The following is a 56773-nucleotide window of genomic DNA, read 5'->3' as shown; positions in this document are numbered from 1 at the left end:
CGCCCACGACCGGCCGCAGCGCGGCGTGCTTGATGCCGCCGCCGTCGCCCATGTAGACGACCTCGGGGGCGAGCACGTCGAGGAGGCCCTGCAGGTCCCCGGTCTCGAAGGCCCGCTGGAACAGTTCCACGGCCACCCGCGCTTCGCTCGCGGAGACGGCCTGGCGGGGGCGGCGCGCGTCGACGTGCTTGCGGGACCGGTGGGCGATCTGCCGGACGGCCGCGGGTGTCTTGTCGACGGCTGCCGCGATCTCCTCGTAGTCGAGGCCGAACACCTCTCGGAGCACGAACACGGCCCGCTCGGTCGGCCCGAGCGTCTCCAGGACCAGCATCATCGCCATCGACATGCTCTCGGCCAGTTCCACGTCCTCGGCCACGTCCGGGGTGGTGAGCAGCGGTTCGGGCAGCCACTGGCCGACGTAGGCCTCCTTGCGGCGGCTCATGGTGCGCAGCCGGTTCAGCGCCTGGCGGGTGGTGATCCGCACCAGGTAGGCGCGCCGGTCACTCACCGTGTCGAGGTCGACTCCCGCCCAGCGCAGCCAGGTCTCCTGCAGCACGTCCTCGGCGTCGGCCGCCGAGCCGAGCATCTCGTAGGCGACCGTGAAGAGCAGGTTGCGGTGGGCGACGAAGGTCTCGGTCGCCGTATCGGGGGCCCGCGGGGGTATGTCCACAGCTGATTCTCCTCCGTCGGATTCCGTGGCAACTGATCTTGTCAGGCGTTCTGTTCGGCGGCGACGGCGACCCACAGCGCGGTGTCGTCGCGGCGGGCGAACCGGAAGGTGCGGCGCCGCGGCCCAGGCTGACGCACTGGCCGGGGGACATCTGGTTCAGGTGGTCGGGCCGCTCGTCCGCGGCGGTCAGCCGGCCTTCCCGGGAGCGGCGGCCGTGGCCCGCAGCAGGTCCCTCAGGAGGACGAAGTCGATCTTCTCCGACGTACGGAAGCGCAGGCAGACCTTGCCCATGTCGTGGTCCGCCAGCCGCTCCTCGAAGGCCTCGCGGACCTCCTCGCGCATCAGGTAGAAGGAGACGTACTGCTTCTGGCTCGCGAAGGCGATCCCCCCGACGCCGTCCCGCTCGTACACGGGCATCCCGTACGCCATCGCTTCGGTGAATCCGCGAAGCTCCGTACGGCACAGCTCGCGCAGGCGCACCAGTGCCTCCCTGCGCCCCTCGGGAACCTCCGCGAGGTACGCGTCCACGTCTTCCGCCCGGCTCTGCACCATGGGTCCGAGCGTAGGCGAACCCGTACGAACCATCCTCGTGCAACCTCACGGTTGCGGGTCGGCGAGGGACGTGCAACTCTGGAGTTGCACCGAATCACCCGATGGCTTGCGACGAAGGAGTCCCTGATGAACGCGGACCGGATCGAACGCGACACCCTGATCGAAGCATCCCTGGAACGGGTCTGGTCCCTGGTGGCCGAGCCGGGCTTCTGGGTGGCGGACGAGGGGAGCCTGGCCGGCACGGTGGCCCGGGAGGGCGAGTCGGTCGTGGCGCGGAACAGCGAGTACGGCGAGTTCCCGGTACGGGTGGAGAAGGTGGACCCGCCGACCTATCTGGCGTACCGGTGGGCCAGCGCCTTCCCCGGACAGGAGCTGAGCGCGGACAACAGCACCCTGGTGGAGTTCACCCTGAGCCGCGAGGGCGACAAGACGCGGCTGCGCGTCGTGGAGAGCGGATTCGCGGCCCTGGCCGGGTCCGAGGAACTGCGCGCCAAGGCGCTCAAGGACAACACCGGCGGCTGGCCGCAGGTGCTCGACGCCTTCAAGAAGCGCGTCGAACAACCCGCCGCGTGAGCGAGGCCCCGGCGGCCGAGGAGGCGGTCGACCAGGTCCTCGTGGCACTGGCCGACCCGACCCGCCGCCGGCTGCTCGGCCTGCTCGCCGCTCACGGCGAGGTCACCGCGACCACCCTCGCCGAGGGGCTGCCCGTCTCCCGGCAGGCGGTGGTCAAGCACCTCGCCGTCCTGGACGCGGCCGGGCTGGTCTCCGGCAGCCGGGTCGGACGCGAGGTCCGGTACACCGTGCGGCCCGCGGCCCTGGACTCGACGGCCCGGTGGATGGCCACCCTCGCGGCCGACTGGGACCGCCGGCTGGCCGCCGTCAAACGGATCGCCGAGGCGGCGGAACGGGATGCGGGCCGGGGCGCCACGGACCGATAGTGGGAACTGTGGGAACCGTGAGCGGCAGGCCAGAGGAAACCGGACGAGCCGGGCGAGCCGAACGAGCCGGGCGAGCCGGAACGGGCGGCGCGGACCACGGCGGCGGGCGGGAGCCCGTCGCCTGGTCCGGGCCGGAGGGCGCGCGGGCCTTCGCCTCCGTGGAGGCGGCCACCGACTGGCTGCTCGGGTATCCCTTCGTCTTCCGGGCCCTGGCCCGGTGGGTCGGCAGCGGATCCGTCCTGGTGGACTACGGATGCGGGCCCGGCAAGGTCGCCGACCACGCGGCCCGGCTGCTCGGAGCGAAGGTGCTGGGCGTGGACACCTCCCCCGAGATGCTCGCGCTGGCCCGCGCCTCGGGGACGGCGGTCGCCGAATACCACCTGGTCACGGACGGACGTGCGGCCTGCCTGGCGGACGGCGGCGCCGACGCCGTCATGTGCAACCACGTCCTGGCGTCGCTGCCCACCGAGGAAGCGGTGCTCTCGGTGTTCCGGGAGATCCGCCGGATCCTGCGGCCCGGCGGCCCGTTCGTGCTGCTGGCCACCGATCCCGCGTGCGGCGGGACGGAGTACGCCTCGCTGAGCATCGGCGAGCCGGGTGCCGCGTACGGCCCGGGCGACGAGCTGCCCGTACGGCTCCGGCGTACGGACGGCAGCTGGCAGGTGATGCCCAACCACGCCTGGCCCGTGGACTTCTATCCGGCCCTGCTGGAGCGGGCCGGATTCACCCTCCTCGTCCAGCACCGCCCGACGGTCGAGGAGGCCCTCGGCATCCCCGGCCTCGTCGACCAGGACCTCGCCGCCGGCCGCGGCTGGGAGGCGGAACGGGCCGGGCCCCCACTGGTGATCACCACGGCGGTGGCGGTCTGAGGGTTCGGGTCCCGCCGGGACCACCGGACCGCACCGCGGTCAGCAGGCGCAGGAGATGCCCGAGCGCGGGGCGGTCAGATCGTCGATCGCGCGCTGGTCGGTGCCCCGAGCCGTCTCGAAGGCGAAGCCCTCGCGGACCCAGTACTCGAATCCGCCGAGCATCTCCTTGACCTGGTAGCCCAGGCGGGCGAAGGCCAGCGCCGCCCGCGTGGCGCCGTTGCAGCCGGGGCCCCAGCAGTACGTGACCACCGTCAGCGCCGGGTCGATCAGCGAAGGCGCCAGCTCCGCGATCCGTGCCGTCGGAAGGTGCAGCGCCCCCGGGATGTGGCCCTGGTCCCAGGCGGCCTCGCTGCGGGAGTCGACCACCACCAGACCGGGGACGCCGGAGAGCAGGTCGGCCCGTACGTCCGAGACGTCCGCCTCGAAGGCGAGCCGGGCCGCGTAGTGGGCGGCCGCGAGACCCGGAGCGGCGGCCGGGACGGAGAGGACGGCGCTGGTGATCGCGGTGCCGGTGATCGCGGTGCCGGTGGTCCCGGACGGGGCGATCTCGGCGGAGCCGGCGATCTCGGCGGAGACGGTGGACGTGGCGGAGACGGTGGACGTGGCGGTCGCGGACATCGGGGAACTCCTCGTACGGGGTGGAGGGCGGGGCTCGCCGGCCGGGTGGACTCCCTTGCGGCGATGACTCCATCCTCTGCCCCCGTCACTCCCGCGACGAGTGGCGTAAACGCCTTCACTCGTCAAGATCCCGCCAGGGGTGCGGCGACCCGGACGAACGCCTTCCGGTAGGCCGTCGGCGTCGTCCTCATCTGCCGGGTGAAGTGGTGGCGGTACGTCGCGGTGGCATCGAAGCCGACCGCCGCGGCCACCTCGTCCACCGTCCCCTCGCCCGACTCCAGCAGCGGCAGGCTCGCCGAGATCCGCTGGGAGACCACCCAGCGGATCGGGCTCACCCCGTTGCGACGGGTGAAGTGGCGGAGGAAGGAGCGCTCCGACATGTTCGCCGCACGGGCCAGGGCCGGGACGGAGAGCGGACCGTACAGCCGCTGAAGGGCCCAGGACATGCTCCGGGAGATCCCGTCGTCGGCGCCGTCGGGTCCCAACTCCCCGACCGCCGCCTCGATGAACTGGGCCTGCCCGCCCTCGCGATGGGGCGGCACGACGAACCGGCGGGCCACGGTGTTGGCGACGGCGGCGCCGTGGTCGGCGCGGACCAGGTAGAGGCAGAGGTCGATGCCGGCGGCGCTGCCCGCGCTGGTCAGTACGTCGCCGTTGTCGACGTAGAGGACGTCCGCGTCGACCTCGACCGCGGGATGCCGCTCGGCGAGGGTGCGGGCGTAGCGCCAGTGCGTGGTGGCCCGGCGGCCGTCGAGGAGACCGGTGGCGGCGAGCGCGAAGGCGCCCGAGCAGATGGAAACCAGGCGCGCACCCCGGGCGTGGGCCTCGAGGAGGGCGTCGACCAGCGCGGGCGCGATGGCGCCGCCCGCCGGGGAGACTCCGGGGATGATCACGGTGTCCGCGGCGGAGAGGGCGTCGAGCCCGTGCTCGGCGCGGAGCGTGAACCCGCCCACGACGCGCAGGTCCCGCCCGGGTTCCGCCGAGCAGACCCGCAGCTCGTACCAGGGCAGGTCCCCCAGCTCGGGGCGGGCGAGGCCGAACACCTCGACCACCACGCCCAGTTCGAAGGGGGCCATGCCGTCGAAGGCGAGTACGGCCACCACATGGGCCGGAGCGGGCTTCGTGAGGTGAAGGGGTACGGCCTGGGACGTCATGGCCGTACTGTAGCCAGCCGTCTTCGCCGGGCCATCGCGCACTGCCTGGAGCAGACGATCGCCGAACTGTCCGACCGCCTGGAGGTCACGCGCAAGACGCCCGGCGGCATCGGCCGGGAGGCGATGGACCGCGATGCGGAGATCCACCGCCTGACCAGCCGGCTGCGCACCCTGCGCCGCTTCGGGCTGGACCTGTGCCTGGGCCACATCGTCCCCGCCGACGGCTCCGCGCCCGTGTACATCGGACGCCTCGGCCTCACCGACAGTGCGGGCGACCGGCTGCTGCTGGACTGGCGCTCCCCCGCCGCCGAACCCTTCTTCGCGGCGACGCACGCCGTCCCGATGGGTCTGGCGAGCCGCCGCAGGTACCGCTGGACCCGCGGGCGGATCAGCGACTACTGGGACGAGGTGTTCTGCGCGGACGGGCTCGAAGGGCGCGCCGCACTCGACGACCAGTCCGCGTTCATCGCCGGCCTGGGCGGCAACCGGTCCGACCGCATGCGCGACGTGCTCGCCACCATCCAGGCCGATCAGGACGCCATCATCCGGGCCGGATCCCGCGGCGCCCTCGTCGTCGACGGCGGCCCGGGTACGGGCAAGACCGTCGTCGCCCTGCACCGCACGGCCCACCTGCTCTACTCCGACCCGCGGCTCGGCCACCGCCGCGGCGGCGTCCTCTTCGTCGGCCCGAGCCGGCCCTACCTCGCCTACGTCTCGGACGTGCTGCCCAGCCTCGGCGAGGAGGGCGTACAGACCTGCACCCTGCGCGACCTCGTCCCCGAGGGAGCCGCCGCGACGGTCGAGGCCGACCCGCGCGCGGCCCTCCTCAAATCGTCCGCCGACCTGGTGAGGGCGATCGAGGCGGCGGTGCGCATCTACGAGGAGCCCCCCACGGAGGGGATCACCGTCTCCAGCCACTGGTCCGACCTCTGGCTGAGCGCCGACGACTGGGCGGCCGCGTTCGGGGCGGTGGAGCCGGGCACCCCGCACAACGAGGCGCGCGACCAGATCCTGGAGGAGCTGCTCACGATCCTGATGGACCAGGACGACAGCGACGTCTCGCCCCAGCTGCTGCGCCGTTCGCTGCTCCAGGACCGGGACCTGATCACCACCCTCCACCGGGCGTGGCCGATGCTCGACCCGGGCGAGCTCCTCGCAGACCTCTGGTCGGTGCCCGCCTACCTGCGCAAGTGCGCTCCGTGGCTCGGGCCCGACGACGTGTCCCTCCTCCAGCGCGCCGACGCACAGGCCTGGACGGTGTCGGACCTGCCGCTCCTGGACGCGGCCCGGCAGCGGCTCGGCGACGCCGAAGCCTCCGTACGCGAGCGCCGCCGCGGAGCCGCCGTCGCCGCCGAGCGGGCGCGGCGGTCCGAGGTCATCGACCGGCTGCTCCAGGACTCCGAGATCGACGAGAGCCAGGGCGCGGTGGGGATGCTGCGGGGACGGGATCTGCAGGACGCCCTGATCGACGGGGACGCGCTGCCCGGCACCGAACCCGACCTGCTCGCGGGCCCGTTCGCGCACATCGTGGACGAGGCGCAGGAACTGACCGACGCCGAATGGCAGATGCTGCTGACCCGCTGCCCGTCACGGAGCTTCACGATCGTCGGGGACCGCGCGCAGGCCCGGCACGGGTTCACCGAGTCCTGGCGGGAGCGGCTCGAACGCGCCGGGCTCGACCGGATCACCATGGCCTCCCTCAGCGTCAACTACCGCACGCCGGAAGAGGTCATGGCCGTGGCCGAGCCGGCCATCCGCGCCGCGCTCCCCGACGCGAACGTGCCCACCTCCGTCCGCGGCAGCGGCATCCCGGTCACGCACGGCCGTCTCGCGGAACTGTCCGCGGTCCTCGACGACTGGCTCGGCGCCCAGTCCGACGGGGTCGCCTGCGTCATCGCCACCGGCGACGTCGACACCCTCCCGGCGCCGGCGTCGGCGGACGACCGGGTCCGCGTGCTGACGCCGGCGCTGTCGAAGGGACTCGAATTCGACCTGGTCGTCCTCATCGACCCGGACACCTTCGGCGAGGGCATCGAAGGCGCCGTCGACCGCTACGTCGCGATGACCCGGGCGACCCAGCGCCTGGTCATCCTCACGAGCTGCTGACGAGCCCCCGAGCGAGCCCCCGCCCGGCCCGCCGTTCTAGCGGAGGGCTGCGAAGGCCTTCGTGAAGGCGAGCGGCTGCTGGAGGATCGAACTGCACGTCGCGTCCGCGTAGTTCACGACCCCGGCCGGGCACTGCCGGTCGCGGGTCGCGGACCACATCCCGAGCCTGCCGATCCCCTTCTCGCTCGCGAAGTCCACGAGCTGGGCGGCGTCGGCGACGGTGAAGATCTCCGTCGTGACGTCGTTGACGCCGATCATCGGGGTGACGGCGACGGTCTTCCAGGCCGCCGCGTCGGTGAGGCCCAGTACGCCCTTGATCTGGGCCTGCGTGGCCGTGGCGGCCTGGATCGCGTACCGGCCCATGTCGCCGCTGTAGGCGGGGCCGTAGTCCATGGCCATGATGTTGACGCCGTGGATCCGTACGCCCGCCTTCTTCGCGTCCGCCAACAGGGCCACGCCGGGCTGGGTGAGACCCTCGGGCATCACAGGCAGGGTGAAGGCCACGTCGAGTCCCGGGTGGGAGCTCTGGAGCAGGGCGATGGCCTGTGCGCGGCGGGTGTTGGCCGCGGTGTCGGGCAGGGCCGCGCCCTCGATGTCGAAGTCGACCTTGGTCAGCCGGTACTGGTCGACGACCTTGCCGTAGGCGGCCGCCAGGTCCTGTGCGGAGCGGCAGTTCAGGGCCAGCTCGTGCCCGGCGGCGCCGCCGAAGGAGACGCGTACGTCCCCGCCCTTGGCCCGCAGGGCCCCGATCTGCGCGGCGACCTTGTCGTCTCCGAGCCCGGTGACCCCGCCCCACAGCGGGGCGCAGCCGCCGCCGGAGGTGATGAAGGCGAGGTGGAACTCCTTGACGCCGGTCCTGGCCGCCGTGTCGAGCAGGTCGTAGGCCGGGTACAGGGAGGTGTCCACGTACGGCGCGAAGCGCGCGCCTCCGGCCGGGCTCCCGGTCGGGGGCGGGGTCGTGGCGGTGGCCGTCGCGGTGGGCGGGGCGGGCTTGGTCGGCCGTCCGGAGGGCGCCGCGGGCGTGGGGCTCGCGGGAGCGCCCGTGCCGTCGGTCGGCGCCGGTGTCGGCGCGGTGGTGGGGGCACCCGTGGGGGCGGTGGTGGGGCGGCCGCCCGGCGGGGGTGTCTGGCCCTGGTCCGCCGAGCACTTCGCTCCGTTGATCCGGCAGGACTTCGGGTTGCCCGGGGTTCCGCTCGCGCTCGTGACGAAGCCGATCGTGACGGAGGATCCCGCGGCCAGCTCCTTGTTCCACGCCGCCGGCTTCACGGTGACGTGGCGGCCGCTGACCGTGTGCGAGGCGTTCCACAGGGAGTCGATCGTCGTGCCGGTGGGCAGGTCGAACTCCAGGGTCCAACCGGTCTGCGCCCGGCTCTTGTTGTTGGTGATCACGTACGTGCCGGTGTAACCGCCGTTCCAGGAGCTCGACTTGGTGTACACCGCGCCGACCGAGGAGGCCTGGGCCGTTCCGGTGAAGGCGAAGGCGGCGGCCGCGATCAGCACGGCCACCGCGGTCCCGCCCGCGGCCTTGGCCTTCTTGCTCGTCATGCGCCGGTGACCGGTCGTGCTGCCCATGGCGTGCCTGCCTCTGCGTTGCTGGGGAGTTCTGCGTTGCTGGGGATTTCTGAACTGCTGGGTACTTCTGAACTGCTGGGGAGTTCGGGGTGCGGCAGCACGCTAGCCGCCCCGAAACGGACATTTGATCGATTCGGAGTGGCGACGACGAACCTTAGGTTCCACTTAAGGAAGCGATCGGGCGACCTTAAGACGGCGGCCTCGGGACCGCGGGCGCCGATTCGGCCGAAGCTCCGTCAAGTCCACTCCGTGAACAGTCGGTTGATCTTCAGGGCGCGCGCGGCCGCTGCCGCATATGCTCCCTCCGTACCTCAATGCGACGTACATCCGTCCGACCCGCATCCGAACGTCTCGCGAGCCGTAAGGGGACCGCCCCGTGAGTGTCCGAATTCAACCCTCCTCCCAGGTCGACGAGACGGCCGAGCTCGGGGAGGGGACCACCATCTGGGATCTGGCACAGGTGCGGGAGGACGCCACGCTCGGGCGCGACTGCACCGTGGGACGCGGGGCGTACGTCGGTCCCGGCGTGCGGATCGGGGACAACGTCAAACTGCAGAACTACGCGCTGGTCTACGAGCCCGCCGAACTCGGCGACGGGGTGTTCATCGGCCCCGCAGCGGTGCTCACCAACGACTTCTACCCGCGGGCCGTCGACCCCGACGGCCGGCAGAAGCGCGGCGGCGACTGGGAGGCGGCCGGGGTCATCGTGGCCGAGGGGGCCTCCCTGGGGGCCCGGTCGGTGTGCGTCGCGGGGGTCCGGATCGGGCGGTGGGCGCTGGTCGCGGCCGGCGCCGTCGTATCCCGGGACGTACCGGACTTCGCGCTCGTGGCCGGAGTGCCGGCCCGGCGCATCGGCTGGGTGGGCCGGGCCGGGGTCCGCCTCGCGGAACGGAACGGCGAGCCGGGGGTCTGGGAGTGCCCGCGCACCGGCGCCCTACACGACGAGACCGACGGAACCCTGGCCGAGCGCAGTTGACGCAACGTCGGCAATTTGGGTCAACGGCATTTCCTCAAAACCACAATCAATGAACATCCTTGGGCATACCTTGTCCCTGTACACGGGATCTGAGCAGGCAACAGGCTGTGTTCAGTGGGGGGTTGTACACGACGAGGGCAACCACGGACGAGGTGACGACCGGCGCGGGACCATGCGCCCGTCCGCCGCCGCCGTCCGCGCGCGCCCCGATCCGGAATATCGCTGGAGGGGGATCCAGCGGGCCCGGACCGCTCGTGCCATCGGGGGGATCACACCGTAGGCACGCGCAGCGTCATGCGCAGTCCCCTCCGCCGGACGACGACCGCCGGGTCTGTCCTAGGAACGATTTTCAGAGGGGGTAGGTGTGTTGGAGCAGTACGGCTACAGCTCGGACATACAGGGCGAGCAGGACGCACGCGGAACCGGGGTGGGACCCCGGTGACCGCCAGACGATTAGCAGCACTGGCCCACGAGGACCCGTCGCTGCACGCCCTTGCCGAGCGGCTGCTCGCACTGGCCGAGGCGGGGCTGCCCGAGATGTACCTGCCGGGCGCGGAGACCTTCGTCTTCACCCGGGTGGGGACCGTCTCCCCCGACGGCGCGAGGCGCGTGGAGCGGCGCGGGACCAGCACGCGGTACGCGGCCATCACCGCGCTGGGCGCGCGGTTCCTCCCCGAGGAACGGCAGCGCGCCCTCTTCGGCGGCCACAGCGCCGGGGAGTTCACGGCGCTCCTGGTGGAGCGGCTGCCCGCGGTGACGAACCTCGGCGACGCCGCGCTCATCGCCTGGGCCGCGGCCGAGACCGGCCACCCCAAGCTCGCGGACGCCGTGGCGAGGGTGGCCGAACTGGACGTCCCCGGGCGTCCGCAGTACACGGTGGAAGCCGCCTGGGTGCTGTCCGCCCTCACCGCGGCCCGCGGCGCGGTGGACGTCGAGCACCGGCTGGCCGCCGCCCGCGACCGCCTGCTGGCGGCCCGGGTCGGGGACGGCCCGCTGTTCCCGCACGCCACCGGGCCCGGGCTGGTCCCCGGGTACCGCTCCCACGTGGCCTGCTTCGCGGACCAGACCTATCCGCTCCAGGCCCTGGCCCGGCTGCACGCCAGTACCCCGGATCCTCGGGCCCTCGCCGCCGCCGACGCCTGCGCCGCCCGGATCTGCGCCCTGCAGGGGGACGGCGGCCAGTGGTGGTGGCACTACGACGCCCGCACGGGCAGCGTGGTGGAGGGCTACCCCGTCTACAGCGTGCACCAGCACGCCATGGCCCCGACGGCCCTCTTCGACCTGGCCGAAGCGGGCGGCACCGACTTCGGCGCGGAGATCCGCCGGGGTCTGCGCTGGATGACGGAGGTGCCCGAGATCAGCGGGCCCGACGGCACCCCGCGCGAGTCCATGATCCGCGAGGAGTTCGGGGTCACCTGGCGCAAGGTCTACCGCGGCGACCCCGCCAAGGCCGTGCGCGCCGCCCGCGGACTCACCACCCGGGTCGCCCCGCGGGCGCGGCTGGCCCCGCTCGACCGGATCTTCCGCCCCCTGGCGGTGGACCGCGAGTGCAGGCCCTACGAGTTCGGATGGCTGCTCCACGCCTGGCTCGGGGGGCTCGGCGGATGAACCACAGACGGTCCCTCTTCGGAGTGTCGCTCGACCCCTTGACCATGGACGAGACGGTCCAGCGCTGCCTCGACGCCGTCGAGCGCGGTGAGCAGATCGAGATCGGCATGGTCAACGCGGCCAAACTGGTCAACATGCGCCGCGACCCCCGCCTCGCCGCGGCGGTCGCCGGCTGCGACCTCGTCTTGGCCGACGGCCAGGCCGTGGTCTGGGCCGGCCGCGTCCTGGGCGTCCGGCTGCCCGAACGGGTCGCGGGAATCGACCTGTTCATGCGGCTGCTTGCCGCGGCGGAGACCGCCGCGATCCCCGTCTACCTGCTCGGCGCACGGCAGGACGTACTGGACCTCATGCTCGACCGGATCTCCGATCGGTTCCCCGCGCTGCGCGTGGCGGGCAGCCGCAACGGCTACTTCGAGGACTCCGAACAGGGCGGGATCGCCGACGCGGTGGCCTCGAGCGGGGCCCGCATGCTGTTCCTCGGCATGACCTCGCCGAAGAAGGAGATCTTCACCGCCGGCTACGGCAAGCTCACCGGCGCCCACGTGGTGCACGGCGTCGGCGGCTCCTTCGACATCCTGGCCGGCATCACCAAGCGCGCCCCCCTGGTCTGGCAGCGGATGGGGCTCGAATGGTTCTACCGGGCTCTCCAGGAACCGCGCCGCCTGGGCAAGCGCTACCTCACCACCAATGCCGCCTTCCTCCTCATGACGGTCCGGGAACTCTTCCGCCGCACACCGTCCACACCGCCTTCCGGTTCCGCGAACAGGAGTCACTGATGCGCGTCGTCGTCGTGGGACAGGGATACGTCGGCCTTCCGCTGGCCATCAGGGCCGCCGAGGTCGGACACCAGGTGGTCGGGTACGACGTGGACGCGCGGCGGGTCAAGAGCCTCGCCGCCGGCGAGTCGTACGTGGAGGACGTCACCTCCGCGCGGCTGGCCAAGGCCCTGGAGCTGGGCACGTACCAGGCCAGCGACCAGGCCCGGGACTGCGGCGGGTTCGACGTCGCGGTCGTCACCGTCCCGACCCCCTTGCAGGACGGTGCCCCCGACCTGCGCTACATCGAGGAGTCCGCGCACACGCTGGCCCGCTTCCTGCGGCCGGGAGCCACCGTCGTCCTGGAGTCGACCACCTACCCCGGCACCACCGAGGAGCTGTTCGGCCCCATCCTGGAGGACGGTTCCGGTCTCACGGCCGGCGTGGACTTCCACCTCGGCTACAGCCCGGAGCGCATCGACCCCGGCAACAAGGTGTGGGGCTTCCAGCAGACGCCGAAGGTGGTATCCGGAGTCAACCCCCTCTCGCTCAAGGCCGTGGAGACCTTCTACGCGGGCCTCGTCGACACCACGGTCCCGGTGCGCTCCCCCAAGGAGGCCGAGCTGGCGAAGCTGCTGGAGAACACCTTCCGGCACGTGAACATCGCCCTGGTCAACGAGATAGCGATGTTCGCCCGGCACCTCGACATCGACGTGTGGCAGACCATCGAGGCCGCGTCCAGCAAGCCGTTCGGCTTCATGAAGTTCACGCCGGGCCCCGGCGTCGGCGGGCACTGCCTGCCCATCGACCCGTCCTACCTGTCGTGGCGGGTGCAGCGCGAACTCGGCCAGAACTTCCGCTTCGTGGAGCTGGCCAACGACATCAACAGCCACATGCCCGAGTACGTGGCGCGCCGCGTCATGGACGCGCTCAACGCCAAGCGCCGCTCGGTCAACGGCTCCCGGATCCTGCTGCTGGGGCTGGCGTACAAGAAGAACACCGGCGACGCCCGGGAGTCTCCCGCCGTACGCGTCTCCCAGCTGCTCCTGGACATGGGTGCGAAGGTGCGCGCGGCCGATCCCCACGTGGTGGAGAGCATCAAGGTCGACGCCCGCCTCTCGCGGGTGGAGCCGACCCGCAAGGAACTGGCCGCCGCCGACGTGGTCGTCCTGCTCACGGACCACGACTCCTTCGACTACCCGATGATCACCGAGCACGCCTCGCTGATCCTCGACTGCCGCAATCGGCTGTCGGGACCGACGGTGGAGGTGCTCTGACTCCATGCCCAGAATCATCTGCGTGGCCGGGGCCCGGCCCAACTACATGAAGATCAAGCCGGTGATGGACGCCCTGGAGGCGCGCGGCGCGGAGGTCGTCCTCGTCCACACCGGCCAGCACTACGACGAGTCCATGAACGACGTGTTCTTCCGCGACCTCGGCATCCGCACCCCCGACCGCTATCTGGGCGCCGGGTCCGGCAGCCACGCCGTCCAGACCGGCCGGGTCATGGAGGCCTTCGAGCCGCTGCTCGACGAGCTGGTCCCGGACGCGGTCGTGGTGGTCGGGGACATCAACTCCACCCTGGCCTGCGCCCTGGTCACCGCGAAGGCCGGACCGCTGCTGGCGCACGTGGAGGCCGGACTGCGCAGCCGGGACTGGAGCATGCCCGAGGAGGTCAACCGGGTCGCCACCGACCGGGTCAGCGACTACCTCCTGGCCCCCTCCCCCGACGCCGCCGCGAACCTGCGGTCGGAGGGGTACCGGGAGGACCAGATCCACGTCGTCGGCAACGTCATGATCGACACCCTGTTCGCCAACCTGGACCGGGCCCGGCGCTCCGACGTCCTCGACCGCTACGGACTCACCCGCGGCGGGTACGGCCTGGTCACGCTGCACCGGCCGGCCAACGTGGACGATCCGGACGCCCTGCGCGGCCTGCTGAAGGCGCTGGGCGAGATCGCGGGCCGCTGCCCGCTGCTGCTGCCGGTGCACCCCCGGGCGGCCGAGCGGCTGTCGGAGATCGGCGTGCCCGGCGGCATCCGGCTCCTGCCGGCCGCCGGATACCTCGATTTCATCGCCCTGCAGGATGCGGCCCGCGTGGTGCTCACCGACTCCGGGGGCATCCAGGAGGAGACCACCGCGCTCGGCGTGCCCTGTGTGACCCTCCGGGAGAACACCGAGCGCCCGATCACCGTCGAGCAGGGCACCAACGTCCTGGCGGGCACCGACCCGGACCGCATCACGGCCACGGTGCACCGGGTGCTGGACGATCCGCCCGCGCCCCGCTGCCCCGAGCTGTGGGACGGCCGCGCGAGCGAGCGCATCGCGCAGGTGCTCCTGGAGGGCGGGAGCGCGGCGACCCGGCCGCGGCCCACCGACCTCGTCGCGGCCACCGCGCCCGCCTCGGCCACAGCGCCCATCGCGGGCACCGCTCCCATCGCGGGCATCGCGCCCGTCGTCTAGCGCCGTGGCCGGAAGGGACTGCCGGAGCCCGGCGGACCCTTCCGGCCACAGCACCGTTTCCACCCCTGTTCCACCTGGATCGAAAGAAGGCTGATGGACCTCGCGGAGATCTGGCGGGTCATGCGCAGGCGCTGGTACGTACTGCTGCCCGGGCTGCTGCTCACGGCCGCGCTCATCACCGGCCTGTACCTGCTGGTCCCGGTGGAGTACCGGTCGCAGAGCACCGTGAGCCTCCTCAACTCGGACAAGGCCACGGTCCCCTTCGACGGCAACCCCTTCCTGAGCACCCAGGCCTCGCTCACCGGCATGGCCGACGGGCTGGCCCGCAACCTCAACTCCGATGATTCCAAGGCCGATCTCAAGGCCCACGGACCCGGCGGCCTGTACGAGGCGAAGATCGCCGACAACGCCCTGGGGCCCTTCATGTGGCTGAGCGTCACCGGCACCGACCCGGCCGCCGTGCTGGAGGCCGACAAGTTCTTCACCGCGTACGCCGAGAAGCGTCTCCGGGAGTTCCAGGCCCAGCAGTCGGTGGCCCCCGACGCGATGATCCGCATGGTGACGATCGTGCCGCCGCAGAAGCCCGAGGCGCAGACGAAGACCCGGCTCCAGTACCTGGTCATGGCGGGGGCGCTGGGCTTCGTCCTCAGCCTGGTGGCCACCTTCTTCGTCGAGGCCCGGCGCCGCAAGGCCGACAAGCCCGGCCGGCGGGGGCCCGTGGCGGGTGACCCGGAGCCGCCCGCGAACCCCGGTCCCGACGACCTCGGCAGCGCGCTCGACCCCACGGCGACGATGGCGCTCAAGGTCCTGCCCTCGTCGGCCTTCCGCTCCAAGGCACCCCGGTGACCGCCCCCACCACGGACGCCGGCCCCCAGGAACCCTCCGGAGGCCGGCCGCAAGCTCCGCCCGAGGCGCCTTCCCTGGGGCGCAAGGTGGGATCCGCCGCCCGGTGGAGCCTGGTCAACACCATGGTGATGCGCCTGGGCAACTTCGTCACCGGCATCATCCTCGCCCGCTTCTTCCTCGGCCCCGAGGCCTGGGGCGTCTACGGGATCGCCCAGACGGTCCTGCTGGTCCTGCTCTCCGCGAACGAGCTCGGCGTCTCCCTGGCCATCGTGCGCTGGGAGGGCGACCCCCGCCGGTTCGCACCGACGGTCCTCACCCTGAGCGCCGCCTCCAGCCTGTTGCTGTACGCGGGCCTGTTCGCGGCGGCCCCCCTGGTTGCCCGGGTGCTCGGCTCCCCCGAGGCCTCCGGCGTGCTGCGCGTGATGTGCGTGTGCGTGGTCCTCGACGGGCTCTCACAGGTGCCCGCCGGCTTCCTCACCCGGGAGTTCCAGCAGGGACGGCGGATGGCCATCGACGCCGTCAACTTCGTCCTCAGTACCGCGGTGACCCTGCTGCTGGCCGTCCAGGGCTGGGGGGCGATGAGCTTCGCCTGGGGCTCGGTCGCGGGCAACGTGGCCGCGCTCGCCGGCTGCTGGCTGGCCGCGCCCGGCACCCTGAAGTTCGGCTGGGACCGGGAGCAGGCCCGCGCCCTGCTCCGCTTCGGACTCCCGCTCGCCGGGGCCAGCATGCTGGCGCTCGGGGTCGTCAACGTGGACACGATGGTGGTGGGTTCCTCCCTCGACCAGCTGGCCCTCGGGTTCTACGTGCTGGCCTTCAACATCTCCGGCTGGCCCGTGCGGATCATCTCCGAGGCGGCTCGCCGGGTCTCCTTCGCCGGGTTCTCCCGGCTGGCCGACAGCGCGACCGGAGGGGGGCCGGGCGCACTGGCCGCCGGTTTCGGCCGTGCCCTCGGCGTGGTGATGACGGGCACGGTCCCGCTCTGCGTGCTGCTGGCCGCCCTCGCCGGGCCGATCGTCGGGCTCGTCTACGGGGAGCGCTGGCTGCCCGCCGCCGCCGCGCTGCCGTGGCTGATGGGGCTCGGGCTGGTCCGGATCGGCTGCGAACTGGCCTATGACTGCCTGGTGGCCATCGGGCACCGCCGCTCCCTCATCGGGGTCCAGGGGCTGTGGCTCGTCGTCCTGGTCCCGGTGCTGGTGGCCGGCGCCGGCGCGAACGGGATCGAGGGCGTGGCCCAGGGGCACGTCCTGGTCGCCGGGGCCGTCGTGGTGCCGGTGTTCCTCTTCGCCCTGCACCGGGGCGGCGTCGGACTGGGCACCGTGGCGCGCGCCTGCGCCTGGCCCTTCCTGGCCGGGGCCGTGATGACGGGCGCGGTCCTCGCTCTGGAACGGCTCCTCGGCGACGGCGTCCTCGCGCTCCTCGCGACCGGGGCCGGCGCCACACTGGCCTACGCCGTGTGCGTCCTGCCGAGCCTCGGCTTCCTCCGCGGCAGCGCACCGGCCGCCGCGGCCACGACGATGAAGGACTGACGCCCATGGCACGCCTTCGCAAACGCTTGTGGGCCTGGCTGCTGGCCGGGTTCTTAACGGTGGCCGCCCTGACGCTCTACCAGGCCGAGCGGACGGGGCGCAGCGAACCGGTGGCCGGTTCCTGCCCGGAGAGCGCCCTCGAATGCCCCGGGGAGGAGAAGCCCCTCCCCCTGCCCGTGCCGGTCGAGCCGTCCGTCCCGCCCTCCGCGTCCGGCAGCCCGAGCCCTTCCGCGACCCCGGGCTCCCCGTCACCCGCTCCCCCTCCGAGCAGCGGCAGTGCACCACCCGCCCCCGCACCGGCCCCCGTCTGCAACGCCACCTCGCCGGGCGCCTGCGGCTTCCCCGACGCCCGCTCGACCGGCCCCCGGATCGCGCTGAAGCGGCACGACACGGGGAACATGTCGATCAAGACCAACGGCATGGTCATCAAGGGCTGGGACATTTACGGTTCACTGGACGTGTACGCCGACAACGTCACGATCATCGACAGCCGGATCACCTCGACCAACTGGTGGGGCGTCAACCTGCGTCCGGGCTTCAAGGGCCTGCGGGTCCTGCACACCACGATCACCGCCGTGCCGGGCAAGGGCCCCGACAACGGGGGCGTCAACTACGCGGTGTCCAACATGGGCGAGAGCTCCGTCGAGGTCGGCTGGTGCGACGTCTCGGTGTTCGGCAACGCCCTGTCCATGGGCCAGGGCGATCTGCACGACAACTACGTGCACGACATCGTCGCCTTCCGGAACCTCGGCGGGGAGTGGCAGCACACCGATGCCGTGATCAGCGGCGGCGGCAACAAGGGCCGGCTGACGGTCCGCCACAACACCCTGCTGAACTCCGTCCCCATCGACAAGGGCGCCAGCGCAGCGCTCGGACTCTTCGCCGACACCGGTGTGGTGTCCAACGTCATCGTCGACCGCAACTGGCTGGCCGGAGGGGCGTACGCGCTCTACGGCGGCGGCCCGGGGGCCACCGGAATCCAGGTCACGGACAACGTGTTCTCCACCCAGTACCACCCCAACAGCGGGCTCTACGGTGCGGTCGCCGCGTGGAACGCGGGCGGCGCGGGGAACGTGTGGCGCGGCAACCGCATGTCGGACGGGCGCCCCGTCGTACCCGAGCCCTCCCCCTGACCACCGAGAGGACATGACATGCGCCGCATCGCCCGGGCCCCCTGGGAGCTGCTCAAGCGGGCCTTCGGCTGGCTGGTGCTCTTCGAGGCCAGGAACAAGCTCCTGCTGGCCCCCTCCGCCCTGCGGCTGCGCCGTTTCGAGAACGCCGAGACCAGCCGGCTCGGCTCGCTCCTGGAGCGGCCGCCGTCCGCCTTGGTGGCCACCGTGATCGCCACCCACCGGCGTCCCGAGGCCCTGCGCGCGGCCGTCCGCTCGGCCCTGGCGCAGACCGTGTCCGACCAGGTGGTCCTCGTCGTGGACGACGGCGCCGGGCTGCCCGAACTCCCTTCGGATCCGAGGCTCTTCGCGGTGTCGCTGGCCCGGAACACGGCAACTGCCGGGGTGGTGCGCAACGTCGGGATACGGCTGAGCCGCTCCCGGTACGTGGCCTTCCTGGACGACGACAACCTGTGGGAGCCGGACCATCTGGAGCAGGCCCTGACGGTCCTGGAGTCGCCGGGCGGACCGGACGCGGTGTACACGGCGCTGCGCAGGGTGCTTCCGGACGGAACCCAGCGGGACGTGCTGTCGGTGCCCTTCGACCGCCGCCGCTCCGCGCACGAGGCCTTCCTGGACACCAATGCCTTCGTGGCGCGCCGCACCCCGGCCCTGCACTTCAGCCGCCTGCGGCGCACCCCGGACGTCCTGCCCCGGGAGGACTGGGAGCTCGTACGCCGTTACAGCCGGCGCCACGAGGTCCGCCACCTGCCCCGTCCCACCGTCCGCTACCTGGTCAATCCGGAGAGCTTCTGGACCGCGTGGGAGGGCCCGGCGCCCACCGGGCCCTCCGCCGCCGTCTAGACCCGCCGTCCAGACCCGCCCGCTCAGGGTCCCGGGGTGGCGCGCAGTGCGGTCCGGCTGGCCAGGGCCCGTGCCGCGGCCCGGCTCGCCGGGCGGCCGAGCGCCGCCCGGGAGGTTTCCCGTAGCAGCACGGCGGCACGGAAGGCCGCGGTGGCGGGCGCCGAGTTCCGGCGGCCGTAGAGGCGTACGCGGTTGAGGGTCAGCAGGGTCCACAGGCGCGGGGAGACCTGCGAGTCCCCGCCGAGGTGGACGGCCGAGGCCGCCGGTTCGAGCCGGGTGAGGAAGCCGTGGTCCCCGGCCCGCAGGCAGTACTCGGTCTCCTCCGAGTACAGGAAGAACGATTCGTCCCAGGCTCCGCAAGCGTCCAGGCACTCCCGGGAGAGCGCCATCATGGCGCCGGACGCCCAGTCGGCAACAGTCCGGGTCCGGTACGCGGCCGGATCGGTGACCAGCTCGCTCCACCGCGGGAAGCGTCCCGCGCGGCGGTTGCCGATCACGGCCTCGCCCAGGGCGCGCGTCACCCGCGATTCCCGGCGCAGCGAGTAGTGGAGCGTCCCGTCCTCCTCGTACAGCAGCGGGACGCTGATCCCGACCTTGCCCCCGCCCTCGACGAGGGCGCCGAGCGCGCCGACGAGCTGCCGCGCGCAGCCCTCACGCATCCGCAGGTCCGGGTTGCAGACCAGGCCGGCGCTGAAGCCCCCGTCCCATCCGGCGGCGGCCTTCAGGGCCGCGTTCACCCCGGCGGCATAGCCGGCGTTGCGGCCGGTCTGGACGATCGTGGCCTCCGGCGCCAGCGACCGGATCAGCTCGACGGTGCCGTCGGCGGAGTCGTTGTCGGCGACGACCAGCCGCCAGTCGGTCCCGGCCATGCCCTGCGGCAGGGAGGCGAGGAACCCGGGTATCACCTTGGCACTGTTCCAGGTGACGACGAGGACGGCTACGGGGCCGGCTGCATCCGGCCGGTCCGGGCGGCGGTCGGCTGCTGCGCTGGAAGCGGTGCTGTCGGATGACACGGGTTCTCCAAGGTTCGGGGCTCGGGCGCGGCGCGCCGTATGAAGCCGAGGTAGCTGCCGCCGGCGGCGATCGTCAGGAAGAACATCCCGGCGAACATCGGGAAGCTGAGGGCGTCGAAGGTGGCCGCGCTGACCAGGGCGACGAGGGCCGAGGCGAAGAAGGCCTGGCCCAGCTCCCGGTCGGACTCGGTGGCGGCGAGACGGCGGATCGCGCCGCCCTGGTGGATTCCGGTGAGGAACAGCGCCAGGAGCGCGAGCAGACCCAGCAGGCCCATCTCCGCCAGGGTCAGCATGTACTGGTTGTCGGTGAAGAAGTAGAGGTCCGGGGTGAAGGTGCCCAGCCCCCGGCCGAACAGCGGGCGCTCCTCCAGGTAGGGCACGATCGCGCTGTACTTCACGGTGCGGGCCTGGGTGCTGCTGTCGGAGTTCGACACGAAGGAGGCGAACAGCGTGGTGATCGTGCCGATCAGTCCGGGGACCATGACCTTGAAGACGGCCACCGAGCCGAGCAGCAGGCCGAAGGTGGTCCAGCGGCGCTGCGGCTTCCACCGCGGCACCATCACCAGGACCACGATGAGGGCGCCGATGATGGAGGTCCGCGACACCGTCAGCGGCAGCGCGCCGCCCATCAGCGCCACCGGCGCCCAGCGGCGCCAGCGTTTGAGGTGCGCCCGCGCCGGATCGAAGGCCTGCTGGATCGCGAAGGGCAGCAGCAGGGCGAGCATGCCGCCGAACTCCAGCGGCTGCGCGGTGGTCGAGCGCGGCCTGGTGAAAGCCCCGCGGTCCAGGGTGGTGATCTGCGCGACGCTCGACTGGAGCCCGGGGATGCTGATCTTCTCGGCGATGTTCGTCGCGGTGAAGAAGTCGTAGTAGCCGATGGCGGCGACCAGCGCCCCCATCACGACGGCCCGCCGCAGCAGCACGTCCAGGCGGGCCCGGTCCTGGATCCCGGCGGAGACCAGCACCACCAGCGACACCCAGACCAGCAGTCCGATCAGCCCGCGGTCGGCGCCCAGCACCTCCTTGTGCGAGCTGCCCCGGGTGGCGTTCGCCAGGTACGAGGCCAGGACCGATACGGCCAGCAGCCACATCGCGACCCGGGGCAGCCGGGTGCCGGGGGCCGGTCCGATCCGGCCGGTGAGCCAGGTCGCCAGGTACCAGAACAGGGCCAGGAGCGCGAAGACGTTGGCCGGGGTGCCCACACCGCCGAGGCCCGGCAGGGTCAGGTTCGAGGGGATGAAGAAGGCCAGCCCCAGATAGCCCGTGAGCAGCGCGGTGGCGTCCAGCTCGCGGTGGCGGGTCCGCCTGCGCACGCGCGTCGTGGCCGTCCCGGGCACGGCGGCGGCCGCCTCGCGCCGTCGGCGGCGGCCCGCCAGCAGGCTCTCCAGGACGAAGGAGCCGGTGAAACCGGCCACCAGTCCGGCGATCAGCACGGCGAGGACCTGCTGGTAACGGGTCTTGAGCTGCGGTTTCGGGGTCTGCGGCAGCACCACGGGGGCGGCCTGCACGTAGTACTGGCGTTTCACCTTGGCCGCCGCCTGGAGCGCGTTGAGCTGCTCCCCGGCGAAGTCGGTGAGCGTGGTGGTCTCCTTGAGCACCTTCGCCCGGTTGGTGCCCGTGACGGACAGCGTGAGCATCGGGCCCGAGGCGTTCGCGGCGAAACCGACCGTGTAGGGGTCGGTCACCCCGAGGCCGTGCAGGTCGCGGGCCGCGTCGGCGCCCGACAGGGTCCTGATGAGCACGTCTGCGGTGACCACGAGCGAACCCCCGGCGTTCGCGATGGGGTTGCCGAAGGTGGGGGCCAGTGCGGCCACGGCCGTGGAGTCGAGCAGGGCCACCGAGCTCTGCGACTGGTAGGAGACCGGGACCGACTGGTACAGCTGCGCGCCCGCGAGGACTCCGCACAGCGTCAGGGGCGCCATGACGTACCAGCGGCGCCGCAGTACCGCTGCTATCTCACCGATGTTCACTAACGCTCCCTCGCAACTGCCTTGGAACCGTTGGCGTGTTGTCCGGCGTCCTGGGAAGATCGAACACGACGGAAGGAATCCTGTGTCGCCTGGTGAGCTGTTCCGCACGCTGCGCCGCCGCTGGTACGTGCTGGTCCTGGCGGCAGTGCTCGCGGCCGCCGGGGCGCTCCAGGTGCTCCGGCCCACCACGAACTACGTGAGCACCGCGATCGTCGTCCTCAAGCCGCCGGTGACCAGCAACCAGCCGAACCAGCTGGCCAATCTGCAACCGCCGCTGGCCGCCGTGTCCCTCGCCGCGGTACAGCAGCTGGACTCCCCCGACGGGGAGGCCGAACTGCGGGCCGCCGGGGTGGCGGGCACCTACCGGCTGATCCCGCGCAACAGCGGCACGAGCGTCACCCCGCGCTATCTGATCCCCTCCCTCCAGATCCAGGCGGAGCACACGGACCCGGCCACGGCCGACCGCTCGGTGCTGAAGATCGTCGAGATCTACGGCAAGCACCTCTCGGACATGCAGGCCGAGCAGAGGATCCCGGCGGCGGGACGGATGAGCGTCACGCTGCTCGTCCCGCCGTCCGCGGTGGCCCAGCTCGGGACCAAGAGCCGCGGACTGGCGGGGACGGCGCTGCTGGCCCTGGTCGCCGGGACGGCCTGCGCCGTGTGGACCGATCGGTTCCTGGCGGGCCGCGCCCGGCGCCGGCGCGAGGGCGCCGACTCCGGGGGCGACGGGCAGGAACGGGACGCGAGCCCCGTTCCGGCGACCGCGGCGGCCCGCTGAGACAGCGGGCCGCCCGGCCGCCAACGCCCCTGGTTCAGGGCGGTGGTGCGGTGTCATCAGATCCCTCGGCGCTTCCAGGACTGCCACCAGAGCCACTCGCGCCCCCGGTCGGCGACGGCCGAGAGGACCAGCGGCTGGAGGTACGGCATCGCGCGGGCCCCGATCCGCCGGCGCCGGCGCAGGGCCCCGTACTCGGCGAGCGAGGTGTACTGCGGCAGGCACTCGGCGGCGAAGGCCTCCAGTTCCTCGACCGGGACCACCCCGGTGCGCCCGCGGTCGTAGGCCCGGTAGGCGCGCCGCAGCGCGTACCGGGCCAGCCGGGTGCGGGCCGCCGTGGACAGCCGGCCCGCCTCCGGGAGCAGGCCGCCGCACTTGTCCAGCACCGAATCGAAGGCGACGAGGCGCTGGCGCAGGTCGTCGAGCTGCCCGCCGAAGTCCGTGGTGGACATGTTGTTGCCGTGGACCCGGTAGAAGGCCTGGTCGGCGCCGCGGACGTAGCCCACGTCGGCGTGGGCCGCGAGCCGCATCCACATTTCGATGTCTCCGGCGTGCGGAAGCTCCGGGTCGTAGCCCCCGACCTTGCGCTGGAGGCTGGTGCGTACGACGACCTCGGGAGAGGTGATGCACCCGGTGCCCTCCCGGAAGCGCCGCTCCAGCCACCAGCGCCCGGGGTAGACCACCGAGCCGGTGGACCGGGTGCGGGCCTCGGGAAGCGGCCCGCCGTGCTGGAACCGCAGCGGCCTGCCGTAGGCGAAGCCGGCCCGCGGGTGCGCGTCGAGCAGGGCCGCGGCGCGCACCAGGGCGCCGGGGACCAGCCTGTCGTCGGCGGAGAGCAGGGCGACGTAGTCCCCGTCCGCCCACTCCAGCAGGCCCTCGTTGTAGGTGGCGATGTGCCCCTGGTTCTTCTCGTGGACCCGGACCTCGATCCGGGGGTCGGCGGCCGCCAGGGCGCGCGCGACGTCCGCGGAGTCGTCGGGGGAGGCGTCGTCGATGATCAGTACCCGTACGTCGACGCCTTCCTGTTCGTCCAGGACGCTCTTGACGCAGTCGGCCAGGAAATGGCCGTACTTGTAGCAGGGGATCACCACGCTGACGGTGCTCACTGGCCGGACACCTCCGTGGATCCCTCCGCGAGCGGGGCGGGGGCCGTGGTGGTGAAGACCGGGCCGACCCAGTAGTTCACCGATCCGAAGGTGTTGTTCGGGAAGACCGTGGCCGCCCCGTACTTGTAGAGGCCGTTGCCGTTGCCCGCGCCGCCGTCGGCCGGGGCCACGAGCGGGTAGGAGCGGTGCGCGGCGCCGAAGTAGCCGCCGTCCACGGAGTACTTGCCGTTCGGCGCGTGGTACGAGGCCACGTACGCGGTGTTCGCGGTGACGGCCACCGGGGTGGCGAAGTGCAGCTGCTGCCAGCCGGACAGGGTTTCGCTGCCGAAGGTGCCGGTGGCCAGGAGCGTGCCGCTCGCGGTCCAGAGGCTGCCGGTGTGGGTGCCGGTGTTCCCGGGGCCCTTGTAGAAGGTGATGCCGGTGACGTAGCCGGCGACCGAGGACTGGAAACGGGTGCCCAGTTCCACGGAGTTGGTGTCGTCGCCGACGTTGGCGGTGGTCGGGGTGGCGTTCGGACCCCACAGGGTGCAGGGGCAGGTCACCGCCGGCGGGGTCGCGCTGGTGGTGAAGGTCCAGGTGACGGGCGCGGCCATGGCGTTGCCCCACAGGTCGGCGGCCTGCACCGATGCCGTGTAGGTCGTGTTGAGCGCCAGTTCGGAGGACGGGGTGAAGGTGGCGCTGTTGGACACGTCGAGGACCTTGCTCCCGGGGACGTTGACGCCGCCGGGGCCCTTGAGGGTGAACACCAGGGTGTCCATGTCCACGGCCGTGCTGAAGGTGGACTTGACCGTCGTGGTGATCGCGGTTCCGGTCGCCGCCGACTGCGGGCTGGTGGAGGTGACGGTCGGGGGTGTCGTGCTCGCACTGGCGGTGTCCAGGACCGCGTCCACCCAGTAGTTGCTTCCGGAGGAGGCGGTGGAGGGGAAGCCGCCGGTGCCGCTGTAGCGGTAGACGCCGTTGCCGCCGTGGGTGCCGCTCTTGAGCGCGGTGAACGGAGCCAGCCCCGCGTCGGCCGAAGCGAAGGTGGTGTCGAAGGAGTACCCGCCGTTGGGGGCGAAGTAGGAGGCGATGTACGTGGTGTTGGCCTTGACGGGGATCGGCGAGGAGAAGTTGAGCTGCTGCCAGCCCGAGGCAGTCTCGTTGGTGAAGGTGCCGGTGGCCAGGCGCTGGCCGGAGGTGGTCCACAGGCTGCCCGTGTGGGTGCCGGTGTTGGCCGGGGACTTGTAGAAGCGGACGCCCGTGATCGAACCGGGCACCGAGGAGCGGATCTTGACGCCGAGTTCCACGGCGCTGCCGTCTCCGGCGTTCACCGTGCCCGGTACGGCCGCGGCGGGCCAGACGGTGCAGGGGCACTGCTGGGGGCCCACGGTCAGCGGCACGGTGGTGGTGGCGCCGATGTTGACGCTGTCGTCCACCGCGCGGACCTTGATGGTCGCGGAGCCGGGGGTGGTCGGGGTCCACTTGTAGCTCCAGGACCCGACGCCCGTGGCGGCCTTCCAGGTGGTTCCGCCGTCGGTGGAGACCTCCACCCGGGCGACGACTCCGCCGCCGCTGTCGGAGGCGGTGCCGGTGATCATCACGGGCCGCAGGGCGGGCACGGTGGCGTTCGCCGCGGGGCTGGTCACGGTGATGACCGGGCCGGTCTGATCCGTGGAGGCGGTGGCCACCAGCAGGTTGGCCTGCAGGGACTTGGGCTGGACCCCCATGTCGGCGAAGATGTTGACCGTCGCCTGCTGCATCCGCTTGTCCTCGGTGACCACCGCGTCGTCCGGATTGCCGGTCGGCATGTTGGTCAGGCCCCAGGACCACTGCACGGTGCCCGAGCCGAAGACCAGGGCGCCCGAGGTCTGGTCCCGGAAGGCGACCAGGCTGTGCGTCGCGGTCCCGTTGCCGTACGTGTTCCCGTAGTCCAGGCGGTACTTGCCGTCGGTGATGTCCACCGTGGTGGAGGACATCGCGATCTGCCCGGCCGGGCGCGCCGCGTCCTCCACGTCACTGTCCCACTCGTAGCCGAGGGTGCCGACGGGGAAGGTGGCGGTCTGGGAGGGGGTCAGGTTCGCGACGGTGGTGTTCCGCCACAGCCGCATCTTGGCGTAGGCGCCGGGGACGGTGATCGCGTCGCTCCGGTAGCCGTTCACGCTGAACAGCGAGCCGGTGAGCTGGTTCTGCGGCTGGTAGGGCCGGCCGTTCGTGGCGCTGGCCGGGTCCATGAAGGTGCCGGTCCAGATGCCGCTGGGGTCGGGGATGCCGTTGGGCTGCGGGAAGGAGAGCTTGGTCTCCTTGTAGCAGACCAGGGTCCGGTTGGCCGTGCTGGCCCCGTCGATGCTGGGGGTCAGACGGGTCTTCCAGAAGACCTCGTTGCCGGCGAAGTAGGTCTGGTTGACGCCCGCGTGGCGTGCGTTGAGGGCGTTGGTGAACTGGTCCTGGGTCCAGTACTCGTCGTGCCCCGAGGACATGAACACCTTGTGGTTCTGAAGCTGGGTCGCGCCCTTGGTCGACATGTCGATGCCCGACATGTAGCTGACGTCGTACCCGTTGCGCTCCAGCCAGGCGACCATCTGGTACTCGGATCCGTAGATCCCGTTCTCGCCGCCGATGTCCATCGGCCGGTTGTAACTGACCTCGTAGGCACGGCCGTCGGGGGCGGGCCCGGCGCCGTCGTACAGGTCCTGGCCGCCGTAGTTGTTGTACGCCTGCCAGGTCTGGTCACTGGTCTGCACGACGATGTCGGAGTGACTGGCGTCGTTGCGGACCACGAACGGGTAGGGCATGACCCCGTTGCCGTCCGCCTGGTCGAAGTTGGCTATGTAGAGGCCGGAGACGGCGTCGGAGGGCACCGTCCAGGTCGAGGTGACCGGCCAGTTGCCGCAGTCGACCAGGCCGGTGGAGGCCTTGGTGGTGCAGCTCTGCGGGTTTCCCCCCTGCGGGAAGTTCGCCGGGTACGTCTGCGCGGCCTGGGCGGGGGTCGACATCAGGCGGGCCCCGTCACCCCCGTAGTGGCCGAGTCGGTAGACCGACACCTTGTACGCCGTCGGCGACTGGATCTTGAACTGCAGGGTCTCGCCCGCCTGCACGCTCTCCTTGGCCGGGAAGCCCTTGATGTCGCCGTAGGCGCTGGGTGCGAACCAGTCGGACATCGGCGTGCCCGCCTTCGAGTTCTCGCACACGATCGCGTTGGAGCCGGGGCCGCACGGGTCCGCCGCGACCGCCACCGATGGCGGCAACGCCGCCGCCATCAGCGCTGCCACCACGGTGAAGAGCCCGTACCGCAGCAGCCTTGTCCGTCTGTTCATCCGAACCTCATTTGGGAGGGGCTTGGTGATTCGACGCCGGAGCGTCAGCGCAGCGCTGCTGAGAGCGCGTCCACGACCCGCTGCTGTTGGGCGGCGGTGATCTGCGGGAAGAGCGGGAGGGAGAGCATCCGGTCGGCGGCCAGCTCGGCGTGCGGGAAGGCCCCGCGGCCGTGCCCGAGGTGGGCGAAGGCCGGAGTGAGGTGGACCGGGGCCGGATAGTGCACGCCCGCGCCGATGCCCTCCGCGTTGAGCTTGCCGACGACCGCGTCGCGGTCCGCTCCGCTGACCCGGATGACGTACAGGTGCCAGGCGTGCACGTTGCCCGGAGCCGTGACGGGCAGGGTGAGGCGGCCGGAGGCCGCCAGGTCCGCGAGCAGTGCGTCGTAGCGGGCGGCGGCGGCCCGGCGGGCCTCGTTCCCCCCGGCGAGCCGGGCCAGCTTGGCCCGCAGTACGACGGCCTGCAGACCGTCGAGCCTGCTGTTGAAACCGGCCACGTCGTGCCGGTACTTGGCGACGCCGCCGTGATTGGCCAGCGCCCGGACCAGGTCCGCGGTCTCCTCGTCGTCGGTCACCACCGCGCCGGCGTCCCCGTAGGCGCCGAGGTTCTTGCCCGGGTAGAAGCTGGTCGCGGCGATCCCGCCGCTGCCGGGGGTGCGGCCCTCCCGGGAGGCTCCCTGGCTCTGTGCGGCGTCCTCGACGAGCTTGGCGTGCGCGGGCAGGCCCGCGGCGAGCGCGGCGGTGTCGGCGCACTGCCCGTACAGGTGGACCGGGACCACCGCGCGGGTGGCCTCGGTGACCGCGTCGAGCGCGGCCTGCGGGTCCAGCAGCAGGGTGTCGGGGAGGCAGTCGGCCAGCACCGGGCGGGCGCCGATCCGGGCGACGGCTCCGGCGGTGGCGATGAAGGTGTTCGCGGGCAGCACGACCTCGTCGCCGACGCCCACTCCGCTCGCCCGCAGGGCCAGTTCCAGGGCGTCGGTGCCGTTGGCCACGCCGACGCAGTGTCCGACCCCGGCGAAGGCCGCGTACTCGCGCTCGAAGGCCCGGACCTCCTCGCCGCCGATGAAGGCGGTGTCGGCCAGGACGCGGTCGAATCCCGCACGTAATTCGTCCGCGACCTCGGCGTGCGCTGCCTTCAGGTCGACGAGCGGTATCTGGTTCATGCGGCTGTGCTCCCCATCCGTGTCTCCGGCCGGAGGCCGGTCTCCAACTCATCGGCCCGCAGCTCGTCGAGCGCCGGGCCCCCCGCCTCGCGCAGCCGGCGGGCGGGGCTTCCGGCCCACACCTCGCCGGCCGGTACGTCGGCCAGGACCGTGCTTCCCATCCCGGTCAGCGACCAGGCGCCGACCTCGATGTACTCCCGGACCAGTGCTCCGGCGCCCACGTAGGCCCCGCGCCCCAGCCGTACCCCGCCGCCGAGGCGGACCCCGGAGGCCAGGGTCGCGAAGTCCCCGACCTCGTCGTCGTGGGTGAGGACCACGTGCGGCATGACCGCCACGTGGGCCCCCACCCGTACCGCGGCCGTCAGCACGCAGTGCGCGAGCAGCACCGTGCCGGGTCCGAGGACCGAGGACCCGGAGAGCGCCGCCGCGGGGTGGATCACGGTGGCGTACCGGCTCTCGGGCAGGGCCAGGCGCCGCACCAGGCGGGCCCGCACCCCGTAGTCGCGGGGGCTGCCGACGCACACCACCACGCGGGCGGCCGGGCGTTCGTGCACCAGCGCGCTGCCGCCCAGGACGGGGACCCCGTCGACCTCCCGTCCGTGCAGGGCCGGGTCGTCGTCCAGGTGCCCGGCCAGCCGCAGCCGCGGGGCCCGGCCGGCCGCCAGGTCGGCGGCGGCCGCGTCCCGTACGGCCTGGGCGGTCTCCCGGGCGAAGCCGCCCGCGCCGACGATCAGCAGCTCCTCGGTCGGCGCGGCCTCGGTCGGCGCGGCTTCGGTCGCGGGACCGTGCGGTCCGCTCATCCGCCGTCCGCCTGTTCGCGCAGCACCGCCACCACCCGGTCCTGCTGCTCCTCGGTCATGGTGTGGAACAGCGGCAGGATCAGCGAGTCGCGGGTGATCCGCTCGGTCACCGGCAGGGCCGCCGCACCGTGTCCGGCGTACGCCGGCTCCAGGTGGGAGGCCATGATCCCGCGCCGGGCCGAGATCCCGGCCCCGGCCAGCACCGCGAGCAGCTCGTCGCGGCCGACGGGGAAGTCCTCGGCCAGGAGCACCCAGTACGACTGGAAGTTGCCCTCGCCGTGACCGGGGTCCCGGACCGGGGTCAGGCCGGGGACACCGGCGAGGAGCTGCGCGTACCGGGCGGCGAGGAACCGCCTGCGGGCCACGATCTCGTCCAGCTTGCCCAGTTGCACCAGGCCGACCGCGGCCTGGATGTCGGTCATCCGGTAGTTGTAGCCGACCTCCAGGTAGCTCTCGGCGATCGGCTTGCTGCTCGCGTGCCGCTGCGCCGCGGACACGTTCATGCCGTGTTCGCGCAGCCGTCGCAGCCGCTCGGCCCAGCCGGCGTCGTCCGTGGTCACCATGCCGCCCTCGCCGGTGGTGATCACCTTGCGGGGGTGGAAGGACCAGGCGGCCAGCAGCGCCCCCTGGCCGACCGGCTTGCCGCCGACGGTGGCGCCGATCCCGCAGGCGGCGTCCTCCACCAGGGCGAGGCCCCAGTCGGCGCAGGCCGCGCGCAGGGCGTGCACGTCGGCCGGGACCCCGCCCTGGTGGACGGCGATGACCGCCTTGGTGCGCGGGGTCCGGACGGCGTCCACGGTGGCCGCGGTCAGGTTGCCGGTGGCCTCCTCGACGTCCGCGAACACCGGGTGGGCGCCCACGTAGCGCACCGTGTTGGCCGTGGCGATGAAGGACAGGGAGGGGACGACGACCTCGTCGCCCGGAGCGAGGTCCAGCGCGATCAGCGAGAGGTGCAGGGCGGTGGTGCAGGAGCTCACCGCGATGCCGTGCTCCGCGCCCACCCGCTCGGCGAAGGCCCGTTCGAACTCGGCGACCCTGGGGCCCTGGGCCACCCAGCCGGACAGGACCGCGTCGGCGGCGGCCCGTGCCTCGTCCACACCGAGCCACGGAATCATGACGGGGATGCGGGCGGGGGCCTCGGGGACGGCCCCGGCGCCGGCCCCGGCGTCCTGGGCGCTCATCGGCCGGCCTCCACGGCGGCGGCCTCCACGGCGGCGGCTTCCGCGTCCGCCGCGCGCTCGGCCCGCCACCAGTCGACCAGGTCCCGCAGCCCGCTGCGCAGGTCGATCCCGGCCGTGAAGCCGAGGCGCTCGGCGGCCTGCGAGGTGTCCGCGAGCCGGCGGGTCACCCCGTTCACGGCGCGTGCCGGTCCGTGCTCCGGTGCCAGGCCCTCGGCGCCCATGGCCTCGAGGAGCCCGTTGGCCAGGTCGAGGAGACTGGTCTCGGAGCCGCTCGCGACGTTGAACACCTCGTCGGTCAGGTCCGATTCGGCGGCCAGCAGGTTCGCCCTGGCGATGTCCCGGACGTCGACGAAGTCCATGGTCTGGGTGCCGTCGCCGAGGATCAGCGGCGGCTCGCCCGCCGCGATCCGCTCCATCCACCGGATCAGCACCTCGGTGTACAGCCCGTGGATGTCCATCCGGGGGCCGTACACGTTGAAGTAGCGCAGTGCGACGTAGTCCAGCCCGTACATGGCGTGGAAACTGCGCAGCACGCCCTCGTTGAAGGCCTTCGCGGCCCCGTAGAAGGTGTCGTTGTTGTACGCGTGGTGGCGCTCGGTGGTCGGGAAGGACTCGGCCATCCCGTAGACCGAGGCCGAGGACGAGGCGATGACCTTGCCCACGCCGGCGGCCGCGGCGGCCTCCAGCACGTTGAACGTCCCGTCGACCATCACCTCGTTGGCCAGCCGCGGCTCCTCGGCGCACTGGGTGATCCGGATCGCCGCCAGGTGGAAGACGAAGTCGGCTCCCTCGGTCGCCTTGCGCACGGCGGCTATGTCCCGGATGTCGCCCTCGACCAGGTCCACGACCCCGCTCGGCAGGGCGCGGGCCAGGTTGGCGGTGCGTCCCCGTACGAAGTTGTCGAGCACGACGATCTCGCGTGCCCCGTTGTCCACCAGCAGGTCCACCAGGTGCGAGCCGATCGTGCCCGCTCCGCCGGTGACCAGAATCCTCTTGCCTCGTACGCTGCTCAACGCCCTGCCCCTACTGAGTCGGTCATGGTCTTCCCTGCTGTGCCCGGCGCGCCGCACGCGTCCCGGGCGACGCCGTCAACGCTCAACGTCCGGTGCGCAGTCCGACGACGGCGCCCTTGAACTCCAGGCTGCGGGAGGCTGCTTCGAGGATGTCGAGGACCTGGAGTCCCGCCCGGCCGTCGGTGAGCGGCGCCCGCCCCGTCCTGATCGCCGCGGCGAACTCCTCGACCATGCTGCGCAGAGCCTCCTTCTCGCCGAGCGCGGGTGCCACCATGTCGCCGGTCCGGTAGGAGACGAGCATGTCGCGGCGCTCGTCCGCGCCGATCTCCTGCGGGGCCGTGAGGTCGACGCCCCGGTCGAACACCGCGACCCGCTGGGTGGGGTTGAGGTCGTCCCACACCAGGGTGCGCTTGGAGCCGCCGACCATGGTGGTGCGGACCTTCACCGGGGACAACCAGTTGACGTGGACGTGCGCGATGGCGCCCGTGTCGAGCTGGAGCGTCAGATAGGCCACGCAGGACTGGCCGGCCCCTATCGGGTCGGCCCCGTGCGCGGCGACGGCGACCGGGTGGACGTTGTCCGGGAGGATGAAGTCGAGCACCGAGAGGTCGTGGGGGGCCAGGTCCCACAGGACGTCGATGTCCTTCTGGACCAGTCCGAGGTTGATCCTGACCGAGTCCACGAACTGGATGTCGCCGAGTTCCCCGGAGCGGACCATGTCCCGGATGCGGGCCACCGCCGGGGTGTAGCAGTAGGTGTGGTCGCACATCAGCGTGAGGCCGCGTTCCTCGGCCTCGTTCACCAGCCGCAGCCCGTCCTCGTAGGTGGCGGCGAGCGGCTTCTCCACGAGGACGTGCTTGCCGGCGCGCAGGGCGGCCAGGGCGACGTCGAGGTGGGTTCCGGCCGGGGTGGCCACGGCCACGGCCTCGACCTCGGGGTCGGCCAGGACCGCCGCGTAGTCGTCGGTCGCCTGGACCGTCGAATAGCCGCCGAGCACCTGCCGGGCCCGGTCCACGTTCAGATCGCAGAGCCAGCGGAGCCTGAACTCCGGACTGGACTGGAAGTTGCGGACGAGATTGGGGCCCCAGTAGCCCGCTCCGACGACGGCGACCCCTAACGGCTCGGTCCGTCCCGCACCCGCACCTGCGCCCGCGGCGTCCCGCCCGGCGTCCTTCGCGGTGTCCTTCACAGCATTCCCTTTCCTTCCGCGCACGCCCGCGGGCGTGTCGACGACCCATGGCCGGGACGCGTGCGAAGGAAGGGGGTTCCGCCCAGGGCGTGCCGGGCGCCTGTGCGACCCGTGCGTGACCCGCCGACGGTGATGGCCCCCACGACCGATGCCGTACGTGTTCCACGTACTTCCGCCCCCCGGCCGTCCGGCACCCCTCGCGCCGGCCGGCCACGGACAGGCGGCCTGTTCCCCCAAGCCGCCGAACCCGTAAACCCGCCCCAACTACCCTGCGCCGACTGGACTGCAGCGTGGATCACGGCGTTGCCGAAGCACGCCCAATCCGGTCGGCTGCGTTCAATCTAGACCACGGGGCGTACCCCCGGGGAGAGTTGGAGGAATCGGTCGGTACGGGCGTTCGACCATGCATACTTCCGGGGTGACCAGCATCGTGATCCCGGCCCACAACGAGGGCCGGGTCATCGGCCGGCTCCTCGACGCGCTCCTGTCCGAGCCGTCCGGAGCCCCGGCCTCCGGGCCCGACATCGTCGTGGTGTGCAACGGCTGTACGGACGACACGGCTGCGGTGGCCGCCGCGCGGGGGCCCCGCGTACGGGTGGTCGAAATCCCGACTCCCTCCAAACACCGCGCACTTCGGGTGGGAGACGAGCACGCGCGCGGCTTCCCCCGTCTCTACGTGGACGCCGACGTGGTGGTCGGCGCGGCCGACGTACGGGCCCTGTCCGACGCCCTCGCCGGCAGCCCGGCCCTCCTGGCCGCGGCCCCCGGCCGGGACATTCCGCTTGACGCCTGCGCCTGGCCCGTCCGGGCGTACTACCGGGTCTGGCAACTGCTCCCGGCCGTCCGCGAGGGGCTGTTCGGGCGCGGGGTCATCGCGGTGTCCGAACCGGGGCACGCCCGGCTCGCCGCCCTGCCGCCGCTGATGGCCGACGATCTGGCCGCGTCCCTGGCCTTCGCGCCGGGAGAGCGCCGGGTGGTGGAGTCGGCCAGGGTCGTGGTCCTGCCGCCGCGCACCTGGGGCGACCTGATCAAACGCCGTGTGCGGGCGGCGACTTCCTCCGCCGAACTGGAGCGCTTCCAGGCGGCGCGGGCGTCCGGACCGGAGGAGACCCCACCGTCGGCACGTACCGGCACGGGAGACCTGCGGGCGCTGCTCCGGGCCCAGCCGCGCCTGCTCCCCGGAGTGGTGGTGTTCGTCGTGGCGGCCCTCGCGGCCCGCCGGGGGTCCCGCAAGGCCATCCGCAGCGGGGACTTCTCCACCTGGCTGCGCGACGAGAGCAGCCGGCAGGACTGAGCGGCCGGGCCGGGCCGGTCGGGGCAGCCGGACCGGGGCAGCCGGACCGGCCCGGTCGGCCGAATGCCGTCGCATGCGGCCCAGTTGGCCTGTACAACCATGAGGGTGCCCCTCGCACGCACGACTGACTCACCGTTCAGATCAGACGCCGGACCGGGAGCTCGAAAAGCATGTACCTCGCGGACCGCTCCGCGCCCGAGGACGCGAAGACCAGCGCCGACGGATCCCCCGTACGCGGACCCGCCGTCGCCTCGACCGTCCTCGCACTGGGCTCGGTCAGCCTGATCACCGACGTCTCTTCCGAGATGGTCACGGCCGTCCTGCCGCTCTACCTCGTCGCCGGACTGGGCCTGAGCCCGCTCGGCTTCGGCGCGCTCGACGGCCTGTACAACGGGGTCAGCGCGCTGGTGCAGCTGACCGGCGGCCACCTCGCCGACCGGATCCGCAACCACAAGCTGATCGCCGGCATCGGCTACGGACTCTCCGCCGTGTGCAAGCCGCTGCTGCTGGTCGCCCACAGCCTCGGCCCGGTGGCCCTGATCCTGGCCCTGGAACGCACCGGCAAGGGCCTGCGCACCGCCCCGCGCGACGCGCTCATCTCCCTCTCCACGCCACCCGGGTCGCAGGGGCGGGCCTTCGGCGTGCACCGCGCCATGGACACCACCGGGGCCCTGCTCGGGCCGCTCGCCGCGTTCTTCATCCTGAGCCTGACGGTCGACGGGTACGACGCCGTCTTCGGGGTCAGCGCCTGCGTGGCCGCCCTGGGTGTCGTGGTGCTCCTGCTGTTCGTCCCGTCCGGCGCCGAGCCGCGGCCGGCCCGGCCGAAGTCCGCCGCTCCCCCGGTGCCCGTACCGGCTCCACTGGAGGCCGCCTCCCCGAAGCCGGACGCGGTGAACCTGCGCGACGCGCTGGGCCTGCTGCGGCTGCCCCGGCTCCGCGCCCTGGCGGGCTGCGCCGCCCTGCTCGGGCTCACCACCGTCAGCGACGCCTTCCTGTACCTGCTGCTCCAGGACCGCACCGGCATCGGCGACCGGTGGTTCCCGCTGCTCCCCCTGGGCACCGCGGCCGTGTTCCTGCTGCTGGCCGTCCCGGCGGGCGCCCTCGCGGACCGCATCGGACGCCGCACCGTGTTCCTCACCGGGCACGCCCTCCTGCTGGCCGGCTACGGGCTGCTCCTGTGGGCCCCCGGCCTGCCCGCGCTCCCTTACCTGGTCCTCGCCCTGCACGGCATGTTCTACGCCGCCACCGACGGGGTGCTGCCCGCCGCCGTCGCCGCGACCGTCCCCGCGAAACTGCGGGCCACCGGCATCGCTCTGGTCGGTACCGGCCAGGCACTGTCCCGGTTCGGCTGCTCGCTGGCCTTCGGCGCCGCGTGGACGGTCCTGGGCTCGGGCCCGGCGCTCGCCGCCGCCGCGGCCGGCCTGTGCTGTTGCGCGGCCGTCGCCGGTTTCGTACTCCGCCCCACGGCCCCGGACGGCGCCACCGCCGCGGCCCCGCATCCCCGAAGCCCCCGAGGAAATCGATGACGCGCTCACGCCGGTTGCTCGTACTCGCCCTGGCCGTGCTGCTCCTCGGGGGCGTGGCCGGCGTGCTGGTGGTGCGCGCCGCCGCCCGCTCGGAGCAGACCCGGGCGGGCGACCCGACGGCCGCCCCGGGCAAGGTCACGCTCGACCGGCGCGGCGGCCTGGCCTTCCTCAACGGCGCGCAGGGCCCGCACCGCGGGGCCCTCGTCTCCGTACCGGACCGTTCACCGCAGGAGGAGCGGACCGCGTCGGGCCTCACCTGCCTGCGGTTCCACGCCGCGGCCGGCACGGGCGTCTGTCTGAGCTCCGCCCCGGGCGCACTCGCCCAGGACAACCGGGCCCTGATCGTCGACTCGGAACTGCGCACGCGGCGCGAGTTTCCCCTCGCGGGCACCCCCTCGCGGGCCCGGGTCTCCCCCAGCGGCCGCTTCGCCGCCTGGACCGTCTTCGTCACCGGGGAGTCCTACGGCTCCGCGTTCTTCTCCACCCGGACCTCGATCGTGGACACCCGTACGGGGGCGCTCGAACCCGACCTGGAGAAGTTCGCCATCGAGCTGGACGGCCGCCCCTACAGCGCGATCGACGCCAACTTCTGGGGAGTCACCTTCTCCAAGGACGACGACACCTTCTATGCCACCCTCGCCACCGGCAACCAGACGTACCTGGTGAAGGGTTCGCTCGCGCGGCGCAGCGTCACCACCCTCGCCTCCAACGTCGAGTGCCCGTCCCTCTCCCCCGACGAGACCCGGGTCGCGTACAAGAAGCGGGTACAGCGCGGTGCGTCCCTGTGGCGCGAACACGTGCTGGACCTAGGGACGTTGCGGGAGCAGCCGCTGACGGAGAAGCGCAGCGTGGACGATCAGGCGCTCTGGCTCGACGACCGGACGCTGGCCTACGCCCTGCCCACCGAGGGCTCCGTGGACACCACGGACCTCTGGACGGTCCCGGCGGACGGCACCGGAGCCCCGCGCCTCCTGGCTCCGGCGGCCTCTTCGCCCACCAGGCTGGGCTGACCGGCCGGGCTGACCGGCCGGGCCGGCGGGACCCCGCTCCGAGCCGCGCGCTCCATCCCGCCGGCCCGGAAGGCGTACCCGGGGGCCCCGCAGAATCGTTGGGGCGGGCATGGGCACTCCACACGCCGTCTCCCCGTCCCAGGCCCGGCACCGGGCACCCGAGCGCGCCCCCGCCGCGATGGCGCGGGGCATCCCCCGGCAGCAGTCGGGCAGCGCCGCCCCCTCGGGCGGGGCGGTCGTCTACGAGCAGCTCGCCCGCGAGTGGGAGGCGCGCGGGGCCACGGTCCCGGGCCGTCCCGACCCGCTGTGGGACCGGCTGATCACCTACGCGCACTTCCAGCGCGAGACGGACGCCACGCTGCGCAGCCTGCGCCTGGACGGAGCCGAACCCCCGTCCGCCCCCGCGGCGGCGCGCCCGCGCTGGACCCGGGCGTGAGCCGGGAATGAGCCAGGCGTGACCGGGGGCACGCAAAGGCCCGGGGGCCCGTTCGGCAGTTGCCGAACGGGCCCCCGGGCTCCGTACGCGTGGTTCCCGCGGCTCCCGCTACACGTCCGAGGGGGCGCCGAGCATGGCCGACGCCTTCTGGAGCGGGGTCAGGCCGGCGGTGGGCGCCGGGACCGTTTCGAGCGGGCGGCAGGTGAAGCCCAGGGCGGTCAGCGCCCTGATCACCTCGCCGGCGGTGAAGTCACGGCGGTCCTGCCGGGTGACGACGGCGCCGACCTGCTTCACGGGGTAGGAACGACGCCCTATGACCACCGAGTCACCGGTGATCGGCTCGGGCTTGACGCCCTTCATCGATTCCAGGACCCCGGCCTTGGTGAGCTCGAACGGAAAGCGGGCGATGACGAAGCGCATGCTGCCTCACAGGAAGAAGAGAAACCGGGCCAGGCACGATCCGAACGGGACGGCCTAAGCCGCCGAGGTGGCCGGGGACTGGCGCTGCGGCCCCCGGGCGGTCGCGGCGGACCTGCTGCGCCGGTCCTGTGCGGGCCGGCTGCGGCGGCCGCGGGAGGCGCCGCCGGCGGCCCCCCGCGGACGCTCGGTGACGGGGGCCGTGATGACGACCGGGACGCCGGACGGCGCCTGGGCGCCGGTGATCCGGCTCAGCTCGGCCTCGCCGGAGCGGACCTGGGCGGTCTGCGGCGTGATGCCCGCGGCTTGCATGAGACGGACCATCTCGCGGCGCTGGTTGGGCAGGACCAGGGTGACGACGCTGCCGGACTCGCCGGCGCGGGCGGTGCGGCCGCCGCGGTGCAGGTAGTCCTTGGGGTCGGTCGGCGGGTCCACGTTGACGACGAGGTCCAGGTTGTCGACGTGGATGCCGCGCGCCGCCACGTTCGTGGCCACGAGCACGCTGACGTGCCCGCTCTTGAACTGCGTGAGGGTCCGGGTGCGCTGCGGCTGGGACTTGCCGCCGTGCAGGGCCGCGGCGCGCACCCCGTTGCTCAGCAGGTGCTCGGTCAGCCTGTCCACGCCGTGCTTGGTGTCCAGGAACATGATCACGCGGCCGTCGCGGGCGGCGATCTCGGTCGTGGCGGCCTGCTTGTCGAAGTTCTGCACGTGCAGGACGTGGTGCTCCATCGTGGTGACGGCGCCCTGCGAGGGGTCGACGGAGTGCACGACCGGGTCGGTCAGGTAACGGCGCACCAGCAGGTCGACGTTGCGGTCCAGGGTGGCGGAGAACAGCATCCGCTGGCCCTCGGGGCGCACCTGGTCGAGGAGGGCGGTGACCTGGGGCATGAAGCCCATGTCGGCCATCTGGTCGGCCTCGTCCAGGACGGTGATCCCGACCTGGTTCAGCCGGCAGTCACCCCGCTGGATGAGGTCCTTGAGGCGGCCCGGAGTGGCGACGACCACTTCGGCGCCGGCGCGCAGCGCACCGGCCTGGCGGTGGATGGGCATGCCGCCGACGACGGTGGCGATCCTCAGCTTCACCGCGCGGGCATAGGGCGTGAGGGCGGCCGTGACCTGCTGGGCGAGTTCACGTGTCGGTACGAGGACCAGCGCGAGCGGCTGCCCCGACTCGGCGCTCTGGCCGGCCGTACGGGCCAGCAGCGCGAGGCCGAAGGCCAGGGTCTTGCCGGAGCCGGTACGGCCGCGACCCAGGACGTCCCGGCCCGCGAGGCCGTTTGGCAGCGTGGCCGCCTGGATCGGGAACGGGGTGGTCATGCCCTCACGGGTGAGCGTGGCGAGCAGCGGGGCCGGCATGGCCAGGTCGGCGAAGGCCTCGACGGCGGGCAGCGCGGGGACCACGGTGACCGGCAGGGCGAACTCGCCCTGCGGTGCGGCGGGACGGCGCCCGCCGTAGCCGCCGCCACCCGAGCGCTTGGGACCGCCGGAGCGGCTGGGGGCGGAGGAGCCGAAGCGGCTGCCGGAGGAGCGGCTGCCGGAGCCCGAGGAGCCGCCGTAGGAGCCGTAGGAGCCGTAGGAGCTATTGGATCCACCCGAACGGGAGGACGAAGACCGGTCATTCATGCGGGTCGTGCGGTTCATGCAGAACCTTCCTCGATACGGCGCACATCGAGGAGTTCTCGGCAGCGGAAATCTGGCCGCACGAGGATTCACAAGAATGAGCCGGAGCATAAAAAATATGACGACGCCGAATCGAACTTCGATTGACGCCACATTAATGATTATCACCCTATGTGTCGGCGAAATATGCGCCACATGCGGGTGGGTGGCCGAGGAGCGTGTCCATCGGCCGAACGGTGGGGCGCTGGGACGGGGTTTCCCCGTCGCGCCGCTCACGCGGGCCGAGCCGGCCCGCAGATCCAAAAACGCAACGAGCTGGGGCCCGCACCCAAGGTGCGGGCCCCAGCTACGCGGTTACGCGTGAACGTCAGGCGGTGACGATGTTCTCGGCGGTCGGGCCCTTCTGGCCCTGCGCGATGTCAAAGCTGACCTTCTGGCCTTCCTGAAGCTCACGGAAGCCCTGCGAGGCAATGTTCGAGTAGTGGGCGAACACGTCAGGACCGCCACCCTCCTGCTCGATGAAGCCGAAGCCCTTTTCCGCGTTGAACCACTTCACGGTGCCATTAGCCATGTTTTTTACTCCTTCGGGGCACAGCCCAGAGATCCACACTGTGCGAATCTCAAGTCGCCGATGATTGCCCAGCCCGGAAAACGCCGGAAAAACAAGAACACTCGTCTCTGCTCCTCCGAGGAGGAGTGGGTATGAGGTGCTCGAAATTTTGGGAACCACAACTGCAACTCAAACCACAGTAGCACGGTGGGATCGGCTCGGCGTGGAAATAAATCCGCCCCTTCCGCTCGTGCGGAAATTCTCACTCGGCCGTGTTCGTTTTTCCGTGCCGGCGGGCTCGGATTTTCGGCAGTGGTCAGGGACCGGTCCGGGATCCCGTACAGTGATGTTCACAACGACGCGGGGTGGAGCAGCTCGGTAGCTCGCTGGGCTCATAACCCAGAGGTCGCAGGTTCAAATCCTGTCCCCGCTACGAAAGGTTCGGCCCCCTTGACGCCCAGGCGTCAAGGGGGCCGAAGCCGTTTCCGGGGTCAGGCGGCGACGCCGCCGTCGATCACCAGGTCGGTGCCGACGACGGAGCCGGCGTCCGGCGAGGCCAGGTAGAGCACGGCCGCCGCGACCTCGGCGGTGGAGGACACCCGGCCCAGCGGCGATTCGTCCTTCATCCGCGCCGCACGCTCGGCGTCGCCCTCCCCCGGCCGCAGGGACATCGTGGTGGCGGTCGCGCCGGGGCTGACGGCGTTGATGCGGACACCGTCGGCGATGTGGTCGAGGGCCGCGGCCCGGGTCAGGGCGGAGACGGCCGCCTTGGTCGTGAGGTAGCCGGCGACCCCGGGGATGCGGGTGTGCGCGCCGAGGTTCGAGGAGATGTTGACGATCGCCCCGCCGGCGCCGGGCTGAGCACGCATCGCGGCGACTTCGGCCTGGAGGCTGAACAGGACGCCGGTGACGTTGATGTCCAGCATGGTGCGCCAGTCCTCCTCCGCGAGTTCCGCGACGGGGCCACCGCCCCGGAAGACTCCCGCGTTGTTCACGGCGACGTCGAGGCGGCCGTAGTGTTCGACGGTGCGGCGCACCATGGCCCGTACCTCCTCGGAGCGGGACACGTCCGCGGTCACCGCGAGCGCCGTGCCGCCCTCCTTCTCGATCAGCTCGACCGTCTCGGCGAGCAGTGCCGCGGTGCGGCCGGCCACGACGACCGCGGCTCCCTCGGCAGCGAAGGCGAGGGCGACCGAACGGCCGATGCCGGAACCGGCTCCGGTGACGAGGACGCTCTTGCCGATGAAACGTGCGGACATGATGGTGATCCCTTGCTCGGTTGTCTGTCGGTTGCCCGGTTGGGGCTGTCGGTTGGTTGGGTCTGTCGGTTACTTGGTGCGGGTGTGGAGGAAGGCGACCGCGCCGAAGGCGAGCGCGGTGGCGGCCAGCGAGACCGTGTCGGAGCCCAGGGAGAGCACGGCGGCGAAGACGACCGTCGGGCCGATCTCCATCGCGGTGTTCATGACCCCGCCGGCGAGTCCCGCCTGGTGCCGCTCCACCCCGTCGGTGGCGAGGACCGCGGCCCCGGCGAAAGCGGCCGCCGTGCCGACGGGCAGCAGGATCAGGCCGGGGAGCAGGCCGTAGGCGTACGGGATCTGCGCGGCCAGGCCGGTGAGCGCGAGGAGTCCGAGTCCGGCCGCGGCGATCACAAGGCCCGCGGTGGTGACGCGGGGCGCTCCGTACCGGCCCACCAGGGGGCCGGCCACCCGGCCGGCCACCAGCAGCACCACCGCGAAGGGGAGGAACGCGGCGGAGGTCCGCAGCTCCGACCAGCCGAGTTCCTGCTGGAGGTGGAGGGAGAGGAGGACGAAGGTCACGGTCGTTCCGGCGGCGGTGAGGCCGATGGCCGCGAGAGCGAGGGCGCGGCGGCGGTCGCGGAGGAAGGCGAGCGGGAGCAGGGGGTCACGGACCCGGCGCTCGACGAGCGGGAAGGCCAGCAGGAGCACGGTCGCGGTGAACAGCGTGACCAGGACGCTCGTCGATCCCCAGGGCCGGACGTCGGTGAGGACGAAGCCGTAGCTGACGAGGCTGATTCCGGCGGTGGCCAGCAGGGCGCCCGGCAGGTCCAGCGAGCGGCCTTCGCCCGCCGGAGTGGCGGGCAGCAGCCGGGGTGCGAGGAGCAGTGCGACGACGGCCACCACGACCGGGACGGCGAAGGAGAACCGCCAGCCGGCCAGGGCCGAGATGACTCCGGAGAGCAGGTTGCCCGCGGTGGCGCCGAGCACCGACAGCCCGCCCCACGTGGCCATCGCCCGTCCGAACGCGGCGGGTTCGGGGAAGACCGCCCGCAGGACGGCCATGGCGGCCGGTGCGGTGAGCGCGGCCCCCACCCCCTGGGCGAAGCGGGCGGCGAGCAGGATCCCCGATCCCTGGGCGAACGGCGCGGCGAGGGAGGCCACGGCGACGACGAGCAGTCCGGCGGTGAGTACCCGGCGTCCGCCGAACCGGTCGGTGAGGCGGCCCCCGAAGAGCAGGAGGCCGGCGAAGCTCAGCCCGTAGGCGGCACTGAGGAGTAGCAAGTCGTCGCGGCCCATGGAGAGTTCGCGGCCGATCGCGGGCAGCGGCACGACGAGCGAGGTGAGCGCGAAGATCAGCGTCATCTGTACGGTGCCGAGCAGCGCGAAGGCCGGGCCGGGCGCCGGCCGGGACGCCCTGGATCCGGACGCGGTGAGCGTCTGCGTGGTGCGTGCGGTCTGCGTGGTGCGTGCGGTCTGCGTGGTGCGTGCGGTCTGCGTGGTGCGTGCGGTCTGCGTGGTGCGTGCGGTCTGCGTGACGGTCATGACTCCCCCTCGAAATGTAAACTGGATCGTACGTTCCAGAATGAAGGCTGAAAAGAACCTCCCCGAAGGGAGGCATCCCCGTGCGTCCGGTCAGTCGAGCAGGCTCAGGGCCTGCTCCGCGGCGGCCCGGACCCGGCCGGGTTCCTGCGAGGCCTTGCCCACGACGCGCATGCCCTGCATCAGCACCAGCAGCATGCTGGCGAGGGTGCGCGGATCGCGGTCCGCGGGCAGCTCGCCCTGGGCCTGGGCCCGGGTCAGCGCCGAGCGCAGCAGGGTCTCGATGTGGTTCCAGCTCGCTTCGACCTTGCGGGCCGCCGCCGGGTCGTGCGCGCCGAGCTCCGCGGCCGTGTTGGTCACGAAGCAGCCGTTCTGCCGCCGGTCACCGACGCTCGACTCGGCGGCGAAGCGGCGTACCACCGTGCGCACGGCCGGCAGTGCGGGTCCCGGCTGGGACAGCTCGCGCAGCAGGTCGGGGTCGAGGTGCTCGCTGTAGCGGTCCAGCGCCTTCAGGTAGAGCTCACGCTTGTTCCCGAAGGTGGCGTACATGCTGGCTCGCCCGATGCCGAGCGCCTCGACGAGGTCCGCCATCGACGTCGCCTCGTAGCCGCGCCGCCAGAACAGCTCCAGAGCCGACTGCAGCGCGGCGTCCGGATCGAATTCCTTGGTCCTGGCCACATCCCGCACTCTACGGATACTGGAACGGTCAGTCAAGTAATTCGTGCGGTTCCTTCAGATGCCCCGGGACTCCCCCGCCGGGTGGGCGCTGAGGTCGACCACCTCGACGCAGCGCCGGAGCTTGGCCTGGGCGCGGGGCGAGTCGGCCGCGGGGACCACGATCGCGCACACCGCGAGCCCGCCGCCGTCGGCGGCCCTGAAGGACAGCCTCCTGACGGACAGGTTGTTGAGCAGCGCGGAGATGCGGGTGAGGGCGTGGCCGCCGTCCCGGACGGTGATGGTCAGCGTGTGGCAGGCGGTGTCGCCGGTACGCACGGCGTCGTCGACGGCGGGGAGAACATCGCTGCGGGTCATGAGGGGTGGGCTCCTGTCCTGGGGCTGAGGTGCGTGGTCCCGGAAAACAAGAAGACCCCTCGCGGATGCGAGAGGTCTGCGTGCGGGCGGTGGGCTGCTGGCGTGGTCTCAGTTCAGCTCCGGGGCCGGCACGCCGGCGCTAATCTTCTGCTGGCGCATGCGGAAGAGTCTGGCACGCCGCCGCCGACATGTGACACCGCATCTCACGATACGGATGGCCCGCCCCATGGGGCCCACCGGTCCCACCGAGGCCACCTATCCAGGCATGCGCAGCCAGACCGTGGTGTCCCGGGGCAGTACGGGCGAGCCGTCCGCGCCGGTGGCGAGCGGGCCGCTGGCGAGCAGGCCCCGGGCGCCCCCGGGAAGCGGGACCGGGCCGGCGAAGGCGGTCAGGCAGCGGAAGCCGCCGTGGCGCTCGAAGCACAGGGTGTCGGGTCCCGCGTCGACCCACTCCAGCGTCTCGGGCAGCCGCGCCAGTTCGGCGCCGCGCAGGGCGAGGGCCTCGCGGTAGAGGGTGAGGACGGAGTACGGGTCCTCCTGCTGCGCCGCCGCGCTGAGAGCGGCCCACCGCTCGGGCTGGGGCAGCCAGGGAGCCGCCGGTTCGGTCCCGGGGTCGCCGGCCGCCCGGGCGGAGAAGCCGAGGGAGGGGCCGTCGGCCTCCCAGGGCAAGGGCACGCGGCAGCCGTCGCGGCCGCGGTCCGTACCGCCGGAGCGGACGAAGGTCGGGTCCTGGATGACCTCGTCGGGCAGGGCGCAAGAAGTCAATAATGTTACGCAAGACATTACGCGCGGAGATTCATCTATGTGACGGATCGTGACGGGGTAGCCGTTACCCCGGCAGCGGCAGCCGACGCGGAAAGAGGGCCCGGCGACCACCGGGCCCTCTTCTCTCGCGCCACCCCCCGCTCCCCCGGTCAGCGCCCCGAAGGCGGGCGCGTGGTGGAGGAGCGGACGATGAGTTCGGTGTCGAAGAGGATCTCCGAGGACAGGCCCACGCCCGTGCGGATCTGCTCGGCCAGGAACTGCACCGCGGCCGAGGCCATCGCGGCGACGGGCTGACGGGACGTCCGAGACGCCGTCGGCCGTGCGCGTGCACAGCACGGGGACCAGTCCCCGGCCGTTGAGGAGTCCGGCGAGCGCCTCCGCGGCCGCGGAGAAGACGGGGTTCTGGAGGTCGGGGACCACCAGTCCGATCAGCTGGGCCCGTTCCCTGCGGAACTCCGCCGGGCGCTCGAAGCCGCACACGTCCACGGCCGTCAGGACCGCCTCGCGGGTGGCGGGCGCCACGTCCCTGTTGCCGTTCAGGACGCGACTCACCGTAGTCGTGCTGACGCCGGCCATCTCGGCCACTTGGGCCAGCCTCTGAGTGCTCACGCGGTCAAGCTACCAGTCAGGTGCGCAAAAAACAGTTCCATTGACGCAAATTTCTTGCAAGTTGATTGATCGGGGGCGCGTCGCGCACGCGCCCCTCGGCCCGAGCCGACCCCTCGACCGGAGCCCGCCCAATGGCGCACCCCGGTCGCGACCCGCCCTGGAGGGTGATGGCCTGGGTGGGTGACCGTACGGCCGACCGGGGCACGTGCGGCCAGGGTGAGGAGACACGTCGTGGCCAAGGCCTATCTGGTGGGTGCCGGCATCGCTTCCCTGTCGGCGGCGGCGCTGCTGATCAGGGAGGGCGGGTTCGCGGGTTCGGACATCACGATCCTGGAAGCCCAGGGCCGTACCGGCGGAAGCCTGGACGCCGCGGGAGACCCCGAGAACGGCTACACCATGCGCGGCGGCCGCATGTTCGAGCTGCACTTCGAGTGCACGTACGACCTGCTGAGCTCCATCCCCTCCCTGGACGCTCCGGGCACCTCGGTCACCGAGGACACCTTCGCCTTCCACGAGGACTTCGCCTGGAACGACAAGGCCCGCCTGGTCGACTCCGCCGGTCTGCGGGTCGACACCCGCTCCATGGGGTTCTCCGAGCGGGACCGGCTGGACCTGGTCGCGTGCGTGGCCTCCCCCGAGTCCCGGCTCGACGGCAAGCGCATCTCCGACTGCTTCGCCCCGGAGTTCTTCACCACCAACTTCTGGTACATGTGGTGCACGACCTTCGCCTTCGAGCCCTGGCACTCGGCGATCGAGTTCCGGCGCTACCTCAACCGGTTCGTACACCTCTTCAAGACCTTCGACACCATGTCGGGGATCTACCGCACCCGCTTCAACCAGTACGACTCGATCGTGCGACCGCTCCAGAGCTGGCTGCGGAGCAACGGCGTCGTGTTCACCATGAACACCACCGTGACCGACGTGGAGCTCGCCGACGGCGAAGGCACCACCGTCACCGCCCTCGCCTGTACCCGCGAGGGCGCGGACCTGCGGATCCCGGTCGCCGCCGAGGACCTGGTGTTCGTCACCAACGGGTCGATGACCGCGAACTCGACCCTGGGATCCACCGACATCCCGGCCGTACTGGACACCTCCGCGCCGGACGCCTCGTGGCGTCTGTGGCAGACCCTGGCGGCCAAACGCCCCCACCTGGGCGACCCCTCGGTGTTCGACTCCTCCGTCGCGGACTCCACCTGGGGCTCCTTCACCGTCACCACCCAGGACCCCACCTTCTTCAAGGCCATGGAGGAGTTCTCCGGCAGCGAGGCCGGCAAGGGCGGTCTCATCACCTTCAAGGACTCCGGCTGGCTGCTGACCATCGTCCTCAACCACCAGCCGCACTTCCACGAGCAGCCCGAGGGCACCTACGTCTGGTGGGGGTACGCCCTCTTCCCGGACAAGGCCGGCGACCACGTGGGCAAGACGATGGCCGAGTGCACGGGCCGCGAGATCCTCACCGAGGTGCTCGGACACCTGCGCCTCGCGCAGAGCGAGCAGATCCTGGAGTCCTCGGTCGTCGTTCCGGCCCTGATGCCGTACATCACCAGCCAGTTCCTGGTGCGCAAGGGCGGCGACCGGCCCGAGGTCGTCCCGGAGGGCTCCACGAACCTCGCCTTCATCGGCCAGTACGCCGAGGTCCCCGACGACGTGGTGTTCACCGTCGAGTACTCGGTGCGCACCGCGTGGACCGCCGTGGCCCGGCTCCTGCACCTGGACCGTCAGCCGCCGCCGGTCTACAAGGGGGGCCACGATCCCAGGGTGCTCCTCGAAGCCCTGCACACGATGCACCGCCGCTGAGCCTCGGTCACGGCCCCGACCGCGACCGCGCCCGCGACCGGGTACCGTACGCCCCTCGACAACAGAGAGGTGCGGCCATCGTGACCCGAATCCCGGACGTGGGCGATGTGGTGGGCGAGTTCTCGCTCCCCGGCGGCCTGCTGAGTGAGGACACCTTCACCCGCGGGCAGTACGCGCTCGGCGAGCAGCGCGGGAACCCGGTCGTTCTCGCCTTCTACCCCGGCGACAACACCCCGGTCTGCACGACGCAGTTGTGCTCCTACTCCGACGGGCTGGAGGCGCTCTCCGCGTGCGGCGCCCAGGTCTGGGGCATCAGCCCGCAGGACGTGGACAGCCACGAGGCCTTCGCCCGGTCCCGGGGCCTGCGGATTCCGCTGCTCGCCGACACCGACCGCGCGGTCGCCCGCGCCTTCGGCATCGCGGCTCCCGTGATCGGCCTGCGGCGGTCCGTCTTCGTCATCGCCCCGGACGGCACCCTGCACTGGAGGCACGTCGGGACCCTGGGCATGAGGTTCCCTTCCGCGGCCACCATCGCGGAGCAGCTCGCCGGTGTCACCACGGGCTGAAGGCTCAGGAGGTTCAGGTCGACCGCGCTCACGGCCCGTCTCCCCTGCGCGTGGTGGCGTACCTCCCGTACCGGGCCACCGTACGCGCCGGGTCCCCGTTCGTCCGGCGCGGGAGGCCGGACGAACGGGGACCGCGGAACATGTCAAACGTCGAGCGTGGAGCGTGGCGCCCGTGCTCAGTTGTTGGAGCCCACCGTGTTGTTGAGGCCCGCGTTGAACACGTCGTCGGCGGCGAACTGCAGCCAGTCGCCGAAGACGATCGTGTACGACTTCTCGGACGGGGCGTTGACCGTCACGTCGGCGGAGGCGGCGGAAGCGCAGCCGAGGACGATGACACCGGCGGCGACCAGGGAGAGCACGGAGCGTACGGAACGCATGGATGCACCTTTCGGAAGGTTCGAGTCGGAGCAGTGAGCACCATCGAACCTAAGGAGGCGCGGCCCGTCTGTCCCGGCGCAGGGCCGGGGGCAGCCGAGAGCAAGCCGATCGGACGAACCGGATCCGGGGGGGCGCGCCGCGTCAGCCGGGCACGGCGCGGCGCGCGAGGAGTACGGGGCTCCGGTTGTGGCGCGGCCTCGGCCCAGGGGTTGGCCGAGGCCGCAGAGGCGCTGCGGGATCCGAAAGCCGGACGGGACACCAGGCGTCACGTGAGGAGGAGAAACGTCACGTCGGGTGTCTGTTCAAAGACGGTGTGGGGACACCGCCCTCGGCATCTTGACGGATGACCGCGCCGCCATCAGTAAACATATATACCGCCGAGTAGGCAAGGGTATGAAAATATTCATGTGCGGGGGTGGTGTGAATATGGCACCTCACGCCACTTCGTGCGCTCGTGCTTGGATCTAGAGGTCCGGGGCGGTCCGGGTCGGTCCGGGGCGGTCCCTCATCGGTTGCCGGTCCGCAGAACGTCCTGGAGGTGTGGGAGGCGCTTGGCGTCCTGGTCCCGGAAGAGGTCTAGAGGAAGAAGCCGTGCTGGTCCGCGGCCTGCTCATAGCTTTCGAGCCGGGTCTGCGTCCGCTCGGGGTCCGCGTCCGCCATCGCCTGGAGCAGCGCCGCGGACAGGACGCCCGGCGCCGCGTAGGAGTCGAAGACCAGCCGCGATCCGGTGCCCGCCGTCAGCGCCACGTCGGCCTCGTCCACCAGCGGCCCCAGCGTGCGGTCCGTGATCAGCGCGATCCGCAGCCCCGCCCCGCGGGCCACCCGCAGGGCGGCGAGGGTCTCCTTGGCGTGCCGGGGCATCGCGAAGGCCAGGACCCAGCTGCCGCCCGCGGCCCGGGCCTGCAGCAGCGCGTCGGAGGCGACGCTGCCGCCGCCGGTGACCAGGCGCACGTCGGGGTGGATCCGGCGGGCCGCGTACGCGAAGTACTCCGCGAGCGAGACGGAGATCCGCAGCCCGAGGATCGTCAGCGGCACCGACCGGGCCAGCTCGCGCCCGATGTCGAGCACCAGGTCGGTGTCGGCGAGCAGCTGGCGGACGGTGCGCAGGTTCTCGATCTCGGCGTCGACGGCCGCCTGCAGTTCGTTGCGCCGGGTCTGTTCGGGGCTGTCGGGGGCGCCGGCCACCGCGCTGAGCGCGATCGGCTGGAGCACGTCGCGCAGGGCCGGGTACCCGCTGAAGCCGAGGGCGGCGGCGAAGCGGGTCACGGAGGGCTGGCTCACGCCGGCCCGTTCCGCGAGCTCGGTGATGGAGAGGAACGCCGCCTCGGTGAGGTGGTCGACGAGGTACTGGGCGATCCGGCGCTGACCGGGCGAGAGCGGGTGCCCGTCGAACAGTGCCCGGACCCGGTCGGCCGGGGCCCGCTCCTGGTCGACCGGCTGCCCGCTCGGCGTGATCGCTGCCGCCTGTGCGCGCGCCTGCTGCCCCGATGACACCGGCGGTCCTCCCTCTCGTGCCACTCCGTGATCCCAACATAGCTCACGGCATCCGGCTGACCAGCGCGCTTCCCCGCCCGGCCGGCCGCGCGGGCGCCCGCGGCGCCCTTCGGCGCGCACCGTCTCCGCGACAGCCGCACCGCCTGATGGTGCGTCAGCAGTCCTGTACGGGCTGCCCCGTTGCGATCCGGTGCGGGGCCCGGCCGTCGAGGAGGAGCACCGCGAGGGCCCGCATGGGCTGGTTCAGCGGAACGAACGCGCCGCCGCCGCCGGGTTCACCGCCGACGGGTACCGCCCGTACGCCGTGCAGGGCCAGGCGGCTGCCGGTCCGCGCGTACTGGGCCGGGGTGAGCCGGTAGCCGCAGGGCGGATCGGCGAGGGTCTCCCCCGCTGCCGCGGGAGCGTTGTCCGCGCCGCCCAGCAGGACCGGGCCCACCGCGCTCCCGGCCGCCCGGCGCGCGCCGTCCGAAGCCGCCGCCAGGGGGCCCGTACGCGTGGAGGCGTAGGCGAACAGGCCGTGCAGCGCCGTTAGTTGGGAGCCGACCCGGCGGCGGTGGTTGAGGGACGGGTCGGCCCGCTCGGCTTCCCCGGCCGCGCCCGCGGGTGCTTCGACGCGGCTTTCGACCAGCAGCGCGACCGCGTGCTTGACACCCGCCGTGTTGCGCAGGATCCGCTCCTGGCCGTCGCCGGCGGACTGCCCTACCGGGGCGCCGGTCACGGGGTCGGTGCGGATGCCGTAGGTCCCGGTGGAATGGCCGGCCGCCTGCGCCGCGCCGCGTACGTACGCTTCGGACAGGACGCGGGACTGCGCGTACACCGCAGGGTCGGTGTTGAGGTTGCGCGGCCAGAGGTCGAAGAGGTCCTTGTCGTAGGTACCCGGTGTCGCCCGGTACTCGTGCAGGTCGTACACGAGGTGCGGCCGGTGGTCGCGCAGCACGGCCGCCATCGCCCGCGCCTCCGGCGAAGTCAGGGCCATGTGGTCGCGGTTGATGTCGGTGCCCCCGGCGTTGGCACGGGTCCCGGCCGCCAGCCCGTCCGGGTTGGCCGTCGGGACCACGAGCAGGGTGACCGCGTCCAGGAGGTGCGGGGCCGCCGCGTCCCGGGCGTGGGCGAGGTCCCTCACGGTGCTCAGACAGGCCTCGCGCCCCGCCGGTTCGTCCCCGTGCTGGCCGCACACCAGCAGGACGGTGACGGGGCCCCGGCCCAGGCTCACCAGGTGCAGCGGGCGGCCCCGCAGGGTCGTGCCGATGGTCCGGACGGTGGCGCGTCCGCCGGGCCGGCCGATCGCGTGGAGCAGCTCCCGCTCCTGGGACTCGCTGGTCCAGTGCGCACCGTTCGTGGCCTCGAAGCCGGTACGGGGCGGCCCGTCGGCCGCACGCACCGGGCCGGAGGTCAGGGCCGCCGCGACTACGGCCGCCAGGGTAGCGGCGAGCACGGACAGGCCGCGCGCCGTCGTCGTCTCGATCACGCCCCGGTTGTAGCGGGACCGGGACCCCTGCCGCAGGGATCCCCTCCTGAACTCACCCGGGTGGCCGGGCGAGTTCCTTCCGCAGGGGCCGCCCGGGCCCCCCGGCCCGCCCCGGCTAGGGCTTTTCGTCCAGTCCCTCCGGCAGGCGGCCGGTGTGCAGTACCCCCAGGTTCTGGGTCGCGCGCGTCAGTGCGACGTAGAGATCGCTGGGCTCGTGGTCCGCGGGTTCCACGACGATCACCGTGTCGAACTCCAGGCCCTTGGCCTGCCGCGGAGCGAGCAGGACCACGGGGTGGGTGAGGTCGGGCTCCTCCCCCGCCCGGACGCCGGGCAGCGCGGCCGCCAGGGCCTCGTGCAGCGGGCGCGGGGCGATGACCGCCAGGCGGCCCCCGGCCGGCGCGCCCTCCCGTACCGCGTCGGCCACCGCCGCGGCCAGGTCGTCGGTCCGCGCCACCCAGGGGCGGCGCCCGGTGGAACGGACCGAGCGCGGCGGCTCGAAGCCGGGGTGGCGGGCCCGGAGCACGGCTGCCGCCAGCTCCATGATCTCGGCGGGCGTACGGTAGTTGACGGCGAGGCGCACCAGCTCCCAGCGGTCTTCCACGTAGGGCGCCAGGATCTGCCGCCAGGAACCGCAGCCGGCCTCGTCGCCGGTCTGCGCCGGGTCGCCCACCAGTGTCATGGAACGGGTCGGGCAGCGCCTCATGAGCAGGCGCCAGGCCATGGCGGACAGCTCCTGCGCCTCGTCCACGATCACGTGCCCGAAGGCCCAGGTGCGGTCGGCGGCGGCCCGTTCGGCCGCGCTGCGGTGGTCGGCCTCCTCCTGCCGCTCGGCCATCCGCTCGGCGTCGATGATGTCGTGGGCCGCGAGGAACTCGTTCTCCATGTCCTCGAACTCGTAGGAGTCCGATCCGGCCGACAGGTCCAGGACGCCCTGCGCGTACGCGACGCGTTCGAGGCGCTCGCGCTCCTCGGCGGCGCGCCGCGCGGTGTCGTCGATTCCGAGCAGTTCGGCGGCCTCGTCGAGCAGCGGGACGTCGGCCGGGGTCCAGTCCGCTTCGCCGGTCGTGGTCCGCCGGATCAGCGCGGCGTCCCCGTCGTCGAGGTACGTGGGCTCGGCGAGGTAGTCGGAGATCAGCTGCCGCGGGGTGAGCGGGGGCCACAGCGTGTCGATGGCGGCGTGCACCTCGGCGCTGGTCGCGATCTCCTTGCCCAGTTGGGCGATGTCGTCGGGGCCCAGCAGGTTGGGGCCGCCGTAGGGGTCGGCGCCGAGCCGGTCGGCGAGCTGTTCGGTGAGCGCGTCGATGATCCGGAAGGCGAAGTACGGGCGGGCCAGGTTGTGCGGCAGCCCGGTGGCGCGGGCCCGGTCCCGGGCCTCGTGGGCCATGGTCCGGTCGAGCAGCAGCGTCCCGTAGTCGTCGTGGTCGATCACCAGGGCCGGTTCGGGGACCACGGCGGCGTCCTCGCCGCTGCCCGCCGGCACGGTGTCCGGCAGGGCCTGGCGGTCGCTCACGACGCGGGCGAGGATCCCGGCCATCTCGGCGCGCCCCTTGACGGCGGCGGCGCCGGGGCGGTCGGCGGCGCTCGCGCGCACACCGGGGAACAGTTCGCCCGGGGTGGCGAGCAGGACCCCGGTCTCGCCGAGGGCCGGGAGGACCTCGCCGATGTAGCCGAGGAAGGCCGTGTTCGGCCCGACGATCAGTACGCCGCGCTTGGCGAGCAGCTCGCGGTGCGCGTAGAGCAGGTAGGCGGCCCGGTGCAGGGCCACGGCGGTCTTTCCGGTGCCCGGGCCGCCCTCCACCACCAGGATGCCGCGGTGAGTTGAGCGGATGATGCGGTCCTGCTCGGCCTGGATGGTCCGCACGATGTCGTGCATCCGGCCGGTCCGGGCCGCGTCGAGCGCGGAGAGCAGCACCGCGTCCGCGTCGGCCCCCTCGTGGCCGGTGCGCTCCGTGTCGGTGAGGTCGAGGATCTCGTCGTGCAGGGCCGTGACCTCGCGGCCCCGGGTGGTGATGTGGCGGCGCCTGCGCAGCCCCATGGGGGAATGGCCGGTCGCGAGATAGAACGGGCGTGCGACATCCGCCCGCCAATCGAGCACGAGAGGGGTGCGTTCCCGGTCGTCCTGCCTGATTCCAATGCGGCCGATGTGGTGGTCCGAACCGTCGGAGAACTCCAGCCTGCCGAAACACAGGCCGCTTTCGCCCGAGTTCAGAGCGGAAAGCAGACCGGACTGTTCAGCGACCACGATGTCCCGCTCCAGCCTCGCCTGGAACCCGCTGCCGGGCTCGCCGAGCGCGCCCCGCACGGCACGATCGGCGTGCTCGCGCAGGTCGTCGAGGCGTGCATAGAGAGCCGTGATGAATTGCTGTTCATTCCGGAATTCTTCGGTCTGCTCGGTCCGCCCGGTCGGCTCACTTGACTCGGTTGACTGGTTTGACAATTCCACTCCCGACGCGGTACGGTGTCCTCATAAGCTTCTTCACATTCCGGCGTCAGCCTCAATGCGAAACATCAAATATACGCAGACAAACACCCCGGCCGTCAATCGGTCCGGGGTGTTTTTGCGTGGTGCCGATATAGCGGCGGTATTCGCTCGGCGCGCAGCATGCGGACCCCTCTAGTCGACCAGGTACTGGATGTGGGCGGGCAGCCAGGTCCCCGTCTCGTCGGCGTGCACCGCGGCGCCGAGGGCCCCGCACGGGTCCCGGAGCCGGCCCGACCGGCGGAGCGGTGACCCCGAGCACCCGGCCGATCGGCTCTCCCGACCGGTAGAGGGCGTCCTCTTCGACGTGGAGCATCACGGCTTCTGGCCCTCCGACGACACCGATCTGCCCTGGGAGGCGGCACGCTGGGAACTCGTGCGCTGGTGGCTCCGACTGATCGTGAACGGGAGTCCGGCTCCCGGGGCCGGCGGTGACCTGATCGCGTACGAGGGCTGGGGTGCACCGGCCCGGCCCCGGTCGCTCCGGCCGCCGGTCGACACGGTCGAGGCCTACAACGACCGGGAGGCGATCCGGTACGGCGCACGTGAGCAACTGGCCGGAGCGATCGTCGCGGAGGCCGGGCGTCTGCTCACCGGCCCCGGGGCCAGGAGCGAGGCCGGGTGTACGGCGCCCGCGCCGAAGCGGCGGCTGACCCGGTCGATGACCGGCTCCAGGGCGCGGGCGTTCTCCGTGGGCCGGTCGAAGGTCAGCTGCTCGGCGGCGCCGGCCGAGCCGGTCAGCTCGCCGACCCGGGCGGACACCGCCCTCACGCGCGCCCGTTGCAGCCCGAGCGCGGAGAACAATCCGTACAACGTCTGCTGGAGGGAGGGCGTGTGGGCGGTGGGTTCGGGCAGGGTGCGCGAGCGTGTGGTGGTCGACCGGTCGGCGTAGGTGACCTGCAGCTCGACCGTCCGGGCGACCTGTCCGGCGATCCGTAGCCGGGCTCCGAGATCCGTGGCGGCGCCGAGCAGGGCGCGGCGGATCTCGGCCGGGTCGAGGACGTCCCGGTCGAAGCGCCGGGCGCTGGCGATGGTGGCGGGAGGTCCGGCCGGGGTGACGGTGCGGCGGTCGATCCCCTGGGCCCGCTCGTACAGGAGGCGGCCGGCGGAGGCACCGGCGATCCGCTGCACCGTGGACAGCGGGAGCGCGGCCAGGTCGCCGATCGTCTCGATCCCGTACCGGAGCAGCGAGCGCTCCAGGACGGACCCGACCCCGGGCAGTGCCCGCACCCGGCAGCCGTGCAGGAACCGCGCCTGTGCGGCCGGATCGTCGGGCAGCACCCGGACGGTGCCGGGCGGGGCGGTGTCGGCGGCGAGGGTGGCCAGGATGCGGTTCGGGCCGATCCCGCCCGTGCTGACCAGCCCGTACCGGGCCGCGAGCCGCGTCTGGAGCCGGTCCGCGAGCTCGGCCGGGGACTGCCCGAAATAGCGCGTGGCACCGGCCAGATCCAGCAGCGCGCCGTCCGGTGGGAGCGCCTGGACCGCGGGGGTGATGTCGCCGAGCACCGTGAACAGTTCGCGGTAGGTCTCGAAGCCGGCGCGGTGGAAGCGCAGGTGGACGGTGGTCACCCTGGTACTGGTACTGGTACTCGTGCTGGTACTCGTACTGGTCATCCGGCACTCCCCTGGCTGGCGTGCCACAGGCGCCCCGCACCGCCGCCGCCGTGTCCGCCGGGAGCCGGGGCGGCGTCGCCGTCGGAGTACGGCGGGGGCTCGCCGGCGAGCAGCGTACGGACGGCGGCGGGGCCGCCGTCCCGGTGGGCGTCGGCGATGTCCTGGAGGTTCCAGGCGTGGGTGCCGATGACGGAGACGGACTTGCCGCGACGGGAGACGGTGCCGCGCGCGAGCAGCAGGAAGTGGTGGAACAACGGGTACGCGGCCTGCTCGTGGGTGTCGTCGAAGAAGGTGAGGTCGATCTGACCGGCCGGACTGCCGTCGTCCAGGGAGACGAAGATGGTGCGCCGTCCGGAGCGCATGGGCGGGGTCTGGATGGCGACCTTCGCACCGGCCACCAGCACGGTCCCGCCGGACGGCTGGTCCTTCAGCCGATGGGAGGGGGTGACGCCGAGCTCGGCCAGCAGCGGGTGCAGCGGTTCCATCAGGTGCCGGGAGGCGTCCATGCCGATGACTTCCAGCTCGGCGTCCAGTTCCTCGCCCGGCGTCATCACCGGCAGACCGCTCGGCCCGGGGTACGAGCCCGCGGCGGCCGGGGTCAGGGTGAGCTGGCCGGCTCCTGTGGAGGTCCGCCGGTGGCGGTGGAGCTCCTCGATCTGCAGGAGCAGGTCCCGGCGTCCGGTTCCGGGGGCGAGGGTGGCGAAGGCGCCGATCCGCGCGAGGTGATCGGCCACCGGGTGGGCGGGCCGGGAGCGGGCCCAGAAGTCGGCGAGGTCCGTGTACGGACGGCCCGCTTCGATCCGGGCGGCCTGTTCCTCGGTGATGCCGCGGACGTCGGCCAGCGACACCCGCAGGCCCAGCCTGCCGTCCGGGAGCCGTTCGGTGCGGTAGCTGGTGGCGGAGTACTGGACATCGAGCGGCAGGATCGGCACGCCGCGGCGGCGGGCGTCGGACAGCACCAGCCGTTTCGGATACATGCCGGGGTCGTGCTCCAGCAGCCCGGCGTAGAACGGTGCCGCGTAGTGCGCCTTCAGCCAGGCCGACTGCAGGGTGGGCAGCGCGAAGGCCGTCGCGTGCGCCTTCGCGAAGCCGTAGGCCCCCATGTTCTCCAGCATCCGCCACACCCTGTCGATCACCTCCGGCCGGTAGCCGGCCGCGGTGGCGCTCTCCCGGTACCAGGTCTGGAGCTTCGCCAGGCGCTCCGGCTGGGCCAGGGCACGGCGCGCTTCCTCACCCATGGCCAGGTCGCTCCGGGTCATGGTGGCGAACAGGCCCGCCACCTGCTCGTTGTAGATGACCACCCCGTAGGTGGAGCCCAGCCAGCGCTCCAGGTCCGGGTGGGGATAGGTGACGGGCTTCTCGCCGTGCCGGCCGAGGAGGAACGGGCGGATCATGTCGGCCTGGACCGGGCCCGGACGGAACAGGGAGATCTCGGCGACCAGGTCGGAGAAGGTCTCCGGCTGCAGGCGGCCGAGGAGGTCCTTCTGTCCCGGTGATTCCAGCTGGAAGACGCCCAGTGATTCGCCTTCGCGCAGCAGTTCGTAGGCGGCCGGGTCGTCCAGGGGCACCTGAGTACGGTCGTCCAGGTCGATCCGCTCACCGGTGGTGCGTTCGATCTCGCGGACCGCGTACGCCATGGAGCTCTGCATCCGCACGCCCAGGACGTCGAGCTTCAGGAGTCCGAGGCCGTCCTTTTCGACGTCTTCCTTGTCGAAGACGGTGGCGGGGAAGCCTTCTGTGGCGGTGGGGACTACGGGAGTGCGCCCCAGGAGGGTGGCATCGGAGAGGATGACGCCGCAGGGGTGCATCGCGGTGCCGCGCGGGAGCGCGTCGAGTCCTTCGACGAGGTCCCACAGCCGCCCGTAGCGCTCCGCGTGGGCGGCGACCTGCCGCAGTTCCGGGAGTTCGCGCAGCGCGGTGCGGGCGGAGCGGGCGGCGATGTGCGGGAACGCCTTGGCCAGGCGTCCGACCTCGTCCGGGGGCAGGCCGAGCGCCAGCCCGGCGTCGCGGATCGCCCACCGCACCCGGTAGGTCTCCGGCATGCTGAGGGTGCAGACCCGCTCGGTGCCGAACCGGTCCATGATCCGGCGGTAGACGTCGAGTCGGCGGGCCGATTCCACGTCGATGTCGATGTCCGGCAGCGTGCGGCGGCGCAGGTTGACGAACCGCTCCATCAGCAGCCCGTGCTCGAGCGGGTTGGCGAAGGAGATCCCGAGCAGGTGCACCACCAGGGAGCCGGCGCCGGAACCCCGGGCCTGCACCCGGATGCCCATCTCCCGGATGTCGTCGACGACTTGGGCGACGGTCAGGGCGTACGAGGGCCAGCCGAGCGTGTTCAGCACCCGGAGCTCCTCGTCCAGACGGGTCCGCATGGCGGCGGAGCGGTCGTAGCCGTGGTGGATCATCGCCGCCTCGCACCGTTCGCGCAGGGTCCGGGCGGAGGTGCCGGGGGCCAGGCCGATGACGTGTTCCTCGGGGAAGTGGACCCGGCCGATCCCGAGGTCGGCGTACGGGTCGAGGCGGCACTCGGAGGCGGTACGGGTGGTGGTGGCCAGCAGGTGTGCGGCCCCGCCGTTCTCCTGTCCGGCCGCCCGGGCGACTTCCTCGGCGAGCTCGCCCATCTCGGTGGCGCTCTTCAGCGACCGCTCGCCGTTGCAGGTGCGGCCGGGCTGGACGGGGGTGAGCAGGCGGGCCGAGTCCAGTACGTCGGCGACCGGCGCCTGGTCCCGGGTCGCGTAGCGGACCGCGTTGGTCAGGACCGCGAGCAGGTCGAGGTCGGCGGCCAGCCCGAGCGTACGGGCGGCCAGCCGGAGCG

Annotated in this window: 50 protein-coding genes, 1 tRNA gene and 1 pseudogene (2 of these 52 running past the window's edge); 22 read left to right on the top strand and 30 right to left on the bottom strand. The window is 72.4% G+C overall.

Annotated features, from left to right (window positions below; genetic code table 11):
- Positions 1-664, bottom strand: partial view of an RNA polymerase sigma-70 factor gene (locus ACIQV3_RS31060; protein WP_403717848.1) — the 5' portion only. 242 nt of this gene lie to the left of the window's left edge; the window shows 664 of its 906 coding nt (coding positions 1-664); it begins with the start codon at positions 662-664; the stop codon falls past the left edge of the window.
- Positions 665-856: 192 nt separating this feature from the next.
- Positions 857-1222: an iron chaperone gene (locus ACIQV3_RS31055; protein WP_403717767.1), complete on the bottom strand. Its 366-nt coding sequence runs from the start codon at positions 1220-1222 to the stop codon at positions 857-859.
- A gap of 126 nt (positions 1223-1348) precedes the next feature.
- Between ACIQV3_RS31055 and ACIQV3_RS31050 the strand changes: the two genes are divergently transcribed.
- From ACIQV3_RS31050 to ACIQV3_RS31040, 3 genes are read left to right on the top strand one after another with little or no spacing between them, the layout of a single operon-like run.
- Positions 1349-1795 (top strand): SRPBCC domain-containing protein, encoded by a 447-nt coding sequence (locus tag ACIQV3_RS31050; protein WP_403717762.1) that lies wholly within the window; start codon positions 1349-1351, stop codon positions 1793-1795.
- Entirely contained in the window at positions 1792-2160 is a 369-nt protein-coding gene (locus ACIQV3_RS31045) for an ArsR/SmtB family transcription factor (RefSeq protein WP_403717759.1), read from the top strand. The genes ACIQV3_RS31050 and ACIQV3_RS31045 overlap by 4 nt, the downstream gene beginning before the upstream one ends.
- Positions 2161-2177: 17 nt before the next feature.
- Positions 2178-3029, top strand: coding sequence for a class I SAM-dependent methyltransferase (locus tag ACIQV3_RS31040; protein ID WP_403717756.1), 852 nt, complete (start codon positions 2178-2180; stop codon positions 3027-3029).
- Between the two features lie 39 nt (positions 3030-3068).
- Here ACIQV3_RS31040 and ACIQV3_RS31035 read toward each other — a convergent pair whose 3' ends face one another.
- Together ACIQV3_RS31035 and ACIQV3_RS31030 are read right to left on the bottom strand one after the other, a co-directional pair.
- Positions 3069-3647, bottom strand: a complete 579-nt coding sequence (locus ACIQV3_RS31035; protein WP_403717753.1) for a rhodanese-like domain-containing protein — start codon at positions 3645-3647, stop codon at positions 3069-3071.
- Between the two features lie 122 nt (positions 3648-3769).
- Positions 3770-4801 (bottom strand): helix-turn-helix domain-containing protein, encoded by a 1032-nt coding sequence (locus ACIQV3_RS31030; RefSeq protein WP_403717750.1) that lies wholly within the window; start codon positions 4799-4801, stop codon positions 3770-3772.
- On the opposite strand from ACIQV3_RS31030, the gene helR reads away from it, so the two are divergent.
- The gene (helR, locus tag ACIQV3_RS31025) at positions 4775-6907 is read left to right on the top strand and encodes an RNA polymerase recycling motor ATPase HelR (protein WP_403717747.1); all 2133 of its coding nucleotides are present in this window, start codon (positions 4775-4777) and stop codon (positions 6905-6907) included. The genes ACIQV3_RS31030 and helR overlap by 27 nt on opposite strands.
- 36 nt (positions 6908-6943) lie before the next feature.
- On the opposite strand, the gene ACIQV3_RS31020 is transcribed toward helR, so the two are convergent.
- Positions 6944-8479, bottom strand: a complete 1536-nt coding sequence (locus ACIQV3_RS31020) for a cellulose binding domain-containing protein (RefSeq protein WP_403717744.1) — start codon at positions 8477-8479, stop codon at positions 6944-6946.
- A 376-nt stretch (positions 8480-8855) separates the two neighbouring features.
- On the opposite strand from ACIQV3_RS31020, the gene ACIQV3_RS31015 reads away from it, so the two are divergent.
- The 9 genes from ACIQV3_RS31015 to ACIQV3_RS30975 all read left to right on the top strand — a co-directional run bounded on the left by ACIQV3_RS31015 (position 8856) and on the right by ACIQV3_RS30975 (position 18626).
- Positions 8856-9455: an acyltransferase gene (locus ACIQV3_RS31015; protein ID WP_403717742.1), complete on the top strand. Its 600-nt coding sequence runs from the start codon at positions 8856-8858 to the stop codon at positions 9453-9455.
- 438 nt (positions 9456-9893) lie between these two features.
- Positions 9894-11063, top strand: a complete 1170-nt coding sequence (locus ACIQV3_RS31010) for a hypothetical protein (protein WP_403717740.1) — start codon at positions 9894-9896, stop codon at positions 11061-11063.
- Positions 11060-11839 carry a WecB/TagA/CpsF family glycosyltransferase gene (locus ACIQV3_RS31005; protein WP_403717737.1) on the top strand — a complete coding sequence of 260 codons (780 nt, stop codon included), beginning with the start codon at positions 11060-11062 and terminating at the stop codon, positions 11837-11839. The genes ACIQV3_RS31010 and ACIQV3_RS31005 overlap by 4 nt, the downstream gene beginning before the upstream one ends.
- Positions 11839-13095, top strand: a complete 1257-nt coding sequence (locus tag ACIQV3_RS31000; protein WP_327302445.1) for a nucleotide sugar dehydrogenase — start codon at positions 11839-11841, stop codon at positions 13093-13095. The genes ACIQV3_RS31005 and ACIQV3_RS31000 overlap by 1 nt, the downstream gene beginning before the upstream one ends.
- A gap of 4 nt (positions 13096-13099) precedes the next feature.
- Positions 13100-14281, top strand: coding sequence for a non-hydrolyzing UDP-N-acetylglucosamine 2-epimerase (gene wecB, locus ACIQV3_RS30995; protein WP_403717734.1), 1182 nt, complete (start codon positions 13100-13102; stop codon positions 14279-14281).
- Positions 14282-14374: 93 nt separating this feature from the next.
- The gene (locus ACIQV3_RS30990; protein ID WP_403717731.1) at positions 14375-15127 is read left to right on the top strand and encodes a chain length determinant protein; all 753 of its coding nucleotides are present in this window, start codon (positions 14375-14377) and stop codon (positions 15125-15127) included.
- The gene (locus tag ACIQV3_RS30985) at positions 15124-16653 is read left to right on the top strand and encodes an oligosaccharide flippase family protein (protein WP_403717728.1); all 1530 of its coding nucleotides are present in this window, start codon (positions 15124-15126) and stop codon (positions 16651-16653) included. Before ACIQV3_RS30990 ends, ACIQV3_RS30985 begins: the two co-directional genes overlap by 4 nt.
- Positions 16654-16658: 5 nt before the next feature.
- Complete coding sequence (locus ACIQV3_RS30980) at positions 16659-17786, top strand: hypothetical protein (protein ID WP_403717725.1); 1128 nt, start codon at positions 16659-16661, stop codon at positions 17784-17786.
- A gap of 18 nt (positions 17787-17804) precedes the next feature.
- The gene (locus ACIQV3_RS30975) at positions 17805-18626 is read left to right on the top strand and encodes a glycosyltransferase family 2 protein (protein ID WP_403717722.1); all 822 of its coding nucleotides are present in this window, start codon (positions 17805-17807) and stop codon (positions 18624-18626) included.
- Between the two features lie 23 nt (positions 18627-18649).
- On the opposite strand, the gene ACIQV3_RS30970 is transcribed toward ACIQV3_RS30975, so the two are convergent.
- Complete coding sequence (locus tag ACIQV3_RS30970) at positions 18650-19639, bottom strand: glycosyltransferase (protein WP_403717718.1); 990 nt, start codon at positions 19637-19639, stop codon at positions 18650-18652.
- Complete coding sequence (locus tag ACIQV3_RS30965; RefSeq protein WP_403717715.1) at positions 19564-21609, bottom strand: O-antigen ligase family protein; 2046 nt, start codon at positions 21607-21609, stop codon at positions 19564-19566. Before ACIQV3_RS30965 ends, ACIQV3_RS30970 begins: the two co-directional genes overlap by 76 nt.
- Before the next feature lie 82 nt (positions 21610-21691).
- On the opposite strand from ACIQV3_RS30965, the gene ACIQV3_RS30960 reads away from it, so the two are divergent.
- The gene (locus ACIQV3_RS30960; protein ID WP_403717712.1) at positions 21692-22387 is read left to right on the top strand and encodes a hypothetical protein; all 696 of its coding nucleotides are present in this window, start codon (positions 21692-21694) and stop codon (positions 22385-22387) included.
- Between the two features lie 56 nt (positions 22388-22443).
- Here the strand turns inward: ACIQV3_RS30960 and ACIQV3_RS30955 are convergent, their stop codons facing one another.
- From ACIQV3_RS30955 to ACIQV3_RS30925, 7 genes are all read right to left on the bottom strand, one after another.
- Complete coding sequence (locus ACIQV3_RS30955; protein ID WP_403717709.1) at positions 22444-23490, bottom strand: glycosyltransferase; 1047 nt, start codon at positions 23488-23490, stop codon at positions 22444-22446.
- Positions 23487-26783 (bottom strand): DUF4082 domain-containing protein, encoded by a 3297-nt coding sequence (locus ACIQV3_RS30950; RefSeq protein WP_403717705.1) that lies wholly within the window; start codon positions 26781-26783, stop codon positions 23487-23489. Before ACIQV3_RS30950 ends, ACIQV3_RS30955 begins: the two co-directional genes overlap by 4 nt.
- A 44-nt stretch (positions 26784-26827) precedes the next feature.
- Entirely contained in the window at positions 26828-27943 is a 1116-nt protein-coding gene (locus ACIQV3_RS30945; protein WP_403717703.1) for a DegT/DnrJ/EryC1/StrS family aminotransferase, read from the bottom strand.
- Positions 27940-28743 (bottom strand): NeuD/PglB/VioB family sugar acetyltransferase, encoded by an 804-nt coding sequence (locus tag ACIQV3_RS30940; RefSeq protein WP_403717700.1) that lies wholly within the window; start codon positions 28741-28743, stop codon positions 27940-27942. The genes ACIQV3_RS30945 and ACIQV3_RS30940 overlap by 4 nt, the downstream gene beginning before the upstream one ends.
- Positions 28740-29924 (bottom strand): DegT/DnrJ/EryC1/StrS family aminotransferase, encoded by a 1185-nt coding sequence (locus ACIQV3_RS30935; RefSeq protein WP_403717698.1) that lies wholly within the window; start codon positions 29922-29924, stop codon positions 28740-28742. The genes ACIQV3_RS30940 and ACIQV3_RS30935 overlap by 4 nt, the downstream gene beginning before the upstream one ends.
- Entirely contained in the window at positions 29921-30937 is a 1017-nt protein-coding gene (locus tag ACIQV3_RS30930; RefSeq protein WP_403717696.1) for an NAD-dependent epimerase/dehydratase family protein, read from the bottom strand. Before ACIQV3_RS30930 ends, ACIQV3_RS30935 begins: the two co-directional genes overlap by 4 nt.
- 82 nt (positions 30938-31019) lie before the next feature.
- Positions 31020-32126, bottom strand: a complete 1107-nt coding sequence (locus ACIQV3_RS30925; protein WP_403717694.1) for a Gfo/Idh/MocA family protein — start codon at positions 32124-32126, stop codon at positions 31020-31022.
- Between the two features lie 418 nt (positions 32127-32544).
- Between ACIQV3_RS30925 and ACIQV3_RS30920 the strand changes: the two genes are divergently transcribed.
- From ACIQV3_RS30920 to ACIQV3_RS30905, 4 genes are all read left to right on the top strand, one after another.
- The gene (locus ACIQV3_RS30920; protein WP_403717691.1) at positions 32545-33420 is read left to right on the top strand and encodes a glycosyltransferase; all 876 of its coding nucleotides are present in this window, start codon (positions 32545-32547) and stop codon (positions 33418-33420) included.
- 170 nt (positions 33421-33590) lie between these two features.
- Positions 33591-34946 carry an MFS transporter gene (locus tag ACIQV3_RS30915; RefSeq protein ID WP_403717689.1) on the top strand — a complete coding sequence of 452 codons (1356 nt, stop codon included), beginning with the start codon at positions 33591-33593 and terminating at the stop codon, positions 34944-34946.
- Positions 34943-35956, top strand: coding sequence for a TolB family protein (locus ACIQV3_RS30910; RefSeq protein WP_403717687.1), 1014 nt, complete (start codon positions 34943-34945; stop codon positions 35954-35956). Before ACIQV3_RS30915 ends, ACIQV3_RS30910 begins: the two co-directional genes overlap by 4 nt.
- A 109-nt stretch (positions 35957-36065) precedes the next feature.
- On the top strand, positions 36066-36392 hold the full coding sequence (locus ACIQV3_RS30905) for a hypothetical protein (protein WP_403717685.1): 327 nt from the start codon (positions 36066-36068) through the stop codon (positions 36390-36392).
- Positions 36393-36500: 108 nt separating this feature from the next.
- Here the strand turns inward: ACIQV3_RS30905 and ACIQV3_RS30900 are convergent, their stop codons facing one another.
- The 3 genes from ACIQV3_RS30900 to ACIQV3_RS30890 all read right to left on the bottom strand — a co-directional run bounded on the left by ACIQV3_RS30900 (position 36501) and on the right by ACIQV3_RS30890 (position 39000).
- A complete protein-coding gene (locus ACIQV3_RS30900) occupies positions 36501-36812 on the bottom strand; it encodes an SCO5918 family protein (RefSeq protein WP_403717683.1) in 312 nt (103 codons plus the stop codon).
- Positions 36813-36866: 54 nt separating this feature from the next.
- Complete coding sequence (locus tag ACIQV3_RS30895) at positions 36867-38450, bottom strand: DEAD/DEAH box helicase (protein ID WP_403717681.1); 1584 nt, start codon at positions 38448-38450, stop codon at positions 36867-36869.
- Positions 38451-38796: 346 nt separating this feature from the next.
- Complete coding sequence (locus ACIQV3_RS30890) at positions 38797-39000, bottom strand: cold-shock protein (RefSeq protein ID WP_053678014.1); 204 nt, start codon at positions 38998-39000, stop codon at positions 38797-38799.
- A gap of 338 nt (positions 39001-39338) precedes the next feature.
- Between ACIQV3_RS30890 and ACIQV3_RS30885 the strand changes: the two genes are divergently transcribed.
- Positions 39339-39412, top strand: a tRNA-Met gene (locus ACIQV3_RS30885).
- Positions 39413-39470: 58 nt separating this feature from the next.
- Here ACIQV3_RS30885 and ACIQV3_RS30880 read toward each other — a convergent pair.
- The 7 genes and pseudogenes from ACIQV3_RS30880 to ACIQV3_RS30850 all read right to left on the bottom strand — a co-directional run.
- Entirely contained in the window at positions 39471-40238 is a 768-nt protein-coding gene (locus tag ACIQV3_RS30880) for an SDR family NAD(P)-dependent oxidoreductase (protein WP_403717678.1), read from the bottom strand.
- A gap of 69 nt (positions 40239-40307) precedes the next feature.
- Positions 40308-41759 (bottom strand): MFS transporter, encoded by a 1452-nt coding sequence (locus tag ACIQV3_RS30875; protein WP_403717675.1) that lies wholly within the window; start codon positions 41757-41759, stop codon positions 40308-40310.
- A 90-nt stretch (positions 41760-41849) separates the two neighbouring features.
- Complete coding sequence (locus ACIQV3_RS30870; RefSeq protein ID WP_403717673.1) at positions 41850-42434, bottom strand: TetR/AcrR family transcriptional regulator; 585 nt, start codon at positions 42432-42434, stop codon at positions 41850-41852.
- 54 nt (positions 42435-42488) lie between these two features.
- A complete protein-coding gene (locus ACIQV3_RS30865) occupies positions 42489-42788 on the bottom strand; it encodes a hypothetical protein (RefSeq protein ID WP_403717670.1) in 300 nt (99 codons plus the stop codon).
- A gap of 255 nt (positions 42789-43043) precedes the next feature.
- A complete protein-coding gene (locus ACIQV3_RS30860) occupies positions 43044-43553 on the bottom strand; it encodes a hypothetical protein (RefSeq protein WP_403717855.1) in 510 nt (169 codons plus the stop codon).
- Between the two features lie 149 nt (positions 43554-43702).
- Positions 43703-43831, bottom strand: a complete 129-nt coding sequence (locus ACIQV3_RS30855; protein WP_403717852.1) for a hypothetical protein — start codon at positions 43829-43831, stop codon at positions 43703-43705.
- A gap of 202 nt (positions 43832-44033) precedes the next feature.
- Positions 44034-44138: pseudogene (locus ACIQV3_RS30850) on the bottom strand (LacI family DNA-binding transcriptional regulator); the annotation flags it as partial.
- 255 nt (positions 44139-44393) lie between these two features.
- On the opposite strand from ACIQV3_RS30850, the gene ACIQV3_RS30845 reads away from it, so the two are divergent.
- On the top strand, positions 44394-45959 hold the full coding sequence (locus ACIQV3_RS30845) for an oleate hydratase (RefSeq protein ID WP_403717667.1): 1566 nt from the start codon (positions 44394-44396) through the stop codon (positions 45957-45959).
- 80 nt (positions 45960-46039) lie between these two features.
- Positions 46040-46525 (top strand): peroxiredoxin, encoded by a 486-nt coding sequence (locus ACIQV3_RS30840; RefSeq protein WP_403717665.1) that lies wholly within the window; start codon positions 46040-46042, stop codon positions 46523-46525.
- 176 nt (positions 46526-46701) lie between these two features.
- Here ACIQV3_RS30840 and ACIQV3_RS30835 read toward each other — a convergent pair whose 3' ends face one another.
- From ACIQV3_RS30835 to ACIQV3_RS30820, 4 genes are all read right to left on the bottom strand, one after another.
- Positions 46702-46902, bottom strand: coding sequence for a hypothetical protein (locus ACIQV3_RS30835; protein ID WP_266883522.1), 201 nt, complete (start codon positions 46900-46902; stop codon positions 46702-46704).
- A 577-nt stretch (positions 46903-47479) separates the two neighbouring features.
- Positions 47480-48397, bottom strand: a complete 918-nt coding sequence (locus tag ACIQV3_RS30830) for a MurR/RpiR family transcriptional regulator (protein WP_403717662.1) — start codon at positions 48395-48397, stop codon at positions 47480-47482.
- Between the two features lie 154 nt (positions 48398-48551).
- Entirely contained in the window at positions 48552-49865 is a 1314-nt protein-coding gene (locus tag ACIQV3_RS30825) for a M14 family metallocarboxypeptidase (protein WP_403717661.1), read from the bottom strand.
- A 115-nt stretch (positions 49866-49980) separates the two neighbouring features.
- Positions 49981-51900 (bottom strand): HelD family protein, encoded by a 1920-nt coding sequence (locus ACIQV3_RS30820; RefSeq protein ID WP_403717658.1) that lies wholly within the window; start codon positions 51898-51900, stop codon positions 49981-49983.
- Positions 51901-51906: 6 nt separating this feature from the next.
- Here ACIQV3_RS30820 and ACIQV3_RS30815 point away from each other — a divergent pair, with 6 nt between their 5' ends.
- On the top strand, positions 51907-52281 hold the full coding sequence (locus ACIQV3_RS30815) for a hypothetical protein (protein WP_403717654.1): 375 nt from the start codon (positions 51907-51909) through the stop codon (positions 52279-52281).
- A gap of 573 nt (positions 52282-52854) precedes the next feature.
- Here ACIQV3_RS30815 and ACIQV3_RS30810 read toward each other — a convergent pair.
- The gene (locus ACIQV3_RS30810; RefSeq protein WP_403717651.1) at positions 52855-53958 is read right to left on the bottom strand and encodes a DNA polymerase thumb domain-containing protein; all 1104 of its coding nucleotides are present in this window, start codon (positions 53956-53958) and stop codon (positions 52855-52857) included.
- A protein-coding gene (locus ACIQV3_RS30805; RefSeq protein WP_403717648.1) for a DNA polymerase III subunit alpha crosses the window boundary here: on the bottom strand, positions 53955-56773 show its 3' portion. 589 nt of this gene lie beyond the right edge of the window; only the last 2819 of its 3408 coding nucleotides appear in the window; the start codon falls outside the window, past its right edge — the gene reads right to left on this strand; it ends in the stop codon at positions 53955-53957. The genes ACIQV3_RS30810 and ACIQV3_RS30805 overlap by 4 nt, the downstream gene beginning before the upstream one ends.

The organism is Streptomyces sp. NPDC099050, from assembly GCF_044759865.1.
In the GTDB taxonomy this organism is placed as follows: Bacteria; Actinomycetota; Actinomycetes; order Streptomycetales; family Streptomycetaceae; genus Streptomyces.
Note: the sequence above shows the minus strand (reverse complement) of the source record. Positions and strands in the feature narration are given on the sequence as shown.

Bases quoted from the DNA above. Each gene is read 5' to 3' on its own strand.
- ACIQV3_RS31055 (WP_403717767.1), bottom strand. From the start codon at position 1,222: ATGGTGCAGAGCCGGGCGGAAGACGTGGACGCGTACCTCGCGGAGGTT.
- ACIQV3_RS31050 (WP_403717762.1), top strand. From the start codon at position 1,349: ATGAACGCGGACCGGATCGAACGCGACACCCTGATCGAAGCATCCCTG.
- ACIQV3_RS31035 (WP_403717753.1), bottom strand. From the start codon at position 3,647: ATGTCCGCGACCGCCACGTCCACCGTCTCCGCCACGTCCACCGTCTCC.
- ACIQV3_RS31030 (WP_403717750.1), bottom strand. From the start codon at position 4,801: ATGACGTCCCAGGCCGTACCCCTTCACCTCACGAAGCCCGCTCCGGCC.
- ACIQV3_RS31020 (WP_403717744.1), bottom strand. From the start codon at position 8,479: ATGGGCAGCACGACCGGTCACCGGCGCATGACGAGCAAGAAGGCCAAG.
- ACIQV3_RS31005 (WP_403717737.1), top strand. From the start codon at position 11,060: ATGAACCACAGACGGTCCCTCTTCGGAGTGTCGCTCGACCCCTTGACC.
- ACIQV3_RS31000 (WP_327302445.1), top strand. From the start codon at position 11,839: ATGCGCGTCGTCGTCGTGGGACAGGGATACGTCGGCCTTCCGCTGGCC.
- wecB (WP_403717734.1), top strand. From the start codon at position 13,100: ATGCCCAGAATCATCTGCGTGGCCGGGGCCCGGCCCAACTACATGAAG.
- ACIQV3_RS30990 (WP_403717731.1), top strand. From the start codon at position 14,375: ATGGACCTCGCGGAGATCTGGCGGGTCATGCGCAGGCGCTGGTACGTA.
- ACIQV3_RS30980 (WP_403717725.1), top strand. From the start codon at position 16,659: ATGGCACGCCTTCGCAAACGCTTGTGGGCCTGGCTGCTGGCCGGGTTC.
- ACIQV3_RS30975 (WP_403717722.1), top strand. From the start codon at position 17,805: ATGCGCCGCATCGCCCGGGCCCCCTGGGAGCTGCTCAAGCGGGCCTTC.
- ACIQV3_RS30950 (WP_403717705.1), bottom strand. From the start codon at position 26,783: ATGAACAGACGGACAAGGCTGCTGCGGTACGGGCTCTTCACCGTGGTG.
- ACIQV3_RS30945 (WP_403717703.1), bottom strand. From the start codon at position 27,943: ATGAACCAGATACCGCTCGTCGACCTGAAGGCAGCGCACGCCGAGGTC.
- ACIQV3_RS30940 (WP_403717700.1), bottom strand. From the start codon at position 28,743: ATGAGCGGACCGCACGGTCCCGCGACCGAAGCCGCGCCGACCGAGGCC.
- ACIQV3_RS30935 (WP_403717698.1), bottom strand. From the start codon at position 29,924: ATGAGCGCCCAGGACGCCGGGGCCGGCGCCGGGGCCGTCCCCGAGGCC.
- ACIQV3_RS30915 (WP_403717689.1), top strand. From the start codon at position 33,591: ATGTACCTCGCGGACCGCTCCGCGCCCGAGGACGCGAAGACCAGCGCC.
- ACIQV3_RS30910 (WP_403717687.1), top strand. From the start codon at position 34,943: ATGACGCGCTCACGCCGGTTGCTCGTACTCGCCCTGGCCGTGCTGCTC.
- ACIQV3_RS30905 (WP_403717685.1), top strand. From the start codon at position 36,066: ATGGGCACTCCACACGCCGTCTCCCCGTCCCAGGCCCGGCACCGGGCA.
- ACIQV3_RS30900 (WP_403717683.1), bottom strand. From the start codon at position 36,812: ATGCGCTTCGTCATCGCCCGCTTTCCGTTCGAGCTCACCAAGGCCGGG.
- ACIQV3_RS30895 (WP_403717681.1), bottom strand. From the start codon at position 38,450: ATGAACCGCACGACCCGCATGAATGACCGGTCTTCGTCCTCCCGTTCG.
- ACIQV3_RS30890 (WP_053678014.1), bottom strand. From the start codon at position 39,000: ATGGCTAATGGCACCGTGAAGTGGTTCAACGCGGAAAAGGGCTTCGGC.
- ACIQV3_RS30880 (WP_403717678.1), bottom strand. From the start codon at position 40,238: ATGTCCGCACGTTTCATCGGCAAGAGCGTCCTCGTCACCGGAGCCGGT.
- ACIQV3_RS30875 (WP_403717675.1), bottom strand. From the start codon at position 41,759: ATGACCGTCACGCAGACCGCACGCACCACGCAGACCGCACGCACCACG.
- ACIQV3_RS30865 (WP_403717670.1), bottom strand. From the start codon at position 42,788: ATGACCCGCAGCGATGTTCTCCCCGCCGTCGACGACGCCGTGCGTACC.
- ACIQV3_RS30855 (WP_403717852.1), bottom strand. From the start codon at position 43,831: ATGGCCTCGGCCGCGGTGCAGTTCCTGGCCGAGCAGATCCGCACGGGC.
- ACIQV3_RS30835 (WP_266883522.1), bottom strand. From the start codon at position 46,902: ATGCGTTCCGTACGCTCCGTGCTCTCCCTGGTCGCCGCCGGTGTCATC.
- ACIQV3_RS30820 (WP_403717658.1), bottom strand. From the start codon at position 51,900: ATGGGGCTGCGCAGGCGCCGCCACATCACCACCCGGGGCCGCGAGGTC.
- ACIQV3_RS30815 (WP_403717654.1), top strand. From the start codon at position 51,907: ATGGCCGGTCGCGAGATAGAACGGGCGTGCGACATCCGCCCGCCAATC.
- ACIQV3_RS30810 (WP_403717651.1), bottom strand. From the start codon at position 53,958: ATGACCAGTACGAGTACCAGCACGAGTACCAGTACCAGTACCAGGGTG.